A 57,671-nucleotide genomic window follows, 5' to 3' on the forward strand; every position below is an offset into this window, starting at 1 on the left:
TATCGCAATATCACCTTTGATCAACTCGTTGAAGCTTACCGAGAATCTACCCGATCTTTAGTAAAAGGTGGGGTCGATCTGATCATGATCGAAACCATTTTTGATACATTAAATGCGAAGGCCGCGATCTTTGCGGTAGAAACCGAATTGGAAGCTTTGGGCGTTTCTTTACCGATTATGATCTCGGGGACGATCACGGATGCCTCCGGTCGAACATTATCAGGGCAAACAACAGAAGCATTTTATAACTCATTACGCCATGCTCAGCCGATATCATTTGGCTTGAATTGCGCATTAGGTCCTAATGAGTTACGCCAGTATATTGCTGAATTATCAAGAATTGCTGAATGTTATGTCAGTGCGCACCCCAATGCAGGGCTACCCAATGCGTTTGGTGAGTATGACCTTGATGCGCAAAATATGGCCGAACAAATTCATGAATGGGCAACCGCAGGGTTCTTAAATATTGTTGGTGGATGTTGTGGAACGACGCCATTACATATCAAAAAAATGGCAGATGCAGTAAAAGGCATCACTCCACGCCAATTACCGTCACTGCCTGTTGAATGCCGTTTATCGGGTTTAGAACCGCTAAATGTTGGCGAAAAATCGTTATTTGTTAACGTTGGGGAAAGAACCAATGTGACGGGATCAGCAAAATTTAAGCGGCTGATTAAAGAAGAAAATTACCAAGAAGCCTTAGATGTGGCACGTCAGCAAGTTGAAAATGGTGCGCAAATCATCGACATCAATATGGATGAAGGGATGTTGGACTCCCATGCGGCGATGGTGCGTTTCTTGAATCTGATTGCTGGTGAGCCAGATATTGCTCGCGTGCCAATTATGATTGACTCCTCAAAATGGGAGGTGATCGAGGCGGGGCTTAAGTGCATACAAGGTAAAGGGATCGTCAATTCAATCTCAATGAAAGAGGGGGTTGAGGCATTTATTGAGCATGCTAAATTATTGCGCAAATATGGTGCTGCGGTGGTCGTCATGGCATTTGATGAAGTTGGCCAAGCAGATACACGTGAGCGGAAAATTGAAATTTGTCGCCGTGCTTATCAGATCCTTACCGAAGAGGTGGGCTTCCCTCCTGAAGACATTATTTTTGACCCAAATATTTTTGCCGTAGCCACAGGAATCGAAGAGCATAATAACTATGCCGTTGATTTTATTGAAGTCTGTAAGGACATTAAGGCTCAGTTACCTTATGCGATGATTTCTGGCGGGGTTTCCAACGTCTCCTTTTCATTTAGAGGGAACGACCCTGTACGTGAAGCAATTCATGCTGTTTTCCTGTATTACGCCATTCGTAATGGAATGGATATGGGGATCGTTAATGCGGGGCAGCTCGCTATCTATGATGACCTGCCTACTGAATTAAAAGACGCTGTTGAAGATGTGATTTTAAACCGCCGTGATGACAGTACAGAACGTTTGCTTGAACTGGCGGAAAAATACCGTGGAGCAGGGGCAGGAGAGCAGCAAGTTCAACAAGCGGAATGGCGTAGTTGGGAAGTTGAAAAGCGTCTTGAATACGCATTAGTGAAAGGCATTACCGAATTTATCATTGAAGATACTGAAGAAACACGCCAACGTGCTTCCAGCCCAATCGAAGTGATTGAAGGCCCCTTGATGAATGGTATGAATGTGGTTGGAGACCTATTTGGGGAAGGAAAAATGTTCTTACCTCAAGTGGTGAAATCTGCTCGGGTGATGAAACAAGCCGTAGCCTATTTAGAACCTTATATTCAAGAGCTTAAGCAGTCAGGTAGTAGTGCAGGAAAAATCTTACTCGCGACGGTAAAGGGCGATGTTCATGATATAGGCAAAAATATCGTTGGGGTTGTTCTGCAGTGTAATAACTATGAAATCATTGATTTAGGCGTGATGGTTCCGTGTGAAACTATTCTAAAAACAGCACGTGAAGAGAACGTTGATATTATTGGGTTATCCGGTTTGATCACGCCATCTCTTGATGAAATGGTGCACGTAGCTAAAGAGATGGAAAGACAAGGGTTTACCTTGCCATTACTGATTGGTGGGGCGACAACATCAAAAGCACACACTGCCGTGAAAATTGAGCCTAATTATAGTGGGCCAACGACTTACGTGCAAAATGCCTCTCGAACTGTGGGGGTTGTCGCAGCGCTATTGTCAGCAACACAAAAAGCAGATTTTGTTGCGCGCACTCGCCGTGAATATGAAACGGTTCGTCAGCAACATGGCCGTAGAAGGCCAAAAACACCGCCTGTGGCACTGGATGTGGCACGCGCTAATGCGGTTAATATTGATTGGCAACATTACCAACCACCTGCGCCAAAATTTCTTGGTATTCAAGAAGTCACCGCATCTATTTCAACGCTGAGAGACTATATTGATTGGACGCCATTTTTTATGACTTGGTCGCTGGCGGGGAAATACCCGCGGATCTTAGAAGATGAAGTGGTTGGTTCTGAAGCACGTAAGCTATTGAAAGATGCCAATAATATGTTAGATAAGCTTGATAAAGAAAATTTACTAACGCCAAAAGGTATTTTTGGCTTATTTCCTGCAAACCGAGTTGGCGATGATGTAGAAATTTATACCGATGAGTCAAGAAGCCATGTACAAGTGATGGGGCTGAATTTACGCCAGCAAACCTTAAAAACTGAGTTTCCAAACTATTGTTTATCTGACTTTGTCGCGCCAAAGGACAGTGGTAAAGCCGATTATATTGGGGCTTTCGCAGTGACAGGGGGCTTAGAAGAAGACGCGCTTGCTGATGCATATGAACAACAGCATGATGATTATAATAAAATTATGGTTAAAGCGCTGGCGGATAGGCTAGCGGAGGCATTTGCTGAATATCTACACCAACAAGTCCGCATGCAATATTGGGGTTATGCAGACGATGAAAACTTGAGTAATGAAGAACTTATTCGCGAAAATTACCAAGGGATCCGCCCTGCACCGGGGTATCCGGCTTGCCCTGAGCATACAGAAAAGGCAAAAATTTGGCAGTTACTGGACGTGGAAACGCAAATTGGTATGCAACTCACCAGTTCCTATGCGATGTGGCCAGGGGCCTCGGTATCAGGCTGGTATTTTAGCCATCCTGAAAGTAAATATTTTGCGGTAGCCCAGCTACAAAAAGACCAAATTGAGGATTATGCAAAGCGTAAAGGGATGTCGGTGACGGAGTTGGAGCGTTGGCTAGCGCCAAACTTAGCTTATGACCCTGAAGATTAAAACAAGATCAATACATTGATTTTTCATGCATTCGGCACCATCTTATAGGTAATACATTAGAGGGGGCCAATGATGAGCTATGAATTTATTATTGAAGAAGAACTGCCACGCTCAGCAGTTTTTCCTTATCAGATCCAAAACAGTGCGGCGCCTGAAACGTTCATGATGAGCGAAGACGCGGTGAGCGCTATGATGAGTGTTTTACAGATCATGGATAAGCTTGATACCGATGATTCACTGGATGAGCACTGTTTTAATCAGATTTGGTTAAGAAGCGAGCTAACACCTGCAAGAGCAGAAGAAATTTACCTATTTTTAGAAGAAAATTTAGCAGTAGAACCCGTGCCTTCAGAGGACGAAATCGCGGCTTTTCATCAAGCCCAAATCGATGAAAATAAGCTGTTATCTCAAGAAAGCCCGAAAGACGGTATGGTACCCGTGCATAAATTTTCGACCAATGACGGTTGGTTGGTGACCACGAAAGAGTGTGAATGGATTGCGGAAGTGTTTTCACCAGAACTGGTGAGTGAAAACCACTTTGTCGTTTCTCAGATCTCTGAACTGTGTAAGATTAGCCACCGCACATTGGAAGCTCTGTTAATTGAGTGGGGTAAATTTAATTTATTTGCCAGTAAACACGGTGGTTACCGCGTTAACTAAGTACTGCGACTTATTTCGGAGACAAAAGTTTCAGCAAGAAGCTGGCGTCTCCTCCGTTTTCTTAATAATTCCTTTGTTATTCTACTTTTTCAGCCAACATCCCTTATGAATTTTTTATTGGAGTGATATGTTAATGACATAACGCCAATAAATAGGTCATGGTGATGAAATTACGTTCTTTTCTGTTAGTTCTCTATGTTAGCGGTATTTCCCTTGCGCAAGCTGGCAATATCGTTGAAGCACCTTCTACGAAAGATAAACCGAATACGCTACAGGCGCAGCCTAAAAGCATGCCTATTCCTGATGAATTCAAAGCAAAATTGAAGCTAGCGAATGCCGGAGATGAAGAGGCAATGGTGGATGTTGGGCTTGCTTATATGGATGGGACTGAATTTTTAGACGTCAATGAGCAAGAGGCTTATCGTTGGTTTAAAAAGGTGGCTGACCGAGATAATACAGATGGAGATTATTACCTTGGGATGTTATTGCAAAATCAGGAAAAATACCGACAAGCGGAACAATGGTATCGCAGAGGTGCTGAAAAAGGCGATGCTTATTGCCAATATGCGATGGGTTACTTATATGAACATGGCATTGGGGTTGAGCAAAATTTAAAGCAAGCGAAAGCATGGTATGCAGAGGCCGCGGAGCAAGAACATGCTAACGCACAGTTTGCGATGGGACTGTTTTATCATGATGGGTTAGGTGGTGATATTGATTACCAGAAGGCTCGAGAGTGGTATGAAAGAAGTGCGGGAAATAATATTGCAGCCGCAGTGAATAACTTAGCAGTGATGTATGAAAATGGTGAGGGTGTAGAGCCGGACGCCGAAATGGCGATTTATTTATATCGTCAAGCTGCCAATATGGGCTCTGCGACAGCACAAGTGAATATGGGTGATTTTTATCAAGAAGGTCATAGCGCAATAGAAAAGAATAGCTACCAAGCGATGTACTGGTATAAACGCGCTGCGCAACAGAACAATATTGCGGCCCAACTGGCGATTGCGAAAGCCTATGAACAAGGTAATGGCGTTGGTAAAGATCTCGCTGAAGCTTTTCTATGGTATGAACGAGCAGCACAAAATAAATCCCAAGAAGCTGGAATGAAGGTAGCTGAATTCTATGAAAAAGGGTTAGGGGGGATTAAAAAAGACCCCAAAAAGGCTATTGAGTGGTATATATCACTTGCCAACAGTGATGGTAAAGCGGCTCAAATTAAGTTAGCGGAACTATATGTGTCTGGTGAGCTGAAAAATGTTGATGTGAATGACATTTTGAGTTGGTTGCTGATTGCGCAAGAAAATAACATCGAAGCTCAAAACCAGTTAGCTATCTTTTATTTAACGGGAACGGGTGTGGCGAAAAACACACACAGAGCACGGCAATTGCTGGAAAAAGCGGCATTTAAGAAAAATAGCGATGCCCAAAACAACCTTGCGGTGATGTATGCACGAGGCGAGGGCGGTGAGAAAAATATTTTTCGTTCAGTAATGTGGTTTGAACGAGCGGTAGAACTCGGTAATGAAACCGCAAAAAGGAACTTGGCGCTTTTAAAACAGAATAAAGGCGTGACGGGAAAAATGTTGCAATACACTGGTAGTGTTGCGCAACCCAGCAAAAATGCTAGAGAGGATTAATTGTATAATATAGAAGGCGATCGAAATGATCGCCTTCTAGTATTTTGATCAAACTTCCACACTATTCGAATAAGTTACTGTGCAAAGTACGAACGATCTCTTCAGCATCATTTCCAGGTACCAATAAACAAATATTGTGGCTACTTGCTCCATAGCTGATCATACGAATATTGAATGACTCAAGTGCCCCAAAAATTTGTCTTCCGAGGCCATTCACTTGCGACAGCTCATTACCAATGATTGCGACGAGCGCTAAATCTTCTTCCACTTCAACACGGCATAATGCGGATAGCTCGGTCATTAGCGCATTGGTGAGTAAACTGCCGTTAGTTCCCGTTGAACCTGTTGTGTCTAAGGTTAGGGCGACACTGACCTCTGAAGTCGTAATTAGATCCACTGAAATATTGTGGCGCAGTAAAATGGTGAAAATTTCCGCTAAGAAACCGCGTGCGTGCAGCATTTTTAGACTGTGCAAGGTGAGTAGCGTTTGTTTACGGCGCAGTGCTAATGCCCTAAATTGTGGTGGATTCGTGGTTTTATCACACACAATGGTGCCGCCGGCTTCGGGGGCTTTACTTGAACCGACAAAAACTGGGATCCCCGCACGTACTGCAGGAAGGAGTGTCGCAGGATGCAAAATTTTTGCGCCAAAGGTCGCCATTTCTGCCGCTTCATCGAAAGCAATTTCATCAATGCGTTGGGCACTCGGTACGACGCGAGGGTCTGTGGTGTAAATTCCAGGAACATCAGTCCAAATATCGACACGTGATAAATTAAGTACTTCAGCTAACAAAGCGGCGGTGTAGTCACTTCCACCGCGCCCAAGAGTGGTCGTGCGGCCTTTTTCATCACGACCAATAAACCCTTGAGTAATGACAACCGACTCAGTAAGGCGTGGCATGAGTTGTTGTTCTGACAATGCTTTTAGCTGAGCAAGTTCTGGTTCAGCACGGCCAAAGCTGTCATTCGTTCTCATCACTTTGCGTACGTCAAACCATTGGGAATTAGCATTACGTTGGCGTAGTACTTCAACAAATAGTAAGGTTGACATTAATTCGCCATGGCTGACCATTTCATCCGTTAATGCATCGGAAGTGGCTAAAGCAGCCGAATCAGCTAAATGTGCAATATTATCAAGTAACCGATTGATTTCTTCACGAATAACATCAGCTGTTTGTAGATTATCAATAATTGCATATTGAATATCTTTCACTTTTTTCAGCAGTTCATTGCGTTTATCCGCATCGCAGCCTTCAGCCAGTTCGATTAATAAATTGGTAATGCCAGCAGAAGCTGAAAGTACCACAACTCGCACATTTGGGTTGGAAAGAACGATATTGGCGCTGTTGTTCATCGCTTCAAAGTTAGCGACGCTGGTGCCGCCAAATTTGGCGATAACATACTGATGGTTGTCTGTTGAAGGCGCTGCGGTATTCATGGTGTCAATCCCTTTGGTTAAACCTAATCTTTATATAGATTTATCGGGTAAATAGGATTGCGTCAATCAAGAATCGAAGTAAATCAGTAATTCTAATGATAGGTAATTTATTATCGGTTTTCTCAATATCTCTTGTCATACTAGTCAGATAAATCAGTTACTCTGAATATGGTATTTCCGTGAAAACGTTAATTAAGTCTGGAAAAGTCGCTCAGAATTGGGGAATATCAATATAACGCAGAAAACCGATAAGTCTCGTTTTCGTGACGGGGTACAATCTATTTCTATTTAAAATTATTTGGAGAGTGTTATCCATGAGAAGTATTAATCCAAGCCAGACGGCTGCATGGCGGGCGCTAGAGCAACATTTTGCGCAAATGAAAAATGTTCATATGCGCGATTTGTTTGCACAGGATAAAGACCGCTTTACTCATTTTTCGGCGACGTTCGATGGTCAAATCTTAGTGGATTTCTCCAAAAATAGAATTACACAAGAAACATTGGAACATTTATTGGCCTTAGCAAAAGAAACAGAGCTAGAAAGCGCTATCAACAGCATGTTCCAAGGTGAGAAAATTAACCGTACTGAAGACCGTGCGGTATTACATACTGCTTTGCGCAACCGCGATAACACCCCTGTTTATGTCGATGGCAAAGATGTCATGCCTGAAGTGAATGCGGTATTGGATAAAATGCAGCAATTTAGTCAGCGCATTATCAGCGGTGATTGGAAAGGGTACACCGGTAAAGCGATTACTGATGTGGTGAACATCGGTATTGGTGGTTCTGACCTTGGTCCATTTATGGTGACAGAAGCACTACGACCATACAAAAACCACCTAAATATGCACTTTGTATCGAATGTGGATGGTACACAAATTGCGGAAACGCTGAAAAAACTGAACCCAGAAACGACACTGTTTTTAATTGCGTCAAAAACCTTTACAACGCAAGAAACCATGACTAATGCGCATTCTGCTCGTGATTGGTTCTTGGCTGCGGCAAAAGATGAAAGCCAAGTTGCTAAGCATTTTGTGGCGCTTTCAACGAATAGCGAAGAAGTTGCGAAGTTTGGTATTGATACCAACAATATGTTTGAATTCTGGGATTGGGTTGGTGGCCGCTATTCATTATGGTCAGCAATTGGTTTATCGATTATTTTATCGGTTGGCTTTGATAATTTCGTTCAATTATTGAGCGGCGCCCATGCGATGGATAAACATTTTACCCAAACTCCATTAGAAAAAAACATCCCGGTGTTGTTGGGTTTGATTGGCATTTGGTACAACAATTTTTTTGAAGCAGAAACTGAAGCGATTCTGCCATACGACCAATACATGCATCGCTTTGCCGCATACTTCCAACAAGGCAATATGGAGTCGAACGGTAAATATATTGGTCGTGATGGAAAACCTGTTACTTATCAAACTGGTCCAATTATTTGGGGGGAGCCAGGAACCAATGGCCAACATGCGTTTTATCAGTTGATCCACCAAGGAACTAAGATGATCCCATGTGATTTTATCGCACCTGCGGTAACCCATAACCCGTTAGGGGATCATCACGAAAAATTATTATCTAATTTCTTTGCGCAAACCGAAGCACTGGCGTTTGGTAAAACTCGTGAAGTGGTTGATGCCGAGTTTGCTGCGCAAGGTAAAAATGTCGCGGATATGGAATATGTTGCGCCTTATAAGGTGTTTGAAGGCAACCGCCCAACTAACTCTATCTTATTGAAATCAATCACGCCATATTCGTTAGGTGCATTGATTGCGATGTATGAGCACAAAATATTCACTCAAGGGGCGATTTTAAATATCTTTACTTTCGACCAATGGGGCGTGGAGTTAGGTAAACAACTCGCAAGCCGTATCCTGCCTGAATTAGAAAATAGTGATACCGTGAGTAGCCATGATAGTTCGACCAATGGTTTGATTAATAGCTATAAAGCTTGGCGATAAATTACTAACGTATTATTTAAATACTTCAATATAAGGTAGGAGCTTCCTGCCTTATATTGTTTAGTCGACATTTTGTTTAATTGAACGATTGTTTAATCGACTATTTTTCAAGCAACTAAATCTATTTTGTTAAGATATTAATGAATTTTATTATTATCGATAACTAGCTAGTATTTAAAAAACTTTTTACTATATTTTTACATTTTGTGTTGAAAATGTGACTTTTTATATAAATTGTTAGCTAACTTTAACCTTGTCGTAAAACAACGTGATATCCTATTGTGTAAGAAATACAGTAAATCATGACCATGTTATTCATGGTGGAATTTTAAGTAATGGATGAAACGCTTTTTACTTCTCAGCCGATTCACTGGCTGGTGGAGAACGATAAAATAGTGCCTGCCAATGTATTAGATTGGCTATTAGAGCTTGGCTCCATGACAAAACGTTTTGAGCAACATAGCCAGCAAGTGACTGTCATTCCATATTTAGAACGCTATGTATCGCAAGATAAGCTAAGTGCGGATGAAGTGCAGTCTTTACCTGAAAGCCAGCGTTATTGGGTCAGAGAAGTTGTCATGTATGGAGATGGTATCCCTTGGTTACTGGGCCGAACGGTAATCCCTGAAGAAACACTGACTGATGATGACCAACAACTGGTGGATATTGGGAGAATGCCATTAGGGCGTTATTTATTTAGCCGCGAGAGTTTAACTCGAGATTATATCCATATTGGTTCTTGCGCAAATCGGTGGGTACGTAGTTCTCGGTTAAGACTATCGAATAAACCGTTGCTGTTAACAGAAATATTTTTACCTGAATCACCTGCATATCGCTAACTATCCTAAGTACTTTGAGTTTTCAGGTCTCTGCAATGACACTATGCCAACAAATATAAATCAGTAAGTTGCCGAGTTTGGTGGTATTAAAATATACCTAATTTGAAGTATGATGGAATTCGAAAAGGAGCACGATAAAGTGGAGGGAAGTATGACGCTAAGTAAATGGCATGCATACAGCCGTTTAATGCGTATTGATAGACCCATTGGTTCACTGTTGCTATTGTGGCCGACGTATTGGGCATTATGGATTGCGGCTCAAGGTACGCCAAGTTTACATCTTTTAATTGTATTTACTGCCGGCGTATTTTTTATGCGTGCAGCTGGTTGTGTTATTAATGACTTTGCTGACCGTCATTTTGATGGCCACGTAGAGCGGACTAAACACCGCCCACTCCCGAGTGGGGACGTAACAGAAAAAGAAGCAAAAATATTGTTTGCAAGCCTTGTTGGCCTCTCTTTTCTGCTAGTTTTGACACTCAATTCCATGACCATTTGGTTGTCGGTTGCAGGTTTGGCTTTGGCATGGGTTTATCCCTTTGTTAAGAGAGTCAGTAACTTACCCCAAGTGGTATTAGGTGCGGCTTTTGGTTGGTCAATTCCAATGTCTTTCTCTGCTGTTGGTGAAACTTTGCCAGTTGTTTGTTGGTTACTGTTTTTAGTTAATATTATTTGGTCGGTGATCTACGATACTCAGTATGCAATGGTAGACCGCGATGATGATTTAAAAATTGGTGTGAAATCAACCGCTATTCTATTCGGGCAATATGACAAACTGATTATTGGTTTGCTGCAATTACTGATGGTTGGCTTATTATTGGTGATTGGCTCACTGGCGGGTTTAGGAACCCTTTATTATATTTCATTAGTGTTAGTTGCGGGTTTATTTATCTATCAGCAGCAATTGATGGTTAACCGTGAACGTGCGCCTTGCTTTAAAGCTTTTATGAACAATAACTTTGTTGGCTTAATATTGTTTATTGGTATTTTTATCAGTTATTTTTAAATTACAGTTATTGAGCCAAAGTGAAAAAGGTCATGTTATTTCTAACATGACCTTTTTTGTTTTATTGGCTTGAGAAAAGGCGATTAGCTTTTCACTTGTTCCGGAGATTGCGTGCTTTCAGTTAGTTTTTTTTCAGAAAACTCATCGTCTTGGCTAACACTTTCAATAGTTAAACGGATCTCAGGTGACATCAAGCGAGCCAGAACGGCATACAGTTTCTGTGCATTGGTTACAAAGATATCATTTTCATTATTATCAATGTAGCCTTCCTCTCTTAGGGTATCGACCAATGTGGAGAATACCGCTTTATCAAAGAATTCAGGAGCGTTAATACCGTGTAGAACAGAAAGGCGTTGCGCAAGGATACGACTTTGTTTTTCCAGTGTATTACGGCTAATTTCCGGGCTCGCATTGAGTAATGACAATGTGATTGCATAACGTTGTAAAGTCTCACGAACGCCTGCGGCTAAGAGCTGTAATGGACGAATACGGCGAGGATTTAGCACCACCACATCATCTTCTTTTAAGCAAATTAGCTTTTGGTTATTCAGTTCATCAATTAGTGTATCTACCGTCTCATGTAGCTCATCACTGTTATAACGCATAAACAGTTCTGCTTTTAAGAATGGGTAAATTTGGCCTACTTGATAGTGAATGTCTTGGCGGCTAATGCGTTCATGGTGCAACACAATGCTAGTTATTAGCGATGGTAATACTAATAAATGATGGATATTGTTACGGTAATAGGTCATCAAGACGGCATTTTCGCGAGGAAGAATGATAATATCCCCCATGCTGTCTTTTTCGACTTCAAATTTATCCATTTGCAAAGCATGTTCTAACAATTGCTCGGCCGTTTTATTTGGCGTTGTAGCATCTGCGGTGTATGGCACATTGCGCAATAATTGCAGGTAACAGTCGACTTGTTCAACTAGTTGCTCACGAGTCAGTGAGCGTTGACGAGAAGCCAGTAACGCAGTCGCACACAGGTTAATCGCATTGGCTGCGGCTGCATTATTAATATTGACCATAATGTTATCAGCTAACGAACTGACCGTTGGGTTTAGCCAAGTTGGTCTTTGTGCTTCGATAGGGTCGATAGAGTCGCGCCAATCAGGTACACGCTGGTTGAGATAGTGTGGAAGCGAAATTGGCTGGCCAAAGTTAACATAGCCTTGGCCTAGGTTGCGCAATTTACGTAAGCCGCGAACCATAGAGAAAAAGCCTTCTTTCTCTTTTTCTGCACCGCGCAGTTCTTTGGCGTAAGTACCCACTTCCATCACATGTTCATACCCGATGTAGATAGGAACAATGGTGATAGGGCGTGAGTCACCGCGCAACATCGCTTGTAACGTCATGGAGAGAGTACCCGTCTTAGGCTGTAATAAACGACCGGTACGTGAGCGTCCACCTTCCACAAAGTACTCGATGGAGTAACCTCGGGCAAATAGCTCACTTAAATATTCACGGAAAACGGTCGAATACAGTTTATTGCCTTTGAACGTTCGGCGAATAAAAAAGGCCCCTAAACGACGGAAAATAGGCCCAGCAGGCCAGAAATTGAGGTTGATCCCCGCGGCAATATGGGGTGGAACTAGCCCTTGATGGTATAGCACATATGAGAGCAGTAAGTAGTCCATATGGCTACGGTGGGATGGCACATAAACGATTTCATGGCCGTCTTGTGCTAGCTGGCGGACTCGTTCAGCGTGCTGAACATTAATGCCTTGATAAAGGCGATTCCAAGTCCAACTAAGAACCCTATCCGTTAAACGTACTGCTTCATAAGAGAAATTGGCTGCGATTTCTTCCATCATCCCAACGGCATTTTGCTGAGCTTTTTTGAGTGGAATTTTTTTACTGCGCGCTTCGTCTTCAACGGCTTTTTCAATTGCTTTTGACGTCAATAACTTATTAAACAGCTCATAACGTGCAGGGAGTTTTGGCCCAACTGCTGCGAGACGTTGGCGCGAATAGTGAATACGCGCGACACGGGCGAGTTTGTTGGCAATAATGGAGTCTGTGCCGTGGTCTTGTGCCATTTTACCAATTGAGACAATGGGTGATAAACGCACGAAGCTGTCACGCCCTAACCATAAAACGGCGAAGAATTTTTGAATCCCATTTAACAGTTTCAATGGTGGTGCTGGAGTATGGCCTTCACGACCCGGTGAGCGGCCAAACATCACGGATGCCGGTAGCATTTGAATATCTAGATTTGGATTGTTTTTATGCAAATCTAAATAAGCATGGAAAGTTTTTACTGAATCCTTACGTGGATTCGGTGAATAATAGCGAAAAATACGTGGGCCATCATCGATAAAAACGTACGCCGGAAGCTTCGTTCCATTGATATCATTGTCGACCAGAGGGTCTGGCAGACCAATAGCTAAGCATTGATGCCGTAGCGTGAGGAGGTCAGACTTCGAATGATAAGGTAATACGTATAGGGTTGGCCTGTTGACATCAAGCTGCAACTCAGTGATGGGATCCGAAGGAATTAGTTTACTTTTTACCAATAATTTAAGTGGTAAATTCAACGTGTTGTAATATATTTTACGCCATAGTGACATAAATGATTATAGCCTCTTGTTAACAATGCTGCGCAATCATACCAGAAATACATGGTTAGATCTGTTACTGACAATTCACTTTGACCGTAAAAATCGATTATTGTTTGTATTTTTTAAGGAATAAATATGGCGAGTCAAGTTAAGGGCTTCACGCGAGTGATTAAAGCTGCGGGGTATTCCCTTAAAGGTTTGAAGGCAGCTTGGGTTAATGAAGCCGCATTTAGGCAAGAATCTGTTGCTGCAATTATCGCGATTTTTATCGCATTTTATTTAGATATCAGCTATATAGATAGGATTTTGTTAGTGAGTTCTGTTGTTCTGGTGGCAATAGTCGAATTACTGAATAGCGCGATAGAAGCCGTAGTTGACCGTATCGGAAGTGAATATCATGAACTTTCAGGGAGAGCTAAAGATATTGGTTCTGCCGCGGTATTTGTGAGTATCGGTTTAGCGTTGTTTATTTGGGTACTCGTATTATGGAAGCGCTATTTCCCTGGTTAAGGTGTTTGGTTACTTAATCAGGTAAAAAGAAAATAAATCGATAACAAATGCTTAAATTGAGCGATTTAACTGTTCCAAATCTTCATTTACCTGTATATACTCACAGCTTGACTGTATAAACAAACAGGGGAACGGAATGAAAGCACTGACGGCTCGACAACAGCAGGTTTACGATCTAGTGCGTGACCACATTTCGCAGACGGGTATGCCTCCTACACGCGCTGAGATAGCAGCAAGCCTTGGTTTTCGTTCGCCTAATGCGGCAGAAGAACATTTAAAGGCCTTAGCGCGTAAAGGGGTTATTGAAATCGTCTCAGGTGCATCTCGAGGTATTCGTCTGCTTCTTGAAGAAGAAACCGAAGATCAGGGGTTACCTCTGATTGGACGTGTAGCCGCTGGCGAACCATTATTAGCACAGGAACATATTGAGAGCCACTATCAAGTTGACCCTGAGCTGTTTAAACCACATGCAGATTTCTTATTGCGTGTGAATGGGATGTCCATGAAAGATATTGGTATTATGGATGGCGATTTATTAGCTGTGCATAAAACACAAAATGTACATAACGGGCAAGTAGTGGTTGCACGTATCGAAGATGAAGTCACTGTTAAACGTTTTAAGCAACAGGGTAACCGTGTTGAGTTAATAGCAGAAAACCCAGAATTCGAACCTATTGTTGTTGACTTGCGTCAGCAAAATTTCACTATTGAAGGTTTAGCGGTTGGGGTTATTCGTAACAGTGATTGGTATTAATTTTCGTTAGCAACCAGCTGTAATGGTAGGTTACAGACGGTGAAGACGATTGCAGGCAGATTTCATGGTTTTATTCTGAAGTCTGCCTGTTTTGTTTCCTTTCTTATATTTTTCTCTTCTCTATTTTCTCTTTGCATTTCATCAAACGATCTAGCAGTCCGGCTATTTATTTTTTCTTAGGGGTTACAGGTTGTTCGTGGTTATGATGACAATGTTCATGATCTTGGCAGCTATTCACTTCGTCGCAATTTTTACATAAACCATGGTTTTCCACTACGGTATGCCTTAAGCGGAATTGGTGTTCATCTGCCAAATTAATAATTGCGGCTTCTATCGTTGTGCAATCACTTTCCGTTACACTTCCGCACTGGTCGCAAATTAACATAACAGAGATATGGCTTGGGTTATCAAAATGGTGACAAACAACATAGCTGTTGGTTGATTCGATTTTATGGATAAAACCTTGTTCCATTAAAAACTCAAGGCCACGATAAACGGTAGGTGGCTTAGCCTGAGGTTCAATTTCACGTAGTAAGTCGAGTAAATCATAAGCACTGATCGCACCATGCTGTTGTGCTATTAGGCTCAATACCGTTTCTCTCTGTGGTGTCAACCTGACGCCTCTTGATTGGCAAATATGTTCTGCCATCGCAAGAACTTTTTTTTCACTCATCTTTTCCATTTTACTGACCCCACCCGTTGAAAAATGCAAATGTTTACTGCACACAAGTTTATCACAGTTTCTTGAACTATAGAGAATCAAGAGATGAATGCGGTGCTATCAAAAAATTTTAGCTTTGCTGAGTTTTTTTTGACTAATAAATAAAATATAAAAAATGATATTTAATTTTATTTAAAAATAAACAGATAAAATGAAACATATATTAAACAAATTTATTGTAAATTCATAACTCATGATGAATAATTAATTGAAAGATTTAGTTTTAATTTGATGTAATTTCAATTAAGACTTATCTTGCCTTTAATTTACAACCTTCTTTTCTCACCCTCTAAAGCTTACTTTATGGGGTTTATGTTTATTATTTTTGCAGGAGCACAGATTAATCTTATTTTATTTATATATTATTAGGCAATGATTAAAGTCATTGCCTAATATATTTAGATTAGTATTTATATTCAATACCTAACCAATAATTACGACCCTCTTCGATATACCCATTAGTATATTCATATGATTTATCGAATAAGTTATTAACTGATGTATTAACAGATATTCCTTGTCCAAAGTCATAATCTAAACGTAGGTCAGTTTTGGCATATCCACGCACTTTGCTATCTGCATCGACATAATTAAAGGCCCAGCTTCTTGCTTCTTCGGTTACAGTGATGCTGAATGGCTCATAAGGGGTAAATTTCACCCAAGCGAAGGCTTTGTGGGTAGGTAATTCAGCAACATGTTTAACGCTGTAGTGTTTTGGATCAGCATGAATGTAGCCGTAACTTAAACCCGCTTCCAACCAATCGGTAATTTGCCCGTTAGTCCCTAAATCAATGCCAAAGTAGTCAACTTTGCCGCTGTTACGATTTTCGAGTATATAACCTCCATCCTGATTAGTACCGACACGATGCGCCATAATGGCATCAGTTACATGGTTATAATAGAGACTTGAAGTATATGACCAAGTGGGTGAGATATGTCCCTTGTAAGTCAAATCATAGGTAAGAGCACGCTCAGTATCGATATGTGGGTTAATGACGAATGTGTCGTCACTTTTCATTTTTTCTTTGGTATAACGCTCTTTTTGCGTTGGGAAACGGCTTCTTTCTGATATAGAAAATTGAACGGTGTCTTTATTTTCTAAATGATAGCGAGCCATGACTTCCCAGTTGAACGCATTTTGGCTATTGCCATCGTATTTTTCAAAATCACCAGATTTGTAATCATAGCGCTTACCGTCAGCACTTTTGCGCCAGTCATAGCCAATACCACCAATAATATCTAAGTTATCCATGGCAACCCATTGATATTCGGTAGCAATAGAATAGGTATTATCTTTATAGCGGTCGAATGGGACATCTCTTTTGGCGCGTGCACGGTGGACATCTTCTTTCCAGTGTGCAGCAAATGACAGCATATCTAATTCACGCACGGTGAAGTCAACACGCATGTCAGCACCGTTACTGTAATCATCGTAACGGCTGTAGTTATAAAGGCCTTTTTCGTAATCTTTGACAGATTTATACTGATGAAGCGTATTTTTGAACGTATCGTGGTATAGGCGACTCTGTAAAGCGATATCGTCGGTGACTTGGGTTGTACCGTTGAAATAAATGCTTTCTTTATCATAAGCAGGCCACTGCCAAATTTGTTGTTTTTTATTCGCTACGCTAGGTGGACTATTTTTATCACCCTCTTGTTTTAAATAAGTCACGACGTATTCATCTGCTTCTCGTGGTGTCCAGCCTACTTTCACCATCATACGTTTGTCATCAGTTGCTGAATTCGGGCGACGGCCATTATTACCCGCTAATGGGTTATTATTTTCTGAGCCCGGTATTCCCATAAAGCGCTGCTTATATTGACTGCCACTGACTTGAATAAAGCCGAGATCGTTACGCCCCCCTAAACGTGCGCTGATATTGTGGGCGTTATCTGCACCGCGAGCAAAACCTTGGTTTAAGCTAATATTGGCTTCAAAGGGTTTTTGAGGCGTGGCGGTGGTTAAGTTGATAGCCCCGCCCATCAGGTTCGGGCCTTGTAATAGAGAGGTATAGCCGGTGGATAGCTCTACGCTGGCTAGCTCGCTAGTCATAAAGCGGCCAAGGTCTAGCGTACCGTCATAAGGCACGTAAGTTGGAATACCATCAAAGAAAATAGGTACTTGGCGGCTATCAAAACCACGTACATTGACTTGAGTTTCATTGCGGTTTCCTGATTTTTGAATAGAAACTCCTGGCATGGTACTCAGCGCCTGTGCGACGTTTGTTTTATTCAACTGCTTCATTTGGTTTTCTGTGATGATGTTAGCATCAGCGGCAAGCGGGGTGCTCCAAACGGACATCACATCGGTATTTTTTTCAGTGTTAGGTGAGGCTGCGTAGCCCTGTGTCGTGAATAAAGCCATCCCAACCCAATAGGTAATTTGTTTTATTTTCATTATGTCTTTCCAGTTTTGTAAATAACGATATATTATTTTTTATATAACGATATGCGTCATTAACCATAAGTGGATGCAGCCTACGGGGTAGGCTATTTTTACGAACGGTTTTTCTGACGCTAACTTCTTAGCTTACTGCTTAAAGATCTTCACTTTTATATCTCGGGGTGCTGCGTAGTAAGGCGCTGATGTAACTAAGAGTGATACATCAGTTTGCGCGAATGCTTCTATTGTTTTTAAATTAATTCCACCTGCAATCGATAGCTGGCAAGGCCAGTTTTGCTGCTTGGTGAGTTCTTGTAGTTGCTGAATTTGTTCAATGGGCAGTTTATCGAGTTGTACAATATCGGCTTGCGCATTGATTGCAAGAATGGCCTGTTCGTAATCATCTGCCTCGACAATAATCATTTTTTCTGGGGCTGCTTGGCGCAGTGTTTTTATATGGCTTGCCCAATCATCTGGATTTTCAAGGCATTGACGATGGTTGGTGAACAGTAAAATGCTTTCTGCGCTACCCGCTCGATGAATAATAGCGCCCCCTGCCAAAATCGCAGTTAAGGCAAGAGGCTTGGTATGAGGAATAGTTTTTCGAGTACACGCAAGCTGCCCATCCGGTTGATATTGGCGCAAAATACTGACCATTTGCTGAGTGTAGTGGCTGACACCACTACACCATTCAAGCACGTTTTGCACCGCTTTCCAGCCTTGATGCAAGGCTTCAATCGGCCCAGTGGCAGAAATTAAAACACTTTGTGGCTCAACAAGTTGGCCATCTTGAAAGTGGCAATCACAAGTGATCCCCAGTTTCTCTAGCATGCGTTTGGCGATAATCAGCCCACTGATACAACCTCCGAATTTGGATGTAAAGGTTATTACACCCATTTGAGAGTGCAAGCCGAGTGCCCGTGTGGTGAGGTCACCGTATTGAATGTCATCTAGCAGTAGTTGGTCGATTAATGTATCGGGTAGGTAAATCATAATGTCAGTTCCGATTCATCAACCACATCCCAAGATACCATCGCCCAATCTCTGGATGGATAAGGAATTGTTTTACCTAAAGCCGTTTGTTCATCATAGTACTTACGTAAGATAGCGGTTTCTTCTGGTGTGATATTTTTAAGAGACCAATTGACGCTGTCAGCGAAAGTGTCAAAGCTATCAAACCCACCTTTCTTAGGACTTTTGATAAAATCAACGCGCGCATTAATGCCCATTTGATGCAAAATATTCACGGCGTAAATGTAGGTTGGCAAACGAATAACTTCGCGGCCTATCTTGCGAATAATGTGTTCATCAATAAATGTTGGGTTGATGGTATGAGTGGTGTAAACCCGTAATTTTGTTTGGCGATTGAGCTTGAGTAAAGCGGCTTTTAAATCATCAACGAGTGTTGAACGCGATGCCACTGAAATATCCACTTTTGGCAATGAACTCCAATCATCTTCCCATGCGAGTACTTCAAAGCGTGCATGGTGAATAGCGAGTTCTTTTGCGCGCAGTTCAGCCATCTCAAGCATGCCACGACTATAATCAATACCAATAACATCTTTGAATTCATTCGCAAGACACAGACTGATGGAGCCAGGGCCGCAGCCCACATCAAGCAGTGTTTCAGCACCTGTTAAATCCATTAATTTGCGAAACTGGACTAAATATGGGTCATTGGGGTTAGCGCAAGTTTGCGCCATTTGTTGTGCTTTTTTATCCCAATGTTCCGGTTCTTTACGGCTTCGTTGAGCTTGTTGCATATGTTGCTGGTACATTTTTGCAAAATCGATTTGATTGATTAACATGGCTTCTGACCTTAACTAGAAAACGCTGATGGAAACTGAAAGTGAGATTGAATGCTATGTTTATCCACATTATAGAGGTCTGCTAAGTTAGTAAGTGTTAACATACATTTAGATAATCCTTGCCTTGCTTTGTGGTGCTTATCGAGCAAAATAACATTATCAGCGATAGCAGCGGCATGCTGTGGATGGTGAGTTGACATCAAAATTGTCATACCGCGAGATTTTAATTTTTCTATTTGCTCAAGTAGGCGAATTTGATTACCAAAATCAAGGCTAGCGGCAGGTTCATCCATAATTAGAAGTAATGGTTTTTGTATTAAAGCCCTTGCTATCAATACTAATTGCTTTTCTCCTCCACTAAGCGTGCTGTATAGGCGTGATGCTAAATGTGAGATATTCAGATGCTTGAGTTGTTGATAGGCTAAATTTTTTTCTGTTTCTTTAGGAACCGAAAATAATGAAATATGCGGTGTTAAGCCCATCATAACCATATCAAGTACCGTGAAGGTAAAGGGGGTATCATGAGCTTGGGGAACATAGGCGACAGTTTTGGCGATTTCGCGTGGTTTAAGGTTCTTAATCTCTTGCCCATTGAGCCATACCTTACCTTTAATTGCCGGTAATAGTCCCAGTAAAGTTTTCATTAACGTGGTTTTACCGCAGCCGTTGGCGCCTAATAAGCAGCTAATCTCACCTTTAGGTAACGAAAGATTAATACCATCAATGATTGATATGTCATGATAACCAATAGCGACCTCTTGCAAAGACAAAATACTCATTTCACCCGCCTTGTCTGTAACAAAATAGCCAAAAAGAAGGGGGCGCCAATTGCGGAGGTTAAAATGCCTATGGGTAATTCAATTGCCGCAATAGTCCGTGCTAAGGTATCTGTAATGAGTAATAAAATAGCACCAATTGCCAGTGATGCAGGGAGCTGATAGCGAAAGTTAGCGCCCACTATCATTCGAGTGATATGTGGCACAATCAAGCCTATCCAGCCAATAATTCCCGCAATAGAAACCGCACTTGCCGTGAGTAAAGTGGCACAAACAATGAAGATAGCACGAGTTAAACTGACATTGATCCCAAGGCTTTTGGCTTCTTCATCCGATAAACTGAGTAAATTCATTCGCCAGCGTAATAATAATAACGGAATAATACCGATAACCATCATCGGTAACACGGAGACTAGGTCAGCTTGGGTAATCGATGACAATCCACCTAACAACCAGAATGTGATGGAAGGCAGTTGAGTGTAGGGATCGGCAAGAATTTTCATTAAGGAGATGGCAGAACCACATAGTGCACTGATGGCAACACCGACCAGCACCAAGGATAAAACAGGATCATGCTGCCGCGCTAATCGAGCAATAAAACAGACTAAGGAGACGGTGATTAGCCCACCAATAAATGCGCTCAGTTGAATGTAAAATAAGGATTGGCCAAAGAAAATACCGATAACAGCACCCACGCCAGCACCGGCGGAAACGCCTAAAATATCAGGGGAAACTAATGGGTTACGGAACATACCTTGGTAAGCCGCTCCTGCAATAGCCAGACCTCCACCAATGACAATAGCGGCTAACGTGCGAGGAAATCGTATTTGCCAGAAAATAGTTTCATGGCGCGGGTTGCTCAACTCGCTATGAGAAGATAACTGGCTGACAAATAGATGATAAAGCTCATTGAATGTAAGTGAGTACTTACCACTTATTAAGGCGATAATAAAACTTATTAATAAAATGATGATTAATAAAAAGGATCTTCTCCCTTGTCTCAGTACATCATTCATGATTTTTCCATGAGCAACTCAACTTGCTGTGCCGTTAATGATGAATGGTAGAAATGAGTAAAAAACTCAGCGATATCATGCTTAATATTCGCAGCAATATTTTTATCAAAATGGCTTTGTAGGCGCCTCATTCCCAATAGGCGGTTAACCCCTGGAGGCCCATCTAACCAACCAAATGGCATGCCACTAAATAGTAATAATTGGTTGTTGGCAATGGCATCAAGGCCTCTCCATAATGCGGAATTTGTCATTAATTCAATGGATTCGTCATATTGAGTTATAATGATGTCAGGGTTCCATTGATATAATTGCTCCATAGAAACCGTAGTCAGACCATGGAAATTAGGAATATCAACCACATTACGTAACCCGAGCATTTCAATCGCTTCAGTATGAATTGAGCCTTTAGCGCCAGTTTCTAAACCTTTTGCTCCTCTTGCAAGGTAAAAACTCAGCGATTTTTGTTGGTTTTGATTGGCAAATAAAGTGGCATCATTAATATAGCGTTGAGCGAGTTGGCTCAATGTTTGAGCCTGCGGGATAACGCCTAATATTTCACCTAGTTGTGTAAGTTGTTGAGGTGAATCTTTTAACCCGCCGGCGATTAATAAATAAGGTACATGAGTTTGTTTGGCGACCTTTTCCGCTTGTGAGCGATAAGTTTCGTCAATGTTTCCAGTATCAATGATCAAATCTGGGCTATAAGACAGCAGCTGCTCAAGAGAAAGGGTGCTCCCACGGCCTGCTAAGCGGCCATAAACAGGCAGCTCAAGCCATTGTGGTGCAAAAAGGCCGGTTTGCCCTTTTTTCAGCGAAATAGAGGCGAAACCCACCATCTTTTCAGGAGCTAATGCGAACATCAGTAAGTCGGAAGGAGGACCTGAACTGATGACTCGGTGAATATTTTCTGGTGCTGGGAGTTTTCCAAATATGGCCGCTTCGACGGCTAGGCGAGTTTGTGCAAAGCTCGGCAAGCTGTAAAAAATAGCCAGTGCTGCACTGGATTTAAGGAACTGCCTACGATTGATTGCCATAATCTAATTTTATTGCTTCGTTATGATAATAATTATATAACGCGAAAATTAGCGGAGTCATGATAGAGAGTCAACTATAAAAGTTGCCGTGCTCAGAAAATTCGATGTTTATATGATGTAAATCAGTAACAAAGATTGCTATCCATTAATAGATAGCAGAACATAGTTATCGTTAACGAATTGGATATCGCTTTGAACTTATGAAGAAAAAAAGACCTTCTCTGCAGGATGTTGCCGATCAAGTTGGCGTCACAAAAATGACGGTGAGCCGTTTTTTACGAAACCCAGAGCAGGTTTCAGAAGCTTTGCGCGATAAAATTGCTCAGGCGGTGGAGGCTTCCGGGTATATTCCAAATAAGGCGCCCGATATTTTATCGAATTCAACCAGCCATGCCATTGGGGTATTGCTCCCATCTTTAACTAACCAAGTTTTTGCCGAAGTCATCCGTGGAATTGAAGCAGTGACGGACCGTCATGGTTACCAAACCATGCTTGCTCACTATGGTTATTTAGCAGAAAAAGAAGAAGAGCGGCTGACCTCGCTACTTTCTTATAATATTGATGGTGTGATTTTAGCCGAACGAACACATACTGAACGCACGTTACGTATGCTGAAAACTGCGGGGATCCCCGTTGTTGAGATTATGGATAGCGTTTCACCTTGCCTAGATATCGCAGTGGGTATCGATAACTTTGAAGCTTCCCGCCAAATGACCCAAGCGATGATTGAGCGTGGCTGCCGTAAAGTTGTGTATTTAGGGGCAAGGCATGATGAGCGTACTTTTATTCGTTTAAAGGGTTATGAGCAGGCCATGCTCGATGCAAATCTTGAGCCTCGTAATGTGATGACACAAGCGAGTTCGTCATATTCGCTAGGTGCCCAACTACTGCACGATTGCCGCGCTAAATACCCAGATACCGACGGTTTATTTTGTACCAATGATGACTTGGCGATAGGGGCGATTTTTGAGTGTCAACGTCTAGGGATTCAAATCCCACAAGACCTTGCTATTTCAGGTTTTCATGGCCATGACGTAGGGCAAGTGATGACGCCAAAACTGGCAAGTATTTTGACGCCAAGGGACCAAATGGGGCGCAAGGCGGCGGAAGTTTTGTTGGCGAGAATGTCTGGTAAGAAGCTTGTCGAGACGCATTTTGATGTGGGGTTTTGTGTCCTTACTGGCGAAAGTATCTAATTATTCCTCGTCATACTTCGCGCTGTCGCGTTGTTGCCTGTACTCGCCAACCCTAGTCACATACTTATGTATGCTCCTAGGGCTTGACTCGCTTGGCGCCTAGCGACAACACGAACTATTTAGAGGAATGCTTTAAGGGGAGTAATAAAGTTTAAATATACTTTTTGTTTTTTGTTTCTATATTGATTGCGAGTTTTACTTTGTCTTTCACCTGCCTCTTCTGAAGTCAGTTTGAGAGTATCATCACAGATCTGTTTTCTTCTTCACCAATTTGATTGCTAAATAAATCCTCACTGATGATAATGTTACCCGTAACTTATTACCGGTAACAAATGCCGGTTTTTAACTAAAGCCAGGACAATAGTGAATATCTGAGGAGTTTCCTATGAATGATACCCAAAAACAAAACTATACATTTGTACTAATGGGGGTATCGGGTAGTGGTAAGTCTGCTGTTGCCACAGGTGTCGCACAGCAACTGCAAGCTGCCTTCCTTGATGGTGACTTTCTTCACCCTAAATCAAATATTTTAAAAATGGCATCGGGTCATGCATTAAATGATGATGACCGTAAACCTTGGTTAGTTGCATTGAACAATGCCATTTTTGCAATGCAAAGAACAAATAGGGTATCTCTGGTGGTGAGTTCCGCATTGAAAAAAAGCTATCGAGATATCTTAAGAGAGGGGAACCACAACCTCTATTTTATTTACCTAAAAGGTGATGCGGTTGTTATTGAAGAAAGATTGAAAGCACGTAAAGGGCATTTCTTTAAACCTGAAATGCTGAAATCGCAATTTGATGCCTTGCAAGAACCTGGTGCGGATGAACCTGATGTGCAGGTTGTTGATATTCGCCCATCCTTAGAAAACGTGATTGAAAATACGTGTTCTACTATTCGTAAGATTGTCGCTGGAGATAACTAATGAATACCCCAGAAACATTAAGCACGTTAACGCTCGTGCTGACGGCGGTTGGCTCGGTCGTTTTACTGCTCTTTTTAGTGATGTATGCTCGTTTACACGCATTTGTCGCACTCATGATCGTTTCTATTGGTGCAGGTTTGTTTTCTGGTATGCCAGTACAACAGATCACTGAAACCATGCAAAAAGGAATGGCGGGAACCTTAGGATTCCTTGCTATCGTAGTCGCTCTCGGAGCAATGTTCGGTAAAATTCTGCATGAAACAGGTGCTTTAGATCAGATTGCGAATAAGCTACTGAATCTGTTTGGTGAAAAAAATGCGCATTATGCAGTGGGTGTCGCAGGGTTGATTTGTGCACTACCACTCTTCTTTGATGTGGCGATTGTTTTGTTAATCGGTGTGGTGTTTGCGGTAGCGAACCGCACTGGGCATAACGTCGTTCGCCTTGCTATACCATTATTTGCAGGGGTTGCCGCTGCGGCTGCGTTCTTATTACCGGGGCCAACACCAATGTTGGTTGCATCACAAATGGGTGCAGATTATGGCTGGATGATTTTAATTGGGCTATGTGCTGCTATCCCTGGCATGATTTTAGCGGGACCTTTATTTGGTAAATTTATCAGTAACTTTGTTCATATTGATATTCCAGCAGATTACCAAGCGCCAAATACAGAACATGGCAGAATGCCAAGCTTTGGATTTAGCTTGTGTTTAGTGCTTTTCCCATTGGTATTAGTGGGTTTAAAAACCATCGGAACACATTTAGTTGAAAAAGGAACCACGCTTGAGCATTGGTTAGAGTTTATCGGTCACCCTTTCACCGCATTACTGTTAGCGTGTTTACTGGCGATTTATGGCCTAGGTTTCCGTTATGGTATGGATAAAGAAAAAGTCATGGCGATTTGTTCTGCAGCGATTCAACCCGCTGGGATCATTTTACTGGTAACGGGTGCTGGTGGCGTATTTAAACAAATTTTAGTGGATTCAGGTGTTGGCCCTGCGCTAGGTGATTCTTTAATTGGTGCTGGTTTACCGATTGCGGTTGCTTGCTTTGTATTAGCAGGAGCAGTACGTGTTATTCAAGGCTCTGCAACGGTTGCATGTTTAACTGCAGTAGGCTTAGTACTCCCAGTTATCAGTGAGTTAGGTTACTCAGGAGCACAGCTGGCAGCATTAGCTATCTGTATTTCTGGCGGTTCATTGATCTTAAGCCACGTGAATGACTCTGGTTTCTGGTTATATGGAAAATTCACTGGTGCGACAGAAGCGCAAACGCTAAAAACATGGACGGTAATGGAAACTATCCTTGGTACGACAGGGGCAATTGTTGGTATGGTGTTCTTTATGTTCTTGTAATACGGTTCATAAAAACACACCAAAGTTAAATTCATTGAATTAAACGTCATCAAAGCGCCCACAATCAAGTGGGCGTTTTGCTTTATTAGCTTAAATTAATTTTAGGAATAACAATTTCATTGTGATGCTGTGGGGAGCTAATGTGTTTAGCATGACCCGGTGATAATGCAATATGCTTCGTAAAAAATGAGGTTAGTCCTAAGTCGTGAGTAGAAAAGAAAATAATTGATTTATCTAATTCAAACTCTTGCTTCATTAATTGTAAGAATGAGAGTGCATCAGAGGTCGCCATAAATGATGTCGATTCGTCTAAGAATATCATTTCAGGTTGTTTTATCAGAGTCAGAGCGAGCTGTAACTTTTGTTTTTCCCCTGTAGATGCGGCGATATCGGTGATGAGTGTATCGTCTAAGGTTTCCTTACTAATCAGTAAGGATGGGCAACATAATTTGGTAAGGTGAACAATTGTATTGTTATCGAATACACCGTAGAAATTAAAATTATCACGAATGCTGCCATGAATAAATGTTGAAATACCATTATGGTAGGCAATTTTTTCTGTTAAAAAGCATTGGGAAATTTCATCGATACCAATACCATTGATTGTAATATCCCCTGATGAGTATTCTGAAATCCCACATAATGCTTTCATTAGTGATGTCTTTCCTACGCCTGAAATACCAGTAATACCAATAACATCGCCGGGTTTGGCTTCAACATCAAGCTGATTAATAATGGTTTTACCATTAATGCTAACGCTAAGATTTTTTGCACTAAAATGTTTTATTGAATCTGTTGTTATACCATCTGCTTTGAAATGGATAAGTGGGTTGTTTTTTAACTGATCAATACTGGATTTGATATGAAATAGATGTGTTTTCACCATAAATAAGCGATTAATGGCACTTGTAATTGCACCAGAAAGTCGACTATTAATGATCATCACGGCGATAACAGAAGCCAAGCTTAGACTGCCTTCACCAATAGCCAAATAGCTAGCTACGTACATTACTATCATAGATAAAAACGTATTTACTTTGATAATTTCCATCCAATGGTGATTGGCCTCATTTAGTTTTAATTTTATTTTTTCATCTTCATTAGTTTTTATACTGATGTACTGTTTAAAATGGTTATCTCTGGCAAAACAAAGCTCATGTTTTTTTTGTTCCAATGAGTAGTACATGGCTGATTTTTCATAGTTTAAGGTATTCGCTCGGAGCATATTTTTATAGGAAAGAAAGCGGATGTGTAGGCATAAAAAGATAAGCCCAGCGTAATAGCTCAATAGCAATAATGAATAAAAACCTAACATACCAAAAATGCAAAATGAAAATAAAATGGCTAACCCGAAATCATAAATAATTTGAGGCTTAATTTCCCAAACTTGTAAGATTGATGCTTCTGCTGTTCTCACTTTAATTGAGGCACTTTTACAACTAGATTGTTTTAATAAATTAATAAAATAGCGATTAAAAGTACTGATGTTAAGCTTTATTTTTTTTGTGTTCTGTTCATGAATAATGTGTTTAATAAAAAACTCTAAGCCAATAACGACAATGAAAATAAAACTAATATATAAAAGTGAGCTTATAGATTCACTATAAACTAAGCGGGAGTTAAAAAGATTTGAATATAAAGGTAATAATAGTGCGAATACAATTAAAGGTAATGACAATAAGCTAGATTTTGGTGTTAACTTAATCAGTGATTTATATATGCTCTCTTCATTGAGTGTGTTTTCACTTGCAGTAAATGAAAATAAATGTTTATTTTCAATTAGTTGTTGTGTTATTGCTATGTCGGTTGTTAGATTAGTTAGCTGGCCTCTATGATTTTTGATGATAATATATTTCCCATCTGCTATCTCCATAATAAAGAGAGCAGGTAGCTTTTTTTCATTAAAATCTGAAATAGAAGTGTATTGATAAGTGAAAAAATCATTATTAATAAATTCATTTATATTATTTAAGATATATTTATTATCATAAGAGAGTGCTGGAGAGGAAAATGGTTCTCCTAATATCTTAAAGTATTGATTAATAACATCATGGAAACTACTTTCTTTCATTTTCTTCACTCTTTAGGAAGCAAGCGTTAACCCCTTGATTATCCTCAATAGGTTTTAAGGCTTTAATGTGTACATTAGGCGTGTTTTTTTTAATTAATACCGTGTTATAGATGGTATAGGTCATTGCTGCGTCAAAAGATATGTTATTTCCATAACTGCAATAAACATCAATAGATTTAACCTTTTTATGATCAATTAGTTTTAAGGTGTCATGGCTAAACATTAACGATGTCATGATGTTATTGCCATTGCCATTTTTATTGTCATTATTACTATCGGTATTTATAGATGAAGACGCTTCAGTATTGTGGTTATCAATTCCTATCAATGCCGCCTTGCCTTTATTTTTTTCAGCAGCCATTGTGCTTGATAACACATTAGCTAAGAGCACAGCCATAAGTAATGTCATAGTTGCAACAGCAGCAGATAATGCAGAAATAAAACCTAACATAAGTCACCAAACGTTAAATGTAATGTTATCGCTAATTAATGCGGTTAAATAATGAAGTACTGAAATCTCTTTACTAGAGATATAGAGCATCACTGGCAAACCGTCATGTTCTCGAAGGAGCTCCGTATTTTGTTCTGGTGTAATTTGTACTGAATAATAGCGTTCTTGGCTGTTCCGCTCCCTGTCACTAAAGGAATCAGCGCTGATTTTTGTAACTTTCCCGTTAATGATTTTTTTAAACCCAGGGGAGTTCACCACAATTTTGGCTGGTAGCTGTGGCGCTATAAAAGGGCGATACTTCGCTAATATTTTACCTTCAATAACCCGCGTACTTTGTTGTTTTTTAATCACCATCACTAAATTTGAGGCTTCAACATACGAACCTTTCTCTAAATCTTTTTCGATACTTAATACAATCCCGTCAGCTGGTGATAACACACTATTCGCTCTTATTTTATTGCGCAGTAATTCCATCTGACCACTGTTTTCTAATTTCTCTTTTTTTAGTCGATTAAGTAGAGTTTCATTTTCTTGTATTTCCCCGATAAGTCGTGCGGTATACTTCTTTTCTTGCAGTGAGATTTCTCGCAATAACCCTTGAGCATTTAATTCACCTGACGCTATTAGCGCGGTGGTGCGGCTGATTTCAGCATTATTATTGAGTTTTTCAATTTCAGGAGCTCTTGCATTTTTTAATAATAAGTCCTTCTTTTTCAGTATGTTAATTTGATTTTCTAGTTCGCTAGACTCTTTAATTTGTGAGATATATTTATCTCGTAAATTACTTATCTCCATGCGTAAGAGAATATGACCATAGAGTTCTCTATAGGCACTTAAAGTTTTACTTTGTAAGCCCTTTGCAAAGAAAAAATATTCAGATTCCGTATTTATGCTTCCATCAAGGATTTTATTTAACAGTTTTTTGTTTTCTTCTAATTCATTGATGCGTTCATTAGCAAAAGTAACGAGGCCGGATAAGGTTTTTTCTTGATGAAAGACATCTAAATTAGTATAGGAAAATAAAACTTGGTCTTTTTCTACCTTATCACCAGTTTTAATAGCGAACTGATTAATAAATCCAGAAGCCGGGCTCACTATTTCTAGTCGATTGGAGACTCCTGAGATAATCCCCTCTCCTGGAGAGGATATTTCTATTTTAGCTAATATAATATAACCGATAAATAATGACGTGATACCTAGAAATATTTTTAATTTTTTAGGTGCCCGGTTCAGTTTATTTAGATAACGTTTCAATTTCAGCTAACTTCCCTGTTAATTGGATATATTCCATTTTGTTTTTCATATCAGCAATCATTAATTCAGCAATGCGCCTTTCCATTGTTAACATATCAAATAGTGTGTTCACCATTTCATAGAAAGAAGATTGTGATATTTCATATTCCCTTTGTTGGCTTTTAATTATTGAGCGCATGGTCTTACGTTGTTCATGTAGCCCTGTAAGTTCAGTCGAATTTGAATTAGCGATTAATTTTAAATTTTTAATTTTAGCTGTGGATTCTTTATATTTATAATCAGCTTTTCCTTTTGTTGCTTCATACAGTTTCAGTTGAGATTTTTCATTCAGAACTTTATCAAGGTCAAAGATATTTAATTTAACCTCCATTCCCATATAAGACTCGTTACGACTTCTAACTTGATCAATAAATCGTTCTTCGGCGATAAGATTAACATTTAAGAAGGGATTTTGTTGATAAGCATTTTCTTTCATTGCATCAGCTTGCATACGTAGCAAGTTATATTCGCTATTCTGTTGTGCATTTTCACTATCAATAATAGTTTCTTGTAATTTTTTTAATAGATTTTTTGGAACCGTTACACCTTTAGAAGGAAAGGTAATGCCTGATAAAAGCTCAATATTAGACTTATATTGCTCAATCTCTTTTTCTATATTTTGTAGCTCTGTTTCAATCCTCTGCATCAATAAAGAAGCTTGTTCAACATCACTGTATTTTGCTATGCCACTTTTATAGCGATGAGTAATAAGTTTGAAAATACTTTTAGCATTGCTATTTAAATCAGCTGTTGTTTTTGTTAGCTCATTGAGATAATAAATACCAATTAAGTTGTTAGTTGTCGAGGTGTAAAGTTCTTCTTTTTCCTTGTTTAGTGAAAGTGCTGATATTTTTAATTTTAAATTTTTTTCATTAAACCGGTGACTTAACGTAGTGTCATAGATCAATGAACTGGCAGTAATATTACTGTTAGTGCTGCCATCATGGCTTTTTATTTTTCCTGAAGCGGATATTTTTGGTAGATAATAATAATCTGTTTGTTTTGCTCTGAGGTTTTCAGCTTCTAATTCTAACGCTTTTATTTGAACTGGATTGGAGTTTTTTAATACTCGGCCAATAAATGTTTGGAAGTTTTCTACATCTTGATTGGCTAAGCTACAAGTTGGTAGTGATAATGTTAATAATAAACCTAAGGTGATAGGACGCATGTGCTTACTCCATTGATAATAAAGTTAATAGTTTTTTTCTGCTCTCAATGGTATTTTCTTTTAGCCATTGTGTAGTTTGATCTATTTTTAATATTTCTTCTGAAATTTTTTCATTCTGATTGTTTTTGTTTATTTTTTCTTCTAATAAGTAGATGGCTAATTTTCTTTTCCAGTCATCGTCAGCTTCTTTTATTGATTGTAAAACCTCTAAGTGTTCTTGTGCTGTGGAGGATAAAGCCAGAAGATGTGAGGAAATATCAGTTGCTAGCTCATTGCTTTCGGTCACGGAAATCATTTTTTGCGCTATATTGATATTCACTTTCTGTAATGTGTTCAGGGTTTCTTGAATATGATTAAGTTCTTCTGAGTAGTTTGCAGATTGTTGTTGAGTTTTTTTATTTTCTTTTTGGTAAAAGAAATGAAAGAAATTCAAACTCACTAACAGTAAAACTGAAATAGAAACCCCAAGAATAGAGGGTAAGAATGCAAAGGACATTGAATTAAGTGCCATTGAGATAGATGAGATCATGGCGTTCATTTTTTCTGAGACATCACCTTCTCCTCCAAGTGATGCTGATATTGCGGTGATCATCCCTGTTAATCCAATAAATGTTCCTATTAATCCTAATGACACAGTAACGGATGCAGATAATTTCGTTTGGTTTGAGAGTAATGTATAGTTGCTTTTTTTATTTTTATTAAATAATCGATGAAATAAAAATATAACTAAAGGATAAATATAAATCCCAATCATGGTGTAGCTGATTTCAGGGGCAAGTAATAGACATTGCTGAACCATTTCACGTACCGATTGTAATAAAAAACAAGCGAGAAACGTTGCGGCATAAAAAAATAATCCAAGATAATACATGTTATTTGTAATCCCAATAAATGCATGAGTTCCAACCTGGGCAATATTCACTTGTTCCTTGTTTTAGAACAATTTCTTTATTAATTCCCAGACTCTTAATTAGTGATGCCATATAAAGAAGGTTGTAGGTGTTTTTTTCTTTACTGTGGCTGATTTTATCATTGATGTAACCACTGATAATAATTTTATTACTTTTATTTTTAACTATTTCTTGTTTGATTAAAGAGGTTTCATTGCTTGATAAATGAATTCCACCTTTAAAATAAAGACGTTTATTTTGGATATCTATTTGTATTTTTTCAAATTTTAATTGTCCATAATTAATATGGGTTTCTGCAGTTTTCATTCCGCTGAAAATAAACACCATAGAAACTAAAATAATTATACATAGTGTTCCACTTAACCCATCAACCATTGGGGCTAGTTCTTCATCAGAGTTATCATCATTTTCTTCCATATCTAATTCTTTTATTTTAGAAACAATTTTATTAATTCAGGATTATATTATAATCGCTATTGAAATGAACTCACTGGAATTGGAGCTCAAAAAAAAAGATTGTCAGACCACATTATCTTAAATGACGTTTTATTTTTAATTAAATGGATATAATCGGTTTCATTAACGGCAGCTTATGGGTATATAGCTGATAACCCCATTTATTAATATAATGATATAGAACATGACAGATAAAACTATCACAGATAAATTAAAAAGCATAGAAATCCAAAAGTTTAAAGTTCAAGGGCTTGATTTAATTGTAACTAAGCCAGATGGTTCTATTGAGAACATTAAAAATGGGCTGTCTGAAGTTATTTTAGGAAATATGACATTATTGACTGAGCAGGGCGAGATTCTTTCACAAGATGAAATTCTATCATCAATAACATTAAATGTCGGTGCTGATGCTATTTATATCAAAGAGCAATTGACGAGTGACATCATTGAATATACTGATAGCCAAGCCTCAAAAAAGAATAATGAGCAAATTGAAGGTGAGGAACAGCAATATGATAACCGACAAGACGATAAACAAAGTTTCAGTGAAAAACTGGCGGAGTTAAATCAAAAAAACCAACAATTAGAAAAGGCGCTTCAGACCTTGTCTTCTGAGAAAGATGAAAAAGAGGTATTACTAAGTTCGTCATTAACAAAGCTCACAGAAGCGAAAAACCAGCTAAATCAAAAAAATAAAGCAGAGAAAGCACAAGTCGAAGACAGCAGCTTAACCTTTCCTTCACCATCTGCACCGGTTGTTATGCCAATAAGTTCTTCATCACCCTCTCAGCCTGCAAATAAACCATTAGCACCTTCCCAGATAGCTAAACCTATAACACAGGTTTTTATTCAAGGAAAATTAAGCGAAGAATCCGACTCAGGGAAAAGGGGGGATAATATTACGAATATTAATACACCAATATTTACTGGGGTTATCTCTCCTGATAGTCAGGGTTATCTAACGATTAATGATAACAAATATTCGATCACAACGGATAAAGATGGAAAGTGGTCATTAAAAATCACTGAACCGTTAGAAGATAAAGTATATGAATATTCATTAGTTGCTTTTTCCGGTGAAGGTAAGCCTGTGACGGTGAATGGCCAATTTGAAGTCGACACTCAGCTTGATAATCTCTCTGTTAGCCTTGATGGGCATTCGGATACAGAAACGTCGGCGGAGAGACTAACTAACAAGCAAGTTCCTACTTTTATAGGGAAAGCTGAAGCTGGTAGTACGGTAACGCTAACGATTGCAGGACAAACATTATCGGCAATTGCTGATGATAAAGGTACGTGGCGAATAACAGTCGAGAAACCATTGGCCGATGGAGTATCAAACTTCCAAGTCACTGCCGTGGATCCTGCTGGTAACCAAAAAATCATCACTGAGAGCGTTACTATCAAAACATCAAAACCAGATGCTAGTGTACTGCTTGATAACTCAACGGTTTTTTTGACCAGCAAAGTAAAGCCAACGCTTACGGGAAAAACAGATTCGAATTCCAATGTCATCGTTAAGGTAGCTGGAAAAGAGTACTTCACTAAGGCGAATGAACAGGGTGATTGGTCACTCACTATCAGTGATAACTTAGCTGATGGCTCACATATATTAAATGTTAAGGTAACAGATAGCGTAGGAAATCAGGGGGTTTTTATCCAAAGCCTGTTAGTCGACACGACGCTACCGGCTGCGACTGCGAAGCTCACCGAAAGCAGCGATTCCGGCGCCAAAGGGGACAATCTTACGCAGCACCAAGCGGTCACACTGGAAGGAATAACCAAACCGCAATCGGCGGTGGTGATCCAGTTTGCGGGGCAGGAGTACAGCACCCTTGCCGATAAAGACGGGCAGTGGCAAGTGGCATTACCCGCAGTCAATCAAGACGGTGAGTATGATTATCAAGTGAGTGTGACCGATACTGTCGGAAATATCGGGATGTCCAATGGACAATTCACTGTGGATAATCAGGTGGATAGCCTATCGGTTCACCTTGATACACTGTCTGATAGTGGCAAGGTTGGCGACCATATCACTCAAGAGTCGCGTCCGCATTTTTCAGGCAAGGCGGAAGCGGGGAGCCGTGTCGAGTTGACGATTGACGGGCAACACGTGGTCACGACAGCGGATAGCGATGGGGATTGGACTATCGTCGTACAGCAAACACTCACGGATGGCACCTATGATTATACGGTGAAAGCCACGGATGTGGCAGGTAATAGCACCGTGGTTACAGAGTCCGTGCAGATAAAAACCTCATTGCAACCCACGACGTTACAACTCAATAACCAGTCTGATTTGATGACTAACCAACCGCTCCCGACATTATCCGGGCAATCCGAGCCCCACGCGACGATACAGGTTTCACTGAGTGGGGAAATTTACTCAACGGTAGCCGATGCACAGGGCGCTTGGTCGATTATGGTCACCTCGCCGCTCGCGTCGGGAAGCCACTTGCTCAAGGTGCAGGTCACCGATATTGCGGGAAATAGCGAGAAAATCAGCGAGACGGTATGGGTCGACACGACGCTACCGGCTGCGACTGCGAAGCTCACCGAAAGCAGCGATTCCGGCGCCAAAGGGGACAATCTTACGCAGCACCAAGCGGTCACCCTGGAAGGGATAACCAAACCGCAATCGACGGTGGTGATCCAGTTTGCGGGGCAGGAGTACAGCACCCTTGTCGATAAAGACGGGCAGTGGCAAGTGGCATTACCCGCAGTCAATCAAGACGGTGAGTATGATTATCAAGTGAGTGTGACCGATACTGTCGGAAATATCGGGATGTCCAGCGGGCAGTTTATTGTTGATACTCAGGTGGATAGCCTATCGGTCCACCTTGATACACTGTCTGATAGTGGCAAGGTTGGCGACCATATCACTCAAGAGTCGCGTCCGCATTTTTCAGGCAAGGCGGAAGCGGGAAGCCGTGTCGAGTTGACGATTGGCGGACAACCAGTGGTCACGACAGCGGATAGCCATGGGGCTTGGTCGGTGGTGACACAAAATGTACTCGCCGACGGCACCTATGATTATACGGTGAAAGCCACGGATGTGGCAGGCAATAGCACGGTGGTTACAGAGTCCGTGCAGATAAAAACCACATTGCAACCCACGACGTTACAACTCAATAACCAGTCTGATTTGATGACTAACCAACCGCTCCCGACATTATCTGGGCAATCCGAGCCCCACGCGACGATACAGGTTTCACTGAGTGGGGAAATTTACTCAACGGTGGCCGATGCACAGGGCGCTTGGTCGATTATGGTCACCTCGGCACTCGCGTCCGGAAGCCACTTGCTCAAGGTGCAGGTCACCGATATTGCGGGAAATAGCGAGAAAATCAGCGAGACGGTATGGGTCGACACGACACTACCGGCTGCGACCGCGACGCTCACCGAAAGCAGCGATTCCGGCGCCAAAGGGGACAATCTTACGCAGCACCAAGCGGTCACACTGGAAGGGATAACCAAACCGCAATCGGCGGTGGTGATCCAGTTTGCGGGGCAGGAGTACAGCACCCTTGCCGATAAAGACGGGCAGTGGCAAGTGGCATTACCCGCAGTCAATCAAGACGGTGAGTATGATTATCAAGTGAGTGTGACCGATACTGTCGGAAATATCGGGATGTCCAGCGGGCAGTTTATTGTCGATAGCAATATCACGCTGATTGCACACTTAGACCCTGCGAGCCAAGACAATTCGAATGCGTTGATAACCTACTTAAAACGACCACAAATTAGTGGAGAAGCTGACCCCGAAAGTAAAATTACCGCTGAGTTTAAAGGACAAATTAAAACGGCTTACGCCGATAGCCAAGGAAAATGGTCTCTGATTTTTGATGTTGATGCGAATGAAGGCAAGGATAATCACTACAAGGTCATCGCAGAGGACGCTGCTGGTAACAAAGAGACAATTAGTCAGAGTTTTACATACCTGCCCTCATCAGTAGGATCTGGAGACATTCACCCCCCGACTTTAACCGCCACATTAGATGCTGCGTATGATAGTGGAAAGCAAGGTGACTATATCACTAATATTAAAGCGCCTAAATTTACTGGGAACGCCACGGTGGGGGCTAAAGTTAGACTGACAATTGGGAATGAAAGTTTCTCTACATTGGCAGATAAAGTCACTGGAAATTGGGAAATCCAAGTTAAAGAGCTCGCGGAAGGGAATTGCCAGTATCTTGTGACGGCGGAACACCCAATAAATGGGCAAACAAAGGATATTTCTGGGAATATTTTTATAGATACTACTGCTCCTGTATCCACAATTGAACTAAGTACAGAAACGGATACTGGAACCAAAGGAAACTTTATTACTGCACATCGTAAACCTGTATTTACAGGAAAAAGTGAGCCGGGGAGTGAAATCACTCTGGAACTAAATAATGAGTCGGTTTCGACAGTTGTTGATAACAACGGCTTTTGGAGTTTATCTTTACCCAATGAATTACCAAAAGATTTTATTGGTGATTATAAAATCGTTGTTACGGATACAGCAAATAATCAATTTGAAAAAATAGATACACTGACGATTAATTCGAGTAAACCGGAGATTACCGATGCTGCTCTGGCTTCACCTTGGAATAAAGGTAAATTTTATGGTGAGAAATCGACTAATGATTTGATGGCGACTTTTCAAGGAAAAGTAACCCCTGGTTCAAGTTTACAATTTAAGTTTAGACTGAGTAAGAAGGATGAGCATATTTTCTCCATCTCAGACATTGATAAAAATGGAAATTGGTCTTTTAGCTTACCGCCAGGTTTTCTTAAAGTGGATCGCCGTTATGACCTTGATAATTTGGTATTAATTGCAACGTCTCCAGCTGGGTTGACGACAGAAAAGGTGATTGAAGAAAAAGGGATTCAAATAAAGGATTGCGTTTTAAATGTGGCATTTCAAGTTGCGGCAGAGTCGAGTAGTACTGGGGAAGTTGATAACTCACTAAGCTCAAGTCGTTCCCCAAAGTTACAGGGAAAGATTGTAGGTTCGTCGGATAGAGATGAGCTTGCAGGGACCATTTTTATTGGTGGAAAAACTTATTCAATAGCTTTTGGTAAAAGCAGAAGCTCATGGAATTTCAAAGTCCCCGACGATGTCCAGCTTCCTTTAGGAGAAGTCCCCTATACTCTCACATTTAAAGATGTTTATGGTTCGGTAAGGGAAGTATCTTCTTCTGTATTTATCAGTGATTTCAAGTTTTACCTTGACCCAGATACAGATTCTGGCCAAATCGGTAACCACTATACCAATCATAAAAAACCCGTTTATAAAGGCAAAATAACAGCCGGTGGCACGATCTCAGCCAAAGTAAATGGTAATAGTTATCCTATTCAAGCCAATGATCAGGGAGAGTGGCGCTTCGAAGTACCGATTAAAGGGGATGGCGCTTACCATATTAGTTTTATCCAAGACGATGGTACAGTTTCAGTTGGGCAAACAACACTTAATATCCTCACTAAGGCACCCATATTTAATCATTTTCAGGTTGCTGAGGAGCAACTTCATGCGGGTACACAAGTTGCGAATGTAACCAATCCTAAATTGGTTTTCACTTATAATGGAAATATGGATTATTACTTGATAAACGTGAATGGAAAAACGACTCGACATAATAAGCTAAAAACTAAATATAATGGCTCTAAAACAGTTTTTGCTAATGAGCTGGCATTACCTGACGGCGAGCATGTGGCAAAAATAACTGCATTTGATATCGCGGGTAATAAAACTGAGCATGAAGTAATTATTAAAGTGCTCAGTGATGAATCCGGTAAGACTGCCCCAAGTATTGAATTTGGTGTGAATGATAAACAATTAATTTCTGAGAAAGATGGCAAATTACTTTTCAACCAAAATGATTTAACACTCACGGGGACTACAAGCGTCGCAAGCCTAGTTACCATCAAAGACATAAATGGAAAAACACTTGGTACGACAAAGGCAAATAATCAGGGGAGTTGGCAGCTGAAATTACCTAGTGATGTTGTTCCTGTAGGTATTAAGGATGGTGAAAAAATTCAATTATCGGTTACGGCAAAGGATTTAGCTAATCGTGAAACGCAGTTTGAGTTTGATTTGGTATATGACATTACCCCGCCAGTATTGAATGCGGTATTAGACGAACAATCATCAAATGGCGGCACTATTCATGTTAACCAACCAACATTTAATGGAACAACCAAAGCTAATTCGGAAGTACGCTTGACGATCAATGGAAATATATATCGTACTACCGCTGATTATGATGGTAATTGGCAGATTAAATTGCCTGATAATGAAGCACTTGCTGATGGCGTGCATTTCTATGAAATAGAAGCAGTGGATGTGCTTGGACAAATAAACCAGAACAAAGTTTCTGGTAACTTTATTGTGAAAACAGTCGCCTCAGTGAGTGGGGAATTAGAAGAAGATTCAGACTCAGGTATTCAGGGCGATGACTGCACCAATGTAAATAAGCCTACATTTAGCGGAATTACCGAACCAAATGCGACAATTCGATTAGTGTTTGATAATAAAGTTACATCAATTTTTGAAACTACCGCCAATGAGAAAGGAGAGTGGACGATCCAGGTAGATACTGAATTGAGTGACGGTCTTCATGATTATGTCATTTTTGCGATTGATAATATTAAAGGTATTAAAGGACAAGTTTCTGGGCAATTGGTTATTGATACATTAGCACCTGACTACCTTATTGGTGGTGTGGTGGACCCTACAGACTCCAGCACTAAACAGAATATTTTAACCAGTATGACGAGGCCGACTTTTGCTGGGATTGCAGAGCCTAGCACTTATTTGGAAATCACAGTTGGTCAAGAGATCTACACGAATATCCTTGTTGATAAACAAGGGGAGTGGAGCTTTACGTTAACAGAACCACTAATCGATGGGACACATGATTATCATATAAGGGTAACTGACATTGCGGGGAACTTAGGGACAGACAATTTAACCGGAAAAATTACTGTTGATACTCAAGCGCCAGAAATTTTAGGGGGGCTAAATAACACCACTGACTCAAGCCACAAGGGCGATAATATAACGAATATCAATAAGCCAAAATTTAGTGGGGTGACAGAGGCTGAGGCAGTTATTGCGCTTGAAATTGACGGTAAAATCTATCAAGGGGTGGCGGATGAAAAAGGAAAATGGGCGATATCTGTTACTGATGCCTTGATTGATAAAACCTATGATTATCGTATTGAAGTTAAAGATGCCGTGGGAAATAGGCAGGCGCTTACAGGGCAAATGACGATTGATACTAAAGCCCCTGAGCTTGTTGGTCACTTAGATGTTATGACTGACTCTGGCGAAAAAGGCGATGATATAACCAATGTAAATACGCCAAAATTCAGTGGGACAACGGAGCCAGACACTCAGGTATTTTTAACCATTGATAATCATACCTATGAACAAAAAGCGAATAAACTGGGTCAATGGGAAATATCGGTATTGAACCCATTAGCTGAAGGTGTGCATGACTATGAAATTAATGCATATGACAAAGCGGGTAATCAGGCACAGCAATCAGGAAAGGTGACTATTGATACCAAAGCCCCTGAGCTTGTTAGTGGCTTAGATGTTATGACTGACTCTGGTGAAAAAGGCGATGATATAACCAATGTAAATACGCCAAAATTCAGTGGGACAACGGAGCCAGACACTCATGTATTTTTAACCATTGATAATCATACCTATGAACAAAAAGCGAATAAACTGGGTCAATGGGAAATATCGGTATTGAACCCATTAGCTGAAGGTGTGCATGACTATGAAGTTAATGTATATGATCAGGCAGGAAATCAGGCACAGGTTAAAGGTAATCTTACTATTTATTCCGATTTGCCCGATGCAACTGTAAGGCCAATAGATAATACAGGCGGTACTCAGGTCGATATCCCGCCAATAGATACCTTAGCGCTTCCATCTGATATCGAGGAACACTATTTTTAATTGAATAATAGCCCTACCATGAAAATGGTAAGGCTAAAGTTTAAAGGTGAATAAAGTACTAAATCAAGGAATGGGGGAAGCTTGGCTGCGCATGAAAACTTTTAAATGCCAGTAAAAAATAAGGGACATCATCATAGCCGACTTCTTGGGCGATACGTGTCATAGGCATATTTTCTGTTCTAGATAATATCATTGCTTTGTTCATTCGGGACATTAAGCTAATTTTGGAAAAACTTGTATGTTCACTGGCTAGTCGTCGTTTAAGGGTTGAAGGGCTCATATGGAGTTTTTTTGCGATAGTATCTAGAGTATGGCATTGTTTACCTACGCTATGAAAAATTAAGTCATACACTTTATCTTTTATCGAGATATTCATTGAGGCATATAATGTAGAGGTAAATTCATTTACCAGTAAAAAAAATGATAGAATAAAGTTTAAATAAATATGAATAACATTATGGCTGGTCGGCGAGTTAGCTTCTTTAATAGCAGAATGAAATACATCTTCAATAATCGGGTTTTCTTGTAAGCTAGTACAACAAATTTGGCTTATTGAGTGTGTCTTTTTCTTATTAATAAATAATGCTGCATGCTGTTGATAAAAGGATTTCAACATATCTGTGGTCATTGGAAGTACATCTACAGCCAGTAGATTGTGATTATCACGATTGATTATCTCAATTGAAGATCCTTTGGGGAGAAAACAGATATCTGCAGCCGTTAGTCTTTGCCATGGGCCTTCTTCTATCCGTATTTCAATTTCGCCAGACCTCACTTTAAATAGCAGAGAGTGAGTTAGATAAAGGCTATTTTTTATTTTATTTGATAGGGTTTCAATATAGGTATGAAACGATTTTACACAGAAATTAGTCGACATTTTTGAACCTAAATAAATATTACCTACGATTATTACCGTAAAATTATTCTGGTTGTGTCAAAGAATTGTTCACGGCTTCCATATTTTTAACAACAAACCTTGAGCTTGCATAAGCTGAAAGATCGATTTGTTATTACTTCCTGACTTAATAAACTTCAGTGTATAGCGATGTGGTTTATTAAAAGGAACGCAGGGATACTAATTTTATATAGGGTATATTGATTTAATTACTGGTCACGATTTTTTATGTTTTTGAGAGAGAACAATAAATTCTTAACGAGTCAGTAATATTCCGAGAGTCATTGTTTTAACTCATTGTTTTTATTTAAAATAATTATTTTTATTTTAATATTGGAATTATGTTTTTAGAGTAAAAAAAAAGATAAGTAAGAAAAAAACAAAGTGAAATGACAACTATTAGGTGCTTAACATTAAAAAATAGTAGGAGTAAATAAAAAGGCAGAGTACGTTGAATATACTTCTGCCTTATCGTGCGTTGGACCAGTAATCAATTCAATATTTGGTTTAACTGATTATATAGGCCTTGTGCGCTCTTCTTATAACCCTCGACGGAGAGGTGCACATTGTCAGGTCGTGCTAAATCTTGTGCTGCCCATGTGCGAATTGAACAAGGGCCACCCATAAAGGCTTGCCAGTCCCAAAATAGTGTATTTTCCTGAGCGGCAACTGTTTTTTGAATTTGAATCACACTCATTAAATTCACAGGCATCTGAGCTTGGCAACTCGCCGCATCATTAAATTTAAGTGAATCATTCGGGCCGATAAGTAAAATAACGCTATTTGGCATTTGTTGGCGAATTAAGCGAATTTTGGCGCGTAAATTTTGCTCGTAAGCGGCTAAATCTAATGTATCGTTAAAAGCTTCATTGGTTCCATAGGCTAAAATCACCATATCAGGGGACATTTGAGCTAAGGTTTCGCTCCATTGTGGTTGCCATTTATCTGTCATACTCAGTGTTGCACCATTGAGCCCAAGAGCTGAAAACATTACTCCTGGTTTTTGCGAACGCACTAACCACCCACCAATTTTCAACCCATCACCTTTATTAACAGTAACTTGGGCTGGAAGCTGGGTATTTACAGGGGACGAAAATACCCACTGGTTGCCTGTGGCTGGCAATGCAACATTGGGGGAGACGGCAGGAGCGACACGCATTTGTGAGTCACTTGTGCTTTGGTATAGAGTTTGTAGCTGATAAGCACCTAGCGCAGGCTGTAAAGGCTTGAGCACTACTTTACTGTTGGCTGCTTGTGGCTCGGCAATTAGCCCACCAAGTGGGTAATCAAAGCGTTCATCTTTGCGGCTTGAAGCCAGTGACCACTCTTTCTTTTCGCTCATACGGTTAATGGTCGCTGTTCGTTGCCCAGGTACCGAAATCGGAGGAATGAAGCCTGGGCCCGCATCACCATAACGTTGCTGAAATAATGTTCTTAAATTACCGCTGAAAAAGTCAGCGGCTGTATGTGAATCACCAATTTGGACAATGTGAACTTGTTGGTTGCCTTGGCGCAACTTATTTGCCAATTGTGGCAAATTAGGCTCTGCGTTATTGACCAACTGCCCTTGTGCAACGACTGGCTGGCCTTTAGGCGGGCTAGTCGTGCGAGTTTTGTCTGATGTGTTCTGGCAAGATAATAAGCCCAGCGACAAAAGCGCAATCACGCTACCCGCCAATATTTTGGACTTAGCTTGACACAGTTTGTTCAGTTTCATGAGGTTCCTTTTCTTCCTCTTCTTCGAAATGAATGAGTGAGAATACTTTTTCAGCGATCAATTGTTGGCCTTTTCCGCTGAAATGGATCCCGTCACCACTTCGCAATTTAATGGTACTACTCGCATCACCGATATAGTCAGAATAGGTATCGCCTTTATATTTAAAGACATCATTGACCGAAAAGTAAATTTCACCGTTGTCTTCAACTTCAGATTGGTAGAGGCTACTTAAGAATTTCATACCATCGGAGAGCGTATTTTTACGCATATTAGGAGGCCCAACCCAAATAACATCAACATTGTGCTGGCGAGCGGTCGATATTATATCACCAATTCGTTCACGGTACACTTTTTCCCAATCTTCACTTTTAAATTTGACGTATTTATAACCCGTTTGTGGTGGCATATCCCAAGGGTCGTTAGGTCCTAAAAAAACGACTAAAACCTTAATGTTGGGGTTATCATTCAATGCCTTAGCAATGGTTTGGGGCCAATTGAAAAAGCGTGGATACGCCAGTCCTGTACTTTGCTTGCTTAGGTTAATGCTATCGATATTATATTTTTTTAACAGCATGTTTTTAACATGTGGAGCGACGCCTTGCATCATGGAGTCCCCCGCGAACAGGACTTGTTGGCCCTTTTCGATATTGGCAATATGTTTTGCCACGATTGGCTGATCTTTTTTGATTGTAAAACCACCAAAGTTAATTTTCTGGTTTTTATCTCTAACTTGTGGTCGTTTAAGCCGCTCAGGGAAAGTAATCGATAAGCTTTCAGCTGGATAAAAATAGCCATTTACGAAGTGAAGACCAATTTGAAACTCTTTGGGGAAACTGAGTTTTTTATCTTTATTGGCCAGTTCAAGCTCAGCGGCTTGTTTGTCTTCCTGCGCTTTTTGCCCTGATGCGTAATAAGTGAATAAGCTTCCTGCTTCAAGCGCACCATCATGTAAATAAGCACCATAATCCCAGATAGGATTCCCTGCCATTTTTGCCCATGGGGTATCTTGGTGATATTTTTGCTGCCAAAATCGTTCTAGTGAGCTTTGATTCAACCAAATTAATAATAGGCCAGCAATTAGGACAATAAATAAAATCTGCCCAACTTTGATTAGGGTATTTTTAAACTCAGAAGTTAGCATAAATAAACCCCGGCATACCTGAAGGAGAAAGCATAAACATAATAGTTAGAATAATCGCGAGCGGAATAGGATAATAATACCAAGGAATGGTTTGGTATTTTTTTGCCACATAATGGTAGCCTTGTACAAAATAAGGGTAGGTAATCAGTAGTAGCCAAAATGCGATTAGTAAGCCTAGGCTTGCATTAATTGAAGCAATAAAACCAGGTGCAATGATTTGATTGGCCATTAACAGGGCATCATCAAATGAGGGGCTACGGAAGAAAATCCATGCAAAGCAGACAAAATGGAAAGTAATAATTCGTGACACCCAAACGGATAATGTTTTATTAGGAATCACTTGGGTCCATCCTAATTTTTCCATGCATAAACTCTTAAGATTGAGTAGCACAATTCCTAATCCATGAATGGCTCCCCAAACTACAAATGTCATTGCTGCACCATGCCATAACCCTGAAATGACCATCGCAAGGAATACATTGGTATTCATACGGCTAAAACCTTTGCGGTTACCGCCTAGGGGGATATAAACATAGTCGCGAATAAATGTAGATAAGCTGATGTGCCAACGGGCCCAAAACTCTTTTAAATTTGCAGCTAAATAAGGCGCATTAAAGTTAACAGGGACTCTAAATCCTAATAATAACGCGATGCCCGTCACCAGATTGGTATAACCTGAGAAGTTAAAGTAAATATTCCAAGCATAGGCATAGGTTGCTACTAGGATCTCTCCCGCATTGTAACCCACGGGAGAATCAAAGACGGGATTTACAAAATTTTCAGACAAGTAAGAGCTAAATAAAAACAATTTCACTAGTGCTAATGAAATAAGCAATATCGCTTTTCGGGGATCTAAAATCTCACGGCTTTCCGCTTGTATTTGGGGAAGAAAGTTCTTCGCGCGGTTGATTGGCCCTGCGACGATGCTCGGAAAAAATGCAAGATACAATGTTACATCAAAGAAATCGGCTTTAGGAATTTCTTTGCGACAAACTGATACCGTATAGCTTACCGAATGGAATACATAAAATGAGAGTCCAAGTGGTGCGAGTATTTCCAATATAGGAAGACCAACACTAAAACCAAATTTATCGAGTGTTTGCTGAATAGTCTCTTGGAAGAATGAGTAATATTTAAAGGTGGTAAAGAAGCCAACAATGACAGCGGTAAGAATACCGTATATCCATCGACTAGAGAGCCAATTGGTTGCCACGTTGGTAAGCAAATAAATAATCAGTGTGTAGCTAAATAAGATATAAGCAAAGTCAGGACTAAATGAATAAACAAAAAAATAGCTAGCAGTGATTAATAAGCCATTTTGTAACTTTGCACTGGGCTGACAACCCCAATAAATAAGAAAAAAAATCAAGAAAGAGCCAAGAAACTCAAAAGAGAAGAAATTCATATTAGACTCAAAGATGTTAATTATTTTGTTAGAAGGTTAGGGTATATGATATTTGATCTCTTTTTCTATGCAATCAGAATATTGCTTGTCGTATTGCTCGTCATATTTCGAGCGGTGACTTTGTTGGCTACGTTCAGCTACCCTAGTCACATACTTATGTATGTTCCTAGGGGTAGCTTCTCTTGCCGCCTCGCCACCACTCGAACTATTTAAGGCAATAGAGTAAATCTAAAAAAACATAAAAAATGAATTAGTCGAATGAGTTAAGTAAGTTAAATACGGTTTGTGAGGGATAAAAAAATCCACTTAGTTAAGTGGATTTTTTATGTCTTGTACCTGGTGATACAAAATTAAATGCGAGTGGCTGCTCTTTGCTGAGCTTGTGTAATCAATTCTTCATTACTCGCGTACATCTCTTGTAAATAGCGGTTATAAGTAGAACCTAACTCTGAGTACCCTTTCATATCATTGATTAACTTTTTAGTATCTAGCTCATCTTTTGATAGACGCTGTTTTGCTCGTGAAGTACGTAATGACTCATAAGCATTATGGGTATTCATATTTTTCATATAAGCAGTCACGGTCTCTTCTACAGAAGAATATGTAGAATAGCCTTTAATCTTTCCTTGTTTGGTCTGGCAGCCACTACCGCAGCGCATACCAAATAAATTACCGTTTTGCAGAGCAAGTTGTGATGTACCCCAACCAGACTCTGTTGCTGCTTGTGTGGCAACTAAGTGTGTTGGCATGATGTCGACACGACTCAGTAGTTTGTTCCAATTTAAACGTTTTGGATTACTACATTTCATACCATAGCTATTACAGATTTGTTCAAGACGGCGCAACTCTTGTGCGCTCCACTTCTTATTAGCCCGTACTGATAGCAACCAAGTACGTTCAGCCATAATCTGCTTATTCACTTTTTCAATAACAGGGACAACCGTTTTCAAAAATGCTTTCTTTCGAGGCGTACCAGAAGGGTATTTACGCAAGTCAGGGAGTGAGGTTTTAGCCTGACTTACATTCTGTTGCACAGTTTTATTAGTATACTCTTTATTGAGCATTGTGCTGGTACTGGTGGAGCCCATACTCAGGCTCGAAAATAAAAGTAAAAATAAGAAAGCGAAGACGGCGTTTGTCCTCATCGTTCGAGAGGGCATTTGCTTCTCCTAAGTATCTCTGAACAAAATTCGAGCGAATATTAGCAGATTAATTTTTCACGAGCTACATTTATCCGGGTGACATTAAGGAAACTTCTGTATTATTTTGTGGGTTTTTTTATATTAATATGAATGTATTGATTTTAAATGACCTAATGGTTTCGTTTGGTATATTTTCATATGATGAATGATAAATTAAACTGTTTATTCCCGTGGCGTTCGCGCTTTACTTAAGTTAAATTTGAGTAAAAAACACACAATTCATTTAGTTGTTATAGGGTTATTTTGTCTGAAAAATAAGCAGTCAGTAGTCTATTTTTTGACCGAAATGAGTTCTCTATCGTTTTATTAAAGCCTATCGAGGCGACAAAAGTGAAATAAGATTATTATCTGCAAATGAGTAAAAAGTGACATTTACCTTAAATTTTAAGCGCAACAATGTCAGGATAAAGTCCTATAGGGTGAGTCATATGGATATCAGAAATAGTCCCTTTAAGGTTTTAAAATTTGTTGCAGTAAATCTTGTTGCTTCGCATCTTCCGCCAGCTGTGGAAAATCAGCCACTGTCCAATAAGAGGTCGGTTTGGGGAGCTGTTTCATATTTCCAGTAGGGAGCAAACGCAGTTGTGCGAGTAATGATAAATCATATTTGAGATAGCGCTCAGGCAACGTTAAAAATAAGCCTTCAGATGGCATAATTTGTGGGGGCATCAGAGGATAACGTTGGTCACTTGTTTGGTAATCTCTTGTTAAAACAAGAAATTTCTCTGGTACTCTGCGGTAACTGTTCCACCATAAACCATCAACGCTATCAAATATTTTTCGCGTGGTTTTTCTATCTTTGCTACCGAGTTGGTGAAGGGTCAGTGGAAGAATATTTTCCATTGATTGAGAGTAAGTGGCTAAAGAGCCTGCTCGGCCTTGTAGTATCAAAGTTAAGGCGAGACGGGAACCAAGTAAATTTGAGTACAGGTCTTCAGGGGAAAATGCGGAAACCCCTTCAGAAAACCCCGGTACAGATTGATAACCATACCACTGGGCAATTTCATGCCATACCGCGAGCTGGAAAGCCAATTTTGCGGCTAAGTAGGCGCTTAGGGTATAACGTTGTTTGGCAGATTGTGGTGGTTCAAATGCACTGAAATGAATTTGTCTATCCGCTAACTCTTCACTAAGTGACAGCGACCATTGTTGACCAAGGCGTGGGTAAATTTGGCTAAATAAGTAAAAAGTATAATCTGCAGTATCTCTGACATGGGAAATATCAATAAACCCGCTTTTATCTGTATAGAGTAAGCCTATTTTTTCATTACTGAGCCCCATTAATGCAGCAGAGGCACCTAAAAAGCTGTCATTATAATGATGTTCACCGAGGCTATCTGCTTCAACGATATTATCGATAGTGTAAAACGGGACAGGTAATCCCCATAGCTCAGCTTGCAAGTTGTAGCCAAAGGCGCAGCAAGCGCGCAAACCTTGTGGTGGGGCTAAGGAAGCAATAATAGGCCAATTTTGTGAGGCTTCTTCAAAAGTATAGGGGGTAATGACAGGCTCAATGGCAGGCAAGTCCAGTTTGTCATGACTTTGGCAAGCGGCTAATAAAAGCCCAATCCCCATTGCCAGAACCCATTTGAACATTAAAACGCCTCCCCAACTTGAAAATATACCCCTGTACTGTTGCGGCCAACACCGAAATCCAAGCGAACATTCATTCTTGGTTTAAATTCAAAACGATAGCCTACGCCAACGGTGGGCAACCAATGCCCTTGGCCTAATTCAGAGGCAGTATCACTCATGGTTCCTGTTCCTAGCCAGCCTACAACGCCATGACGCCAATCGAGTTTATGACGAAGTTCTATTTGGCTGGTGAATATATTGTTATCACGATAACGACCTTCATAATACCCGCGCATGCGGTTACCATTACCGAGTAATGATAGCTGGTTCCACGGTACATTTCCGGTTGAAAACCTCGCATAATTGTCGAATGCAATAACAGTCTCTTCGGCTAAGGCATGGTAATAGGCATATTGTAATTGGGTGGTTTGGAAACGTGTATCGCTACCGAGGCTAGGCGCAAAATAAGTATAGATGGCCTCAAAAGCTTGCCCATGATAGGCATTGGGCAGAAAATCTCGTGTGTCATAACTGTAGTATGCACTGACGCCTGAATTTAACACCGAACGACCCCCAATTGAATTGGAGAAATACTGTTTGGCTCCATCATCAGGATCGCTGGCATTGATTGATGAAAAGTCCCAACCAAGACCAATATAAGTCGAATCGGCTAATTGATATAAGACTCTTGGGGTTATTTGGAATTCTTGGGAATGGTACTTTTCTTTATTGTGATCGTTTTTCCCTGCAGAATATCCCTTACCCCAGTAATAAGTGGGAATATTGTTAATGGTGCCGGAAACAAATAACCGCCACTGGTCGTTATCAATAAAATTATAGTTGGTAAAATTTAAGCCAAACGCGCCTGTAGACGACGCAAAACCGCTTAAGCCAATAGAAGACGGCTGGGTTTGTTTATCTTCTTTATCTATTCGATATAAACCAACCAGCGCAGTACCAATACCAACGCCCATTTCGGGGGTATAAAATGGCCCCGGTAATACGCCCCAATCGACAGTTTTACTTTCATCAAAGCTATTTTTTCCACCGAGATCGTTTAACCAGCCATCGATTTGCTGGCGATCAGGGAGTAAATCAGCTTTAGCGGGAAAAATAATAAAAAGGCTGAGCAAGGCCAGCCTTTGGATAATTGCCGAATGCCACATTAAAAACGGAATTCCCCAGATACAAAGAAGGTATTACGGTTATTAAAACCAAATTCAGTGAGCACATTAAAATTACGCGTGAATTCGACACGAGCACCAACAGTATTATTCCATTTATGAGCAAGATGTTGTTTAACGTCAAATTTCATCCCCGGCTCATCCATTGAATTTATGATATCTTGAAATTTGCCAGGTAAATTTAGCTTGCTGATATCGCCTTTAAAACGTTGAGTAATATCTTGGTACATTGCCCCAGTCCAGATTTGGACTTTGGTATTACCTTGCCCATCAATCAAAGGATCGAAAGTAAATGTATAACCAATTCGAGGGGAAATGATTAGTGCTTTAATATCACCATCAAGAATATCAAGGTCGGTTTTAGTATAGTTTAGGTCTAAGGTTGTAAAAAAGTCGTTATAGCCGCCAGCTAAAGTAAACCCAGCGCCATAAGTTTTGCCTTTGAAGTCTAAGTCAAAAGGTTGACCTTTCAAAAAAGGGTCTAACGGGATGACGAATCCCGGAGCTAAGGCGAAGCTTCCACCTTTTAATGTAGTATGGGATTTACCTTTGGTATGTCCATACAGGCCATAAACATTTAAGAATGGAAACACCCATGAATCCAATTTCAGTGTATGGGTTTCACTTTTTTGTCTTGTATGCCCTGCTTCGATATGTATCGCATTTGAAAAATCAGGGTTTTCTGGAGCGATAAACCCTATTCTATCAACCACAATATCTTGGCGCATGTTCATATACCCATAACTCACCCCAAAAGGTTCCGGTAAATCATACCCTCGAGCGCGGGCTTCATCGCCCCAAATCGGCAGTACTCGTGACTCTGTGGTAGAAGAACGAGTAATGCCGCCTTCGCTGTTACTTTGTGGGACTCCAGACTCACTTACAGAGACCGAAAATAACGGACGATCACTATCGGCAAAGCTCACAGACATGCTCATAATAGAAGAAAGAATCAGTGCAGTACTGAATTGAATGCGTTTCATAAAATTGGCTCAATCTTTAGATAATAGAGAGGTGTAGTTAGGTATATCTATAATAGTTGGAATTTTAACATTGATAATTTTTTTATCGATAGCGCTTAATGCTTTTTTATGAAGATCTAAAACTAGATACCTGTATGTTAATTATTTATTTAAGATTATCATTTTTCATACCTAAAATAGCTGCCGATGCAAGAAATAACATCGGCACGATAGGGCTGAAAATACTACTTTTTGTTTTGTTGATGAAACTTAACACGCTCATGAAAATAGGCTTTTAAATGATCTTCCATTTGGTGAATCTTTTGTTCTAAGGCGTTGACCAACACTTCATCGCTATTCATATCGAAAACGCGTTGCATTGCGAGATCATCGACATATTCTTTTTGTGCTTTGGTTAAATCAGCCATATTTGAATTACCTTTATTGAAATAGAACTTTTTGCTTCATCAATATAAAGCAAATTAAAGAAAGAGTATTATTGTGCCTCAGCCAATACCGTATGAAAAGTAGAATAACTGATTGTCGAATAATGATTATTTATTAACTTAGTTGCAATACGAAGGATCAAATCACAATCTCAGTTTGTTAAGAATAATCACAATATTCTTAATGAATATAAGCTGATATCCTCGCCACAGTCACTTATTAATAGGTCTGAAAATGAATAATAAACAACACTACCTTGATACCGCAGCAGGTGAGGGCGAGAAAGAAGCATCAATGATGGTTGCTATTCCTGGTTCTGAGCTGACGTCTTTATTACTTGAGCAGCGTTTAGAAGAACAAACTTATTTCACCGAGGGTGAAATAGATTACATTCCAGAGGATGGCGGTTTTTTCTTTAGCTGTAAAAAAGATGAAGAAGAATTACGTTTTTATATCGCTTTAGTGGATAGCGACCCTGAATATACCATCAACCCTTATTTTGCCACTGACCCAATCAGCCCTGAGCTGTATGCAGAAGCAAGTGCTGCCCCCCAAGCGGTAATTGTTGAGTGCTTATTTCAAGGGCAACCATTAGTCAATTATCTGCAGCAGCTAAAGGTCATTCAAATCTTGGTACCCGATTTATTACTGGGCTTGGATATTTCTGCCGCAGGGAAAGTGTTTACTCGTGAGTGGCTTAATTTCCAACTCATTGATGATTTGATGCCAAGCATTGACTCTCTGTATGTTGTTCATGCTATTTATGACCAAGAAGATAACGAAGACAAGCGGGAAGAAGAGCGTGCGCCGACCATGTATTGGTTCCACACTCATGGCTTGGCACGTTGTGGTTTATCAGAAGCAGAAATTATTATACCGCACCCGATTGCTTCTTATTATGGTATTCCCGAACTGTTTTGGAGCTTCGTGAATAACAGCATTACTCACGGGAAAATCGTGTTTAATGAGCCCATTTTTATTGGACAAACCCAGGCGGGCTATGAATATTTAGTTGCAGTACCGTTTGAAGAAGGGTTATTGCATGTAGGTAAATCCACACCAATTGATGATTTAAAACCGCTAGAAGAGATGAGTTTCGAGTTTGGAGATGCATCATCAGAGCGTTTTATGGGAGATTGGCATGATAGAGACGAATCTCATCAACATCCTTCAGCCATGTTATTCCGTGTAACACAAGAAAACCCAACCTTAGAAAGCTTCTTTGAAGGGTTTGAAGATCAAAACGCCATGATGTTTATGCGTACCGATGAAGAAACGGCAGATATGTCGCGTAAAGCTAAATTACGTTGGGAATACTTCACCCATATGTTAGATAACTATGGCCCGAAACCTGTCGCTCAGAAAAAAGGTTTTCTTGCCAAATTCCTTGGTAAAAACGAGGAAGCTGAAGATTCGGAATGGCGCTTTTTAGTGAAATGCGGTATTGGTTACCATGATGCAGAAGAAGATTTCGATGGTCATGAACATATGTGGTTTGAGCCTGTTTCTTGGAATGGTGACCAGTTTGAAGGGCGTTTAATTAACCATCCTTTTTATGTGAAAAATATGCAAGAAGGGGAAGTTTATCCATTAACGCGCGACGATATTACGGATTGGACAATTTATTTCCAAGACGGCAGTTATACCCCTGATACGATATATAAATTGTTAAGTGGCGCTCAAGTTCACTAACTTGTCATACTCGTCATACTTCAAGCTGCATGGGGGTTGACTGCACTCAGCCAGCCGAATCACATACTTATGTATGCTCATCGGTCTGTCTTCGTTTGTCGCCTACATGCAACTTGAATTATTTAGAGTACATACGCGTCACGATTCAAGCTGCATGGGGGGTGACTGCGTTCAGCCAGTCGAGTCACATGCTTATTCAAGCTAGAGTACAAAGGTTTATGTTAGACTGGGAGTGCAATGCGCCCAATTTAATGATGAAAGTTTAACGCCATGAATGAAACCGAGCTTTACCAATATGCCTTATTTATGCTTTCCCGCCGTGATTACGGTAAAGCAGAGCTATTTGCTCGTATGAAACGGCGTATGTATGAAAAAAATGAGGGTATTATTGATGAGCCTTTAATTGAATTGGTGCTTGAAAGGCTAAGTGAGCAACATTTTCTTGATGATGACCGTGTTGCAGGGCTATTAATGCAAGGTTATCTGCGCAAGGGATACGGCCCATTGCGGATAAAACAAGAAATGCGGCAGAAAGGTTTCACTGAAACGGTTGTGGAAAAGCATTTTGCTACTCTAGATGTAGATTGGTTTGAAAAGGCCGCATTGGTTCGTAGTAAAAAATTCGGTGATGACCTTCCTCATGATTTCAAGGAAAAAAGCAAACAAATTAGATACTTACAGTATCGTGGCTTTTTTGGCGATATGATTTATGAGTTATTCAATGGTTAGTTTCCATATTATTAATTTATAAAATCACTTACTTTTCAACTGGTTGAAATAAAATCTGAACATAGTTTTTGACGTTGTTTATTTTAGATTAATCAGTGAATTGTGAGTTCGATCTTTCTTTTATCAATTTCATGTTAACGTTAACATATCTTTGATCATATACTGTGTTCATGTTCTGGGCAGCTCACTTCACGATAAATCAAAAAAGAGAAGAAAGCGCTAGCAATGATGTTTATTGGTTTAATTCAAATAGGTATTAATATGAAGATGTTACCGTTATCTGCGATTGCAGCGGCTTTTGTCATCCTATTCCCTTTGGTGGGGGATGCTCAAACGGATTTAAGTCGTATTGAGGTAAGGCTGGAGGCGTTAGAGAAAAGAGCTGAGTTGGCAGAACGACGTGCCGAAGCTGCTGAACAGAAAGCAGAGAAGCTCGAACGAGTGATGAATATGCATGAAACTACCAAACAACCCATATCAACCGTTGTTAAGGAGCCTATTTCCAATACAAATGTACCAAGGGAGAGTGAAGAAAAACCAACATCTGGGATCCAATACCACAATGATTACGGTGAACTTAAGCTTTATGGCGATGTTGAGTTCAATATGGATGGGGCGAGTCGTCAGGGACAAATTACATCTGTCAGAACGGCTCTTGGGAAAAACAACCAACCAAATAAGAGTGATAATTGGGATATTAATGGACGAATCTTGATTGGGGTAGATGGTAATCATTTGAAAGATAATGGAAATTATGCAGGGTTTTCTGTGCAGCCGCTTGCGGATATGACAGGAAAAATGAACCTTGATGATGCCGCTTTTTATTTCGGGCAAAAGGATCGCTGGCAAGTAAAGCTCGGCCGTTACGAAGCTTATGATATGTTCCCATTAGGACAAGATACGTTTGTACAGTATTCAGGCAATACGGCGAATGATTTGTACAGTGATGGGTTCGGTTATATTTATATGATGAAAGAAGGGCGTGGGCGTTCAGGTGATGGTGGTAGTGTTCAACTTTCCCATTCATTAGATGATTGGTATTTTGAAATTAACGCATTGGTTGAAGATGGTACCGCTTTATTCGATGATTCTAACTACCATGGTTATCAGCTAGATAATAAGAAAAATGTTATTTATTTAAGGCCTGTGGTGGCTTGGCAGCCGAATGATTTCAAAGTGGCTATTGCGATGGAATCCCAAGTTATCAACAATGCCTATGGGGATAACGTTGATGGTCATTGGAAGGATATGTCCAAACGTAATGGATATGGTATGACTTTAGGATGGAATAGCGTAGAAAAAGACTCAGATAATGGCGTGCAGCTAACATTCAGTACTGCATACCTAGATGCAATAGCAGAAACAGATTTATCGTTAGGTGGCTATGCCTTGTGGCGTCGCGCTCAACTAGGTTATATCTATGCGCATAATAATATTAAAGATTTTAATGCAGTAAATATTTCGACAGACCCTAATTCAGTGTTGAATAACATCCCAGGTAAATATGATGTTCATACTTTATATGCTTCTTATGAGTTACCTCAAATTTTAGCTATAGATAATTACAAAATTTATCTTGGTGCTTATTACTCTAAAATTAATGCAGATAACCCTAATTTGATTAGTCATCATGATGATGAACGCTATGGTGTTCGTGCTCGCTTCAAATATTTTTTCTAGTCTAAGCTAAGCCGTTCTTCCTATGTGTTGTTAATAAATAGGAAGATCGGCTGCAAAATAACTGTAAAAAAGATTTTTTATTTATTTCTCTTGTGTTTTAACGCATTTCTATATTAAAAATCATCTGCTGACATGATCATTGTCAGTGAATTTTGCTTAATGATTAGGCAGAGTAATTTTTTTTATAATTACAAAATAAGACAGGCAGGAGAAATAAATGATTGAGCTCTTAATCGGCGTTATTGTCGCCATTGGAGTTGGGCGTTATATCATAAAAGGGTATTCCGCAACGGGTGTACTAATGACAGGGGGGATTTTACTTCTAATCATTACCGCTATTATGGGCAAAAGTATTTTACCAGGTTCTGTTCCGACGACGGGGTGGCGTGTAACAGATATTCTGGAATACATAAAATTCCTATTAATGAGCCGAGGTGGCGACCTTGGTATGATGATCATGGTGTTATGTGGGTTTGCATCTTATATGACTCACATTGGGGCGAATGATGTTGTGGTGAAAATCGCCTCTAAGCCATTAAAAATGATCAACTCACCTTATTTGTTGATGGTTGCTGCTTATATTGTGGCATGTTTGATGTCACTGGCGGTATCTTCTGCGACAGGCCTCGGTGTATTACTGATGGCGACATTATTCCCTGTAATGGTGAATGTTGGGATCAGTCGTGGTGCAGCAGCGGCAATTTGTGCATCGCCAGCGGCAATTATTTTAGCGCCAACATCCGGTGACGTTATTTTGGCGGCAAAAGCGGCTGAAATGCCATTAATCGACTTCGCATTTAAAACGACCTTACCGATTTCTATCGCGGCAATTGTGGCAATGTCAATTGCGCACTTCTTCTGGCAACGTTATTTAGACAGAAAAGAGAACGTCAAAACAGAAATGTTAGACGTCAATGAAATCAAAACACACGCACCTGCTTTCTACGCTATCTTGCCTTTTACGCCAATTATCGGTGTTTTAGTGTTTGATGGTAAATGGGCGCCTGAATTGCATATCGTTACGATTATTGTTGGCTGCATTATTTTAGCTGCAGTCATTGAGTTTTTACGCAGTTTTAGCGCGAAACACGTCTATGGTGGCTTAGAAGTTTGTTATAGAGGAATGGCTGATGCATTTGCAACGGTTGTGATGTTGTTAGTCGCCGCTGGGGTCTTTGCGCAGGGTTTAAGCACCATTGGTTTCATCAAAGGGCTAATTGACCTCGCACAATCATTTGGTTCAGGTGCAATTGTGATGATGATTGCCCTGGTCGTGATTACGATGTTAGCCGCGATGACAACGGGCTCGGGAAATGCACCGTTCTATGCGTTTGTTGAGCTAATCCCTCATTTAGCAAAACAAATGGGCGTCAACCCTGCTTATTTAGTGATCCCAATGTTGCAAGCCTCTAATTTAGGGCGGACTTTATCGCCTGTATCAGGGGTTGTCGTAGCTGTATCTGGTATGGCAAAAATCTCTCCTTTTGAAGTGGTGAAAAGAACGTCAATTCCAGTATTAGTTGGATTGGTTGTGGTGGTGATTGCGACAGAAATATTAGTTCCAGTCTACCTATAAAACTTCAGTTTTTCAGGTAAAAAAATGGCTGAGCAAATGGCTCAGCCATTTTTCAAATTAAAAATTAAATACTTTATATCTAAAATTTACTTTTTTAATTAATTGCAAAATTATTTATTCACAGAATAATTACGTGGTATTTATTTTTTTTACGTTATTAACGAGATCTACACCAAAAAGTTGAAAAAATAGCGTGATTAAATTAGGCACTGTTGATTATTTAATGCAAAATCTGCACATCTTATTTTAATAACGTTAATGATGAAGAACACAAGATGAGCACAATTGAAAAAACAGTAGATACAGTAGATACAGCAGATAAACCTGTTAGTAAGTGGACCTATAAGGATTTTACTTGGGTGCTTTCTTTATTCGGTACCGCCGTAGGGGCAGGAGTTCTATTCCTGCCAATTAAAGCGGGTGCAGGGGGGTTTTGGCCATTAGTAATATTAGCAATAATTGCAACACCAATGATTTGGTTAGCCCATAAAGGGTTAGCACGCTTTGTTTTATCTTCAAAAAATCCAAATGCGGATATTACAGATACGGTAGAAGAGCACTTTGGTAAAGTAGGCGCAAATATTATAACGTTTGCTTATTTCTTTGCTATTTACCCTATCGTATTGATTTATGGTGTAGGTATCACAAATACCGTTGATTCATTCTTGGTAAATCAACTCGAAATAGAGCCGCTGCCACGATGGTTACTGTCTGGGGTGCTGATTGCAGCAATGACTGCAGGGGTGGTGTTTGGTCGTGAGCTTATGCTAAAGCTTACTTCTCTAATGGTTTACCCTCTGGTATTCATTTTATTAGCTTTATCATTGTATTTAATTCCTGAATGGAATACGTCAATGCTAGAAGTGGCTCCTGATTGGAGTGCAATGCCTGTGATTGTTTGGATGGCGATCCCACTAATCGTATTCTCATTTAACCATAGCCCAATTATCAGCCAATTTACTAAAGACCAACGTCAGCAGTTTGGTAATAATGCGATTGTGAAAACAGATATGATTACGGGTGGTGCAGCATTAATGCTGACAGGTTTTGTGATGTTTTTCGTTTTCTCTGTGGTCTTATCACTAAGCCCTGCAGAGCTTGCCGTTGCGAAAGAACAGAATATTAGTGTGCTATCACATATCGCGAATATTAACCCATCGCCAATTTTGTCTTATTTAGGGCCGATTGTTGCTTTTGCTGCGATTGTATCGAGTTATTTTGGTCACTTCTTAGGGGCTCACGAAGGCTTAGTTGGGTTAATTAAGTCCCGTTCTTCTTTTTCTGTGAAGAAAATTCAAACGGCTTCCATGTTATTTATTGTGATTACAACGTG

41 protein-coding genes (2 of these 41 cut by a window edge) are annotated in these 57,671 nt (G+C 40.2%); 17 read left to right on the plus strand and 24 right to left on the minus strand.

Annotated elements, in window-relative coordinates; translation table 11 throughout:
- From metH to P3L44_RS02035, 3 genes are all read left to right on the plus strand, one after another.
- A protein-coding gene (gene metH, locus P3L44_RS02025) for a methionine synthase (RefSeq protein ID WP_272662008.1) crosses the window boundary here: on the plus strand, nt 1-3,234 show its 3' portion. Its footprint begins 450 nt before the window's first position; the window shows 3,234 of its 3,684 coding nt (coding positions 451-3,684); the start codon falls outside the window, past its left edge; its stop codon occupies nt 3,232-3,234.
- A 69-nt stretch (nt 3,235-3,303) separates the two neighbouring features.
- Nucleotides 3,304-3,894: a hypothetical protein gene (locus P3L44_RS02030; protein WP_004261328.1), complete on the plus strand. Its 591-nt coding sequence runs from the start codon at nt 3,304-3,306 to the stop codon at nt 3,892-3,894.
- A gap of 164 nt (nt 3,895-4,058) precedes the next feature.
- Nucleotides 4,059-5,534: an SEL1-like repeat protein gene (locus tag P3L44_RS02035; protein ID WP_272662007.1), complete on the plus strand. Its 1,476-nt coding sequence runs from the start codon at nt 4,059-4,061 to the stop codon at nt 5,532-5,534.
- 61 nt (nt 5,535-5,595) lie between these two features.
- Here P3L44_RS02035 and lysC read toward each other — a convergent pair whose 3' ends face one another.
- On the minus strand, nt 5,596-6,972 hold the full coding sequence (gene lysC, locus P3L44_RS02040; RefSeq protein WP_272662006.1) for a lysine-sensitive aspartokinase 3: 1,377 nt from the start codon (nt 6,970-6,972) through the stop codon (nt 5,596-5,598).
- Nucleotides 6,973-7,286: 314 nt separating this feature from the next.
- Here lysC and pgi point away from each other — a divergent pair, with 314 nt between their 5' ends.
- The 3 genes from pgi (at nt 7,287) to ubiA (ending at nt 10,778) form a co-directional block, all read left to right on the plus strand.
- On the plus strand, nt 7,287-8,933 hold the full coding sequence (pgi, locus tag P3L44_RS02045) for a glucose-6-phosphate isomerase (protein WP_123382739.1): 1,647 nt from the start codon (nt 7,287-7,289) through the stop codon (nt 8,931-8,933).
- Nucleotides 8,934-9,268: 335 nt separating this feature from the next.
- A complete protein-coding gene (gene ubiC, locus P3L44_RS02050; RefSeq protein WP_272662005.1) occupies nt 9,269-9,772 on the plus strand; it encodes a chorismate lyase in 504 nt (167 codons plus the stop codon).
- Between the two features lie 151 nt (nt 9,773-9,923).
- Entirely contained in the window at nt 9,924-10,778 is an 855-nt protein-coding gene (ubiA, locus tag P3L44_RS02055) for a 4-hydroxybenzoate octaprenyltransferase (RefSeq protein ID WP_036958350.1), read from the plus strand.
- An 83-nt stretch (nt 10,779-10,861) separates the two neighbouring features.
- On the opposite strand, the gene plsB is transcribed toward ubiA, so the two are convergent.
- On the minus strand, nt 10,862-13,351 hold the full coding sequence (gene plsB, locus P3L44_RS02060) for a glycerol-3-phosphate 1-O-acyltransferase PlsB (protein WP_140172895.1): 2,490 nt from the start codon (nt 13,349-13,351) through the stop codon (nt 10,862-10,864).
- Nucleotides 13,352-13,477: 126 nt separating this feature from the next.
- On the opposite strand from plsB, the gene P3L44_RS02065 reads away from it, so the two are divergent.
- A complete protein-coding gene (locus P3L44_RS02065; protein WP_272662004.1) occupies nt 13,478-13,852 on the plus strand; it encodes a diacylglycerol kinase in 375 nt (124 codons plus the stop codon).
- Between the two features lie 136 nt (nt 13,853-13,988).
- A complete protein-coding gene (lexA, locus tag P3L44_RS02070) occupies nt 13,989-14,606 on the plus strand; it encodes a transcriptional repressor LexA (protein WP_004915217.1) in 618 nt (205 codons plus the stop codon).
- A 166-nt stretch (nt 14,607-14,772) separates the two neighbouring features.
- Here lexA and zur read toward each other — a convergent pair whose 3' ends face one another.
- The 7 genes from zur to P3L44_RS02105 all read right to left on the minus strand — a co-directional run bounded on the left by zur (nt 14,773) and on the right by P3L44_RS02105 (nt 22,344).
- A complete protein-coding gene (zur, locus tag P3L44_RS02075) occupies nt 14,773-15,288 on the minus strand; it encodes a zinc uptake transcriptional repressor Zur (RefSeq protein WP_004915213.1) in 516 nt (171 codons plus the stop codon).
- 442 nt (nt 15,289-15,730) lie between these two features.
- Nucleotides 15,731-17,725 carry a TonB-dependent receptor plug domain-containing protein gene (locus tag P3L44_RS02080; RefSeq protein WP_140172896.1) on the minus strand — a complete coding sequence of 665 codons (1,995 nt, stop codon included), beginning with the start codon at nt 17,723-17,725 and terminating at the stop codon, nt 15,731-15,733.
- A gap of 132 nt (nt 17,726-17,857) precedes the next feature.
- The gene (modD, locus tag P3L44_RS02085) at nt 17,858-18,703 is read right to left on the minus strand and encodes a ModD protein (protein ID WP_272662003.1); all 846 of its coding nucleotides are present in this window, start codon (nt 18,701-18,703) and stop codon (nt 17,858-17,860) included.
- The gene (locus P3L44_RS02090) at nt 18,700-19,518 is read right to left on the minus strand and encodes a class I SAM-dependent methyltransferase (protein ID WP_115166476.1); all 819 of its coding nucleotides are present in this window, start codon (nt 19,516-19,518) and stop codon (nt 18,700-18,702) included. The genes modD and P3L44_RS02090 overlap by 4 nt, the downstream gene beginning before the upstream one ends.
- Nucleotides 19,519-19,529: 11 nt before the next feature.
- Nucleotides 19,530-20,297, minus strand: coding sequence for an ABC transporter ATP-binding protein (locus P3L44_RS02095; RefSeq protein ID WP_200129349.1), 768 nt, complete (start codon nt 20,295-20,297; stop codon nt 19,530-19,532).
- Nucleotides 20,294-21,310 (minus strand): FecCD family ABC transporter permease, encoded by a 1,017-nt coding sequence (locus P3L44_RS02100; protein WP_109913064.1) that lies wholly within the window; start codon nt 21,308-21,310, stop codon nt 20,294-20,296. Before P3L44_RS02100 ends, P3L44_RS02095 begins: the two co-directional genes overlap by 4 nt.
- Entirely contained in the window at nt 21,307-22,344 is a 1,038-nt protein-coding gene (locus P3L44_RS02105; RefSeq protein WP_115166479.1) for an ABC transporter substrate-binding protein, read from the minus strand. Before P3L44_RS02105 ends, P3L44_RS02100 begins: the two co-directional genes overlap by 4 nt.
- 200 nt (nt 22,345-22,544) lie before the next feature.
- Here P3L44_RS02105 and gntR point away from each other — a divergent pair, with 200 nt between their 5' ends.
- From gntR to gntU, 3 genes are all read left to right on the plus strand, one after another.
- Nucleotides 22,545-23,540 carry a gluconate operon transcriptional repressor GntR gene (gene gntR, locus P3L44_RS02110; protein WP_140172899.1) on the plus strand — a complete coding sequence of 332 codons (996 nt, stop codon included), beginning with the start codon at nt 22,545-22,547 and terminating at the stop codon, nt 23,538-23,540.
- Nucleotides 23,541-23,925: 385 nt separating this feature from the next.
- Complete coding sequence (gene gntK / locus P3L44_RS02115) at nt 23,926-24,465, plus strand: gluconokinase (protein ID WP_004915186.1); 540 nt, start codon at nt 23,926-23,928, stop codon at nt 24,463-24,465.
- On the plus strand, nt 24,465-25,820 hold the full coding sequence (gene gntU / locus P3L44_RS02120) for a gluconate transporter (RefSeq protein WP_004915184.1): 1,356 nt from the start codon (nt 24,465-24,467) through the stop codon (nt 25,818-25,820). Before gntK ends, gntU begins: the two co-directional genes overlap by 1 nt.
- 85 nt (nt 25,821-25,905) lie before the next feature.
- On the opposite strand, the gene P3L44_RS02125 is transcribed toward gntU, so the two are convergent.
- The 6 genes from P3L44_RS02125 to P3L44_RS02150 are packed head-to-tail and all read right to left on the minus strand — an operon-like array spanning nt 25,906 to nt 32,131.
- Nucleotides 25,906-27,891 (minus strand): ATP-binding cassette domain-containing protein, encoded by a 1,986-nt coding sequence (locus tag P3L44_RS02125; RefSeq protein ID WP_272662002.1) that lies wholly within the window; start codon nt 27,889-27,891, stop codon nt 25,906-25,908.
- Complete coding sequence (locus tag P3L44_RS02130; protein ID WP_096865050.1) at nt 27,878-28,342, minus strand: hypothetical protein; 465 nt, start codon at nt 28,340-28,342, stop codon at nt 27,878-27,880. The genes P3L44_RS02125 and P3L44_RS02130 overlap by 14 nt, the downstream gene beginning before the upstream one ends.
- A gap of 3 nt (nt 28,343-28,345) precedes the next feature.
- Nucleotides 28,346-29,596 (minus strand): HlyD family efflux transporter periplasmic adaptor subunit, encoded by a 1,251-nt coding sequence (locus P3L44_RS02135; RefSeq protein WP_272662001.1) that lies wholly within the window; start codon nt 29,594-29,596, stop codon nt 28,346-28,348.
- Nucleotides 29,577-30,803: a TolC family protein gene (locus tag P3L44_RS02140; RefSeq protein WP_004261227.1), complete on the minus strand. Its 1,227-nt coding sequence runs from the start codon at nt 30,801-30,803 to the stop codon at nt 29,577-29,579. The genes P3L44_RS02135 and P3L44_RS02140 overlap by 20 nt, the downstream gene beginning before the upstream one ends.
- Nucleotides 30,804-30,807: 4 nt before the next feature.
- Nucleotides 30,808-31,725 carry a hypothetical protein gene (locus tag P3L44_RS02145; RefSeq protein WP_272662000.1) on the minus strand — a complete coding sequence of 306 codons (918 nt, stop codon included), beginning with the start codon at nt 31,723-31,725 and terminating at the stop codon, nt 30,808-30,810.
- Nucleotides 31,676-32,131 (minus strand): hypothetical protein, encoded by a 456-nt coding sequence (locus P3L44_RS02150; protein ID WP_110592519.1) that lies wholly within the window; start codon nt 32,129-32,131, stop codon nt 31,676-31,678. Before P3L44_RS02150 ends, P3L44_RS02145 begins: the two co-directional genes overlap by 50 nt.
- 223 nt (nt 32,132-32,354) lie before the next feature.
- Here P3L44_RS02150 and P3L44_RS02155 point away from each other — a divergent pair, with 223 nt between their 5' ends.
- Nucleotides 32,355-40,133 carry an Ig-like domain-containing protein gene (locus P3L44_RS02155; protein WP_316928258.1) on the plus strand — a complete coding sequence of 2,593 codons (7,779 nt, stop codon included), beginning with the start codon at nt 32,355-32,357 and terminating at the stop codon, nt 40,131-40,133.
- A 58-nt stretch (nt 40,134-40,191) separates the two neighbouring features.
- Here the strand turns inward: P3L44_RS02155 and P3L44_RS02160 are convergent, their stop codons facing one another.
- From P3L44_RS02160 to P3L44_RS02200, 9 genes are all read right to left on the minus strand, one after another.
- Nucleotides 40,192-41,010, minus strand: a complete 819-nt coding sequence (locus tag P3L44_RS02160; RefSeq protein WP_272661996.1) for a helix-turn-helix domain-containing protein — start codon at nt 41,008-41,010, stop codon at nt 40,192-40,194.
- Nucleotides 41,011-41,518: 508 nt separating this feature from the next.
- A complete protein-coding gene (locus P3L44_RS02165; protein WP_272661995.1) occupies nt 41,519-42,745 on the minus strand; it encodes an SGNH/GDSL hydrolase family protein in 1,227 nt (408 codons plus the stop codon).
- The gene (locus P3L44_RS02170) at nt 42,717-43,886 is read right to left on the minus strand and encodes a DUF459 domain-containing protein (protein ID WP_272661994.1); all 1,170 of its coding nucleotides are present in this window, start codon (nt 43,884-43,886) and stop codon (nt 42,717-42,719) included. The genes P3L44_RS02165 and P3L44_RS02170 overlap by 29 nt, the downstream gene beginning before the upstream one ends.
- Complete coding sequence (locus P3L44_RS02175) at nt 43,873-45,291, minus strand: MBOAT family O-acyltransferase (protein ID WP_110592630.1); 1,419 nt, start codon at nt 45,289-45,291, stop codon at nt 43,873-43,875. The genes P3L44_RS02170 and P3L44_RS02175 overlap by 14 nt, the downstream gene beginning before the upstream one ends.
- 350 nt (nt 45,292-45,641) lie before the next feature.
- Nucleotides 45,642-46,451: a protein bax gene (locus tag P3L44_RS02180; RefSeq protein ID WP_036958345.1), complete on the minus strand. Its 810-nt coding sequence runs from the start codon at nt 46,449-46,451 to the stop codon at nt 45,642-45,644.
- A 492-nt stretch (nt 46,452-46,943) separates the two neighbouring features.
- Nucleotides 46,944-48,089, minus strand: coding sequence for a DUF4056 domain-containing protein (locus P3L44_RS02185; protein WP_272661993.1), 1,146 nt, complete (start codon nt 48,087-48,089; stop codon nt 46,944-46,946).
- Nucleotides 48,089-49,234, minus strand: a complete 1,146-nt coding sequence (locus tag P3L44_RS02190) for a BamA/TamA family outer membrane protein (RefSeq protein WP_272661992.1) — start codon at nt 49,232-49,234, stop codon at nt 48,089-48,091. Before P3L44_RS02190 ends, P3L44_RS02185 begins: the two co-directional genes overlap by 1 nt.
- Entirely contained in the window at nt 49,234-50,235 is a 1,002-nt protein-coding gene (locus P3L44_RS02195) for a hypothetical protein (RefSeq protein WP_272661991.1), read from the minus strand. The genes P3L44_RS02190 and P3L44_RS02195 overlap by 1 nt, the downstream gene beginning before the upstream one ends.
- 224 nt (nt 50,236-50,459) lie before the next feature.
- The gene (locus P3L44_RS02200; protein ID WP_140172593.1) at nt 50,460-50,642 is read right to left on the minus strand and encodes a hypothetical protein; all 183 of its coding nucleotides are present in this window, start codon (nt 50,640-50,642) and stop codon (nt 50,460-50,462) included.
- Between the two features lie 253 nt (nt 50,643-50,895).
- Between P3L44_RS02200 and P3L44_RS02205 the strand changes: the two genes are divergently transcribed.
- The 5 genes from P3L44_RS02205 to P3L44_RS02225 all read left to right on the plus strand — a co-directional run.
- Nucleotides 50,896-52,353: a DUF4026 domain-containing protein gene (locus tag P3L44_RS02205; protein WP_272661990.1), complete on the plus strand. Its 1,458-nt coding sequence runs from the start codon at nt 50,896-50,898 to the stop codon at nt 52,351-52,353.
- Between the two features lie 270 nt (nt 52,354-52,623).
- Entirely contained in the window at nt 52,624-53,082 is a 459-nt protein-coding gene (locus P3L44_RS02210) for a regulatory protein RecX (protein WP_272661989.1), read from the plus strand.
- A gap of 261 nt (nt 53,083-53,343) precedes the next feature.
- Nucleotides 53,344-54,762 carry a carbohydrate porin gene (locus tag P3L44_RS02215; protein ID WP_272661988.1) on the plus strand — a complete coding sequence of 473 codons (1,419 nt, stop codon included), beginning with the start codon at nt 53,344-53,346 and terminating at the stop codon, nt 54,760-54,762.
- A 217-nt stretch (nt 54,763-54,979) separates the two neighbouring features.
- Nucleotides 54,980-56,338 carry an anaerobic C4-dicarboxylate transporter DcuC gene (gene dcuC, locus P3L44_RS02220; protein WP_102139170.1) on the plus strand — a complete coding sequence of 453 codons (1,359 nt, stop codon included), beginning with the start codon at nt 54,980-54,982 and terminating at the stop codon, nt 56,336-56,338.
- A 284-nt stretch (nt 56,339-56,622) separates the two neighbouring features.
- On the plus strand, nt 56,623-57,671 hold the 5' portion of the coding sequence (locus tag P3L44_RS02225) for an aromatic amino acid transport family protein (protein ID WP_410480052.1). Its footprint extends 211 nt past the window's final position; the window shows 1,049 of its 1,260 coding nt (coding positions 1-1,049); it begins with the start codon at nt 56,623-56,625; the stop codon falls past the right edge of the window.

It is taken from the genome of Providencia sp. PROV175 (assembly GCF_032707045.1).
Classification (GTDB): Bacteria; Pseudomonadota; Gammaproteobacteria; order Enterobacterales; family Enterobacteriaceae; genus Providencia; species Providencia hangzhouensis.

Coding starts and splice junctions, on each gene's coding strand:
- zur (WP_004915213.1), bottom strand. CDS start 15,288: ATGGAAAAGATGAGTGAAAAAAAAGTTCTTGCGATGGCAGAACATATT.
- lexA (WP_004915217.1), top strand. CDS start 13,989: ATGAAAGCACTGACGGCTCGACAACAGCAGGTTTACGATCTAGTGCGT.
- P3L44_RS02180 (WP_036958345.1), bottom strand. CDS start 46,451: ATGCCCTCTCGAACGATGAGGACAAACGCCGTCTTCGCTTTCTTATTT.
- P3L44_RS02195 (WP_272661991.1), bottom strand. CDS start 50,235: ATGAAACGCATTCAATTCAGTACTGCACTGATTCTTTCTTCTATTATG.
- P3L44_RS02155 (WP_316928258.1), top strand. CDS start 32,355: ATGACAGATAAAACTATCACAGATAAATTAAAAAGCATAGAAATCCAA.
- P3L44_RS02105 (WP_115166479.1), bottom strand. CDS start 22,344: ATGGCAATCAATCGTAGGCAGTTCCTTAAATCCAGTGCAGCACTGGCT.
- lysC (WP_272662006.1), bottom strand. CDS start 6,972: ATGAATACCGCAGCGCCTTCAACAGACAACCATCAGTATGTTATCGCC.
- P3L44_RS02160 (WP_272661996.1), bottom strand. CDS start 41,010: ATGTCGACTAATTTCTGTGTAAAATCGTTTCATACCTATATTGAAACC.
- gntK (WP_004915186.1), top strand. CDS start 23,926: ATGAATGATACCCAAAAACAAAACTATACATTTGTACTAATGGGGGTA.
- plsB (WP_140172895.1), bottom strand. CDS start 13,351: ATGTCACTATGGCGTAAAATATATTACAACACGTTGAATTTACCACTT.
- modD (WP_272662003.1), bottom strand. CDS start 18,703: ATGATTTACCTACCCGATACATTAATCGACCAACTACTGCTAGATGAC.
- P3L44_RS02080 (WP_140172896.1), bottom strand. CDS start 17,725: ATGAAAATAAAACAAATTACCTATTGGGTTGGGATGGCTTTATTCACG.
- P3L44_RS02125 (WP_272662002.1), bottom strand. CDS start 27,891: ATGAAAGAAAGTAGTTTCCATGATGTTATTAATCAATACTTTAAGATA.
- pgi (WP_123382739.1), top strand. CDS start 7,287: ATGAGAAGTATTAATCCAAGCCAGACGGCTGCATGGCGGGCGCTAGAG.
- P3L44_RS02200 (WP_140172593.1), bottom strand. CDS start 50,642: ATGGCTGATTTAACCAAAGCACAAAAAGAATATGTCGATGATCTCGCA.
- P3L44_RS02210 (WP_272661989.1), top strand. CDS start 52,624: ATGAATGAAACCGAGCTTTACCAATATGCCTTATTTATGCTTTCCCGC.
- P3L44_RS02065 (WP_272662004.1), top strand. CDS start 13,478: ATGGCGAGTCAAGTTAAGGGCTTCACGCGAGTGATTAAAGCTGCGGGG.
- gntU (WP_004915184.1), top strand. CDS start 24,465: ATGAATACCCCAGAAACATTAAGCACGTTAACGCTCGTGCTGACGGCG.
- P3L44_RS02095 (WP_200129349.1), bottom strand. CDS start 20,297: ATGAGTATTTTGTCTTTGCAAGAGGTCGCTATTGGTTATCATGACATA.
- P3L44_RS02215 (WP_272661988.1), top strand. CDS start 53,344: ATGAAGATGTTACCGTTATCTGCGATTGCAGCGGCTTTTGTCATCCTA.
- P3L44_RS02035 (WP_272662007.1), top strand. CDS start 4,059: ATGAAATTACGTTCTTTTCTGTTAGTTCTCTATGTTAGCGGTATTTCC.
- ubiA (WP_036958350.1), top strand. CDS start 9,924: ATGACGCTAAGTAAATGGCATGCATACAGCCGTTTAATGCGTATTGAT.
- P3L44_RS02170 (WP_272661994.1), bottom strand. CDS start 43,886: ATGCTAACTTCTGAGTTTAAAAATACCCTAATCAAAGTTGGGCAGATT.
- P3L44_RS02185 (WP_272661993.1), bottom strand. CDS start 48,089: ATGTTCAAATGGGTTCTGGCAATGGGGATTGGGCTTTTATTAGCCGCT.
- P3L44_RS02140 (WP_004261227.1), bottom strand. CDS start 30,803: ATGCGTCCTATCACCTTAGGTTTATTATTAACATTATCACTACCAACT.
- P3L44_RS02175 (WP_110592630.1), bottom strand. CDS start 45,291: ATGAATTTCTTCTCTTTTGAGTTTCTTGGCTCTTTCTTGATTTTTTTT.
- ubiC (WP_272662005.1), top strand. CDS start 9,269: ATGGATGAAACGCTTTTTACTTCTCAGCCGATTCACTGGCTGGTGGAG.
- P3L44_RS02090 (WP_115166476.1), bottom strand. CDS start 19,518: ATGTTAATCAATCAAATCGATTTTGCAAAAATGTACCAGCAACATATG.
- P3L44_RS02130 (WP_096865050.1), bottom strand. CDS start 28,342: ATGTTAGGTTTTATTTCTGCATTATCTGCTGCTGTTGCAACTATGACA.
- P3L44_RS02165 (WP_272661995.1), bottom strand. CDS start 42,745: ATGAAACTGAACAAACTGTGTCAAGCTAAGTCCAAAATATTGGCGGGT.
- P3L44_RS02190 (WP_272661992.1), bottom strand. CDS start 49,234: ATGTGGCATTCGGCAATTATCCAAAGGCTGGCCTTGCTCAGCCTTTTT.
- P3L44_RS02030 (WP_004261328.1), top strand. CDS start 3,304: ATGATGAGCTATGAATTTATTATTGAAGAAGAACTGCCACGCTCAGCA.
- gntR (WP_140172899.1), top strand. CDS start 22,545: ATGAAGAAAAAAAGACCTTCTCTGCAGGATGTTGCCGATCAAGTTGGC.
- dcuC (WP_102139170.1), top strand. CDS start 54,980: ATGATTGAGCTCTTAATCGGCGTTATTGTCGCCATTGGAGTTGGGCGT.
- P3L44_RS02150 (WP_110592519.1), bottom strand. CDS start 32,131: ATGGAAGAAAATGATGATAACTCTGATGAAGAACTAGCCCCAATGGTT.
- P3L44_RS02205 (WP_272661990.1), top strand. CDS start 50,896: ATGAATAATAAACAACACTACCTTGATACCGCAGCAGGTGAGGGCGAG.
- P3L44_RS02100 (WP_109913064.1), bottom strand. CDS start 21,310: ATGAATGATGTACTGAGACAAGGGAGAAGATCCTTTTTATTAATCATC.